At 42.3% G+C, this 57,671-nt stretch carries 40 protein-coding genes, 1 tRNA gene and 1 pseudogene (2 of these 42 only partly in view); 37 read left to right on the top strand and 5 right to left on the bottom strand.

Annotated elements, in window-relative coordinates; translation table 11 throughout:
* Positions 1-264, top strand: the 3' portion of a protein-coding gene (locus ACQ93I_RS02715; protein WP_306419735.1) for a ferritin-like domain-containing protein. 198 nt of this gene lie to the left of the window's left edge; only the last 264 of its 462 coding nucleotides appear in the window; the start codon falls outside the window, past its left edge; the stop codon is at positions 262-264.
* Between the two features lie 213 nt (positions 265-477).
* Positions 478-4,860, top strand: a complete 4,383-nt coding sequence (gene dnaE / locus ACQ93I_RS02720) for a DNA polymerase III subunit alpha (RefSeq protein ID WP_431697031.1) — start codon at positions 478-480, stop codon at positions 4,858-4,860.
* A 100-nt stretch (positions 4,861-4,960) separates the two neighbouring features.
* Here dnaE and ACQ93I_RS02725 read toward each other — a convergent pair whose 3' ends face one another.
* Entirely contained in the window at positions 4,961-5,104 is a 144-nt protein-coding gene (locus ACQ93I_RS02725) for a hypothetical protein (protein ID WP_266068368.1), read from the bottom strand.
* A 308-nt stretch (positions 5,105-5,412) separates the two neighbouring features.
* Here ACQ93I_RS02725 and trxA point away from each other — a divergent pair, with 308 nt between their 5' ends.
* The 5 genes from trxA (at position 5,413) to ACQ93I_RS02750 (ending at position 9,649) form a co-directional block, all read left to right on the top strand.
* Positions 5,413-5,730 carry a thioredoxin gene (gene trxA / locus ACQ93I_RS02730; RefSeq protein ID WP_266068369.1) on the top strand — a complete coding sequence of 106 codons (318 nt, stop codon included), beginning with the start codon at positions 5,413-5,415 and terminating at the stop codon, positions 5,728-5,730.
* Positions 5,731-5,821: 91 nt separating this feature from the next.
* Positions 5,822-6,751: a DUF58 domain-containing protein gene (locus tag ACQ93I_RS02735; RefSeq protein WP_431697032.1), complete on the top strand. Its 930-nt coding sequence runs from the start codon at positions 5,822-5,824 to the stop codon at positions 6,749-6,751.
* A gap of 87 nt (positions 6,752-6,838) precedes the next feature.
* A tRNA-Asp gene (locus tag ACQ93I_RS02740) sits at positions 6,839-6,912 on the top strand.
* Positions 6,913-7,238: 326 nt separating this feature from the next.
* Positions 7,239-9,266, top strand: a complete 2,028-nt coding sequence (locus ACQ93I_RS02745) for a sensor histidine kinase (protein WP_431697033.1) — start codon at positions 7,239-7,241, stop codon at positions 9,264-9,266.
* A gap of 35 nt (positions 9,267-9,301) precedes the next feature.
* A complete protein-coding gene (locus ACQ93I_RS02750) occupies positions 9,302-9,649 on the top strand; it encodes a response regulator transcription factor (protein WP_431697034.1) in 348 nt (115 codons plus the stop codon).
* Between the two features lie 238 nt (positions 9,650-9,887).
* Here ACQ93I_RS02750 and infB read toward each other — a convergent pair whose 3' ends face one another.
* From infB to rimP, 3 genes are read right to left on the bottom strand one after another with little or no spacing between them, the layout of a single operon-like run.
* Positions 9,888-12,728, bottom strand: coding sequence for a translation initiation factor IF-2 (infB, locus tag ACQ93I_RS02755; protein WP_431697035.1), 2,841 nt, complete (start codon positions 12,726-12,728; stop codon positions 9,888-9,890).
* Between the two features lie 31 nt (positions 12,729-12,759).
* Complete coding sequence (gene nusA / locus ACQ93I_RS02760; protein WP_266068374.1) at positions 12,760-14,004, bottom strand: transcription termination factor NusA; 1,245 nt, start codon at positions 14,002-14,004, stop codon at positions 12,760-12,762.
* Positions 14,005-14,016: 12 nt separating this feature from the next.
* The gene (gene rimP / locus ACQ93I_RS02765; protein WP_431697036.1) at positions 14,017-14,481 is read right to left on the bottom strand and encodes a ribosome assembly cofactor RimP; all 465 of its coding nucleotides are present in this window, start codon (positions 14,479-14,481) and stop codon (positions 14,017-14,019) included.
* A gap of 167 nt (positions 14,482-14,648) precedes the next feature.
* Between rimP and ACQ93I_RS02770 the strand changes: the two genes are divergently transcribed.
* From ACQ93I_RS02770 to ACQ93I_RS02810, 9 genes are all read left to right on the top strand, one after another.
* On the top strand, positions 14,649-15,485 hold the full coding sequence (locus ACQ93I_RS02770) for a universal stress protein (RefSeq protein ID WP_431697037.1): 837 nt from the start codon (positions 14,649-14,651) through the stop codon (positions 15,483-15,485).
* A 319-nt stretch (positions 15,486-15,804) separates the two neighbouring features.
* On the top strand, positions 15,805-16,008 hold the full coding sequence (locus ACQ93I_RS02775) for a hypothetical protein (RefSeq protein WP_431697038.1): 204 nt from the start codon (positions 15,805-15,807) through the stop codon (positions 16,006-16,008).
* 211 nt (positions 16,009-16,219) lie between these two features.
* Complete coding sequence (locus ACQ93I_RS02780) at positions 16,220-17,491, top strand: ATP-binding protein (RefSeq protein WP_431697039.1); 1,272 nt, start codon at positions 16,220-16,222, stop codon at positions 17,489-17,491.
* Positions 17,488-18,540: a response regulator gene (locus ACQ93I_RS02785; RefSeq protein ID WP_431697040.1), complete on the top strand. Its 1,053-nt coding sequence runs from the start codon at positions 17,488-17,490 to the stop codon at positions 18,538-18,540. Before ACQ93I_RS02780 ends, ACQ93I_RS02785 begins: the two co-directional genes overlap by 4 nt.
* A 95-nt stretch (positions 18,541-18,635) precedes the next feature.
* The gene (locus ACQ93I_RS02790; RefSeq protein WP_431697041.1) at positions 18,636-19,448 is read left to right on the top strand and encodes a universal stress protein; all 813 of its coding nucleotides are present in this window, start codon (positions 18,636-18,638) and stop codon (positions 19,446-19,448) included.
* A 194-nt stretch (positions 19,449-19,642) separates the two neighbouring features.
* On the top strand, positions 19,643-20,371 hold the full coding sequence (gene ric, locus ACQ93I_RS02795) for an iron-sulfur cluster repair di-iron protein (RefSeq protein WP_431697042.1): 729 nt from the start codon (positions 19,643-19,645) through the stop codon (positions 20,369-20,371).
* A gap of 85 nt (positions 20,372-20,456) precedes the next feature.
* Positions 20,457-22,736: a nitric-oxide reductase large subunit gene (locus ACQ93I_RS02800; RefSeq protein WP_431697043.1), complete on the top strand. Its 2,280-nt coding sequence runs from the start codon at positions 20,457-20,459 to the stop codon at positions 22,734-22,736.
* A gap of 94 nt (positions 22,737-22,830) precedes the next feature.
* Entirely contained in the window at positions 22,831-24,051 is a 1,221-nt protein-coding gene (locus tag ACQ93I_RS02805; protein WP_431697044.1) for a hypothetical protein, read from the top strand.
* Positions 24,052-24,102: 51 nt separating this feature from the next.
* Positions 24,103-24,324, top strand: coding sequence for a hypothetical protein (locus tag ACQ93I_RS02810; protein WP_431697045.1), 222 nt, complete (start codon positions 24,103-24,105; stop codon positions 24,322-24,324).
* A gap of 240 nt (positions 24,325-24,564) precedes the next feature.
* Here the strand turns inward: ACQ93I_RS02810 and ACQ93I_RS02815 are convergent, their stop codons facing one another.
* Positions 24,565-24,951, bottom strand: coding sequence for an SPOR domain-containing protein (locus ACQ93I_RS02815; RefSeq protein ID WP_431697046.1), 387 nt, complete (start codon positions 24,949-24,951; stop codon positions 24,565-24,567).
* A gap of 216 nt (positions 24,952-25,167) precedes the next feature.
* Here ACQ93I_RS02815 and ACQ93I_RS02820 point away from each other — a divergent pair, with 216 nt between their 5' ends.
* The 21 genes and pseudogenes from ACQ93I_RS02820 to ACQ93I_RS02920 all read left to right on the top strand — a co-directional run.
* Positions 25,168-26,547 carry a c-type cytochrome gene (locus ACQ93I_RS02820; RefSeq protein ID WP_431697047.1) on the top strand — a complete coding sequence of 460 codons (1,380 nt, stop codon included), beginning with the start codon at positions 25,168-25,170 and terminating at the stop codon, positions 26,545-26,547.
* Positions 26,548-26,570: 23 nt separating this feature from the next.
* On the top strand, positions 26,571-29,648 hold the full coding sequence (locus ACQ93I_RS02825; protein WP_431697048.1) for a TAT-variant-translocated molybdopterin oxidoreductase: 3,078 nt from the start codon (positions 26,571-26,573) through the stop codon (positions 29,646-29,648).
* Between the two features lie 33 nt (positions 29,649-29,681).
* Complete coding sequence (nrfD, locus tag ACQ93I_RS02830) at positions 29,682-31,475, top strand: NrfD/PsrC family molybdoenzyme membrane anchor subunit (RefSeq protein ID WP_266068389.1); 1,794 nt, start codon at positions 29,682-29,684, stop codon at positions 31,473-31,475.
* Positions 31,476-31,477: 2 nt separating this feature from the next.
* Positions 31,478-32,005, top strand: coding sequence for a DUF3341 domain-containing protein (locus ACQ93I_RS02835; RefSeq protein ID WP_431697049.1), 528 nt, complete (start codon positions 31,478-31,480; stop codon positions 32,003-32,005).
* Positions 32,006-32,010: 5 nt separating this feature from the next.
* The gene (locus tag ACQ93I_RS02840; RefSeq protein WP_431697050.1) at positions 32,011-32,697 is read left to right on the top strand and encodes a c-type cytochrome; all 687 of its coding nucleotides are present in this window, start codon (positions 32,011-32,013) and stop codon (positions 32,695-32,697) included.
* A 27-nt stretch (positions 32,698-32,724) separates the two neighbouring features.
* On the top strand, positions 32,725-34,116 hold the full coding sequence (locus tag ACQ93I_RS02845; protein ID WP_431697051.1) for a quinol:cytochrome C oxidoreductase: 1,392 nt from the start codon (positions 32,725-32,727) through the stop codon (positions 34,114-34,116).
* A 26-nt stretch (positions 34,117-34,142) separates the two neighbouring features.
* Positions 34,143-35,270, top strand: a complete 1,128-nt coding sequence (locus ACQ93I_RS02850) for a cytochrome c oxidase subunit II (RefSeq protein ID WP_431697052.1) — start codon at positions 34,143-34,145, stop codon at positions 35,268-35,270.
* Positions 35,271-35,291: 21 nt separating this feature from the next.
* Entirely contained in the window at positions 35,292-37,109 is a 1,818-nt protein-coding gene (locus ACQ93I_RS02855; protein ID WP_431697053.1) for a cytochrome c oxidase subunit I, read from the top strand.
* An 82-nt stretch (positions 37,110-37,191) separates the two neighbouring features.
* Positions 37,192-38,214, top strand: a complete 1,023-nt coding sequence (gene ruvB, locus ACQ93I_RS02860; protein WP_423819937.1) for a Holliday junction branch migration DNA helicase RuvB — start codon at positions 37,192-37,194, stop codon at positions 38,212-38,214.
* Between the two features lie 234 nt (positions 38,215-38,448).
* Positions 38,449-38,853 (top strand): transposase, encoded by a 405-nt coding sequence (locus ACQ93I_RS02865; RefSeq protein WP_423819936.1) that lies wholly within the window; start codon positions 38,449-38,451, stop codon positions 38,851-38,853.
* A 130-nt stretch (positions 38,854-38,983) separates the two neighbouring features.
* Positions 38,984-40,309, top strand: coding sequence for a cytochrome P450 (locus ACQ93I_RS02870; protein ID WP_431697054.1), 1,326 nt, complete (start codon positions 38,984-38,986; stop codon positions 40,307-40,309).
* A 74-nt stretch (positions 40,310-40,383) separates the two neighbouring features.
* A complete protein-coding gene (queG, locus tag ACQ93I_RS02875) occupies positions 40,384-41,319 on the top strand; it encodes a tRNA epoxyqueuosine(34) reductase QueG (RefSeq protein WP_431697055.1) in 936 nt (311 codons plus the stop codon).
* Between the two features lie 215 nt (positions 41,320-41,534).
* A pseudogene (locus tag ACQ93I_RS02880) lies at positions 41,535-43,294 on the top strand (trehalase family glycosidase).
* Between the two features lie 132 nt (positions 43,295-43,426).
* A complete protein-coding gene (locus ACQ93I_RS02885) occupies positions 43,427-45,718 on the top strand; it encodes an NADP-dependent malic enzyme (RefSeq protein ID WP_431697056.1) in 2,292 nt (763 codons plus the stop codon).
* A 166-nt stretch (positions 45,719-45,884) separates the two neighbouring features.
* Positions 45,885-46,466, top strand: a complete 582-nt coding sequence (gene ruvA / locus ACQ93I_RS02890) for a Holliday junction branch migration protein RuvA (protein ID WP_266068403.1) — start codon at positions 45,885-45,887, stop codon at positions 46,464-46,466.
* On the top strand, positions 46,463-53,617 hold the full coding sequence (gene sprA, locus ACQ93I_RS02895; RefSeq protein WP_431697057.1) for a cell surface protein SprA: 7,155 nt from the start codon (positions 46,463-46,465) through the stop codon (positions 53,615-53,617). Before ruvA ends, sprA begins: the two co-directional genes overlap by 4 nt.
* A gap of 59 nt (positions 53,618-53,676) precedes the next feature.
* Positions 53,677-54,057 (top strand): glycine cleavage system protein GcvH, encoded by a 381-nt coding sequence (gcvH, locus tag ACQ93I_RS02900; RefSeq protein WP_431697058.1) that lies wholly within the window; start codon positions 53,677-53,679, stop codon positions 54,055-54,057.
* Complete coding sequence (locus ACQ93I_RS02905) at positions 54,047-54,460, top strand: VanZ family protein (protein WP_431697059.1); 414 nt, start codon at positions 54,047-54,049, stop codon at positions 54,458-54,460. The genes gcvH and ACQ93I_RS02905 overlap by 11 nt, the downstream gene beginning before the upstream one ends.
* Positions 54,461-54,493: 33 nt before the next feature.
* Positions 54,494-55,219, top strand: a complete 726-nt coding sequence (locus tag ACQ93I_RS02910) for an energy transducer TonB (protein WP_266068407.1) — start codon at positions 54,494-54,496, stop codon at positions 55,217-55,219.
* Positions 55,220-55,428: 209 nt separating this feature from the next.
* Entirely contained in the window at positions 55,429-56,145 is a 717-nt protein-coding gene (locus tag ACQ93I_RS02915; RefSeq protein ID WP_431697060.1) for an energy transducer TonB, read from the top strand.
* A gap of 126 nt (positions 56,146-56,271) precedes the next feature.
* Positions 56,272-57,671, top strand: partial view of a gliding motility protein RemB gene (locus ACQ93I_RS02920; RefSeq protein ID WP_431697061.1) — the 5' portion only. It continues 712 nt past the right edge of the window; the window shows 1,400 of its 2,112 coding nt (coding positions 1-1,400); the start codon lies at positions 56,272-56,274; its stop codon lies beyond the right edge, outside the window.

The following is a 57,671-nucleotide window of genomic DNA, read 5'->3' on the forward strand; positions in this document are numbered from 1 at the left end:
GGAGAGTCTCCTGATAAAGGAACCAGTGTTAGCGGTAAAGCCCACCACGCCTGGATGGATTTAAAAGCAGCCTTTTCTTCAGACAATGAAGAGGCGATACTTGAAGAAACCGTGCGGGGAGAAAAAGTGGCTGTAGAAGATTACAATAAGATCATTAAAGAAGACGGTTTTGCACCTTCTACGGCAAACCTGCTTATTAAACAGCGCAATGCTATAGAGCGCACTTTCAAACAGGTGAAAGACCTGGAGGAAACTTTTGATTAGTAAATTTTAGAATGTGAATATAAAGCCCGGGCCAGTCCCGGGCTTTTTTATGTGTCAAAAATGCCATTTTTGGCACACCTCTTTCGTTAATAAATCCTGAAAACTTATCCTGAGAATACGTTCATTTATATTTACTTTTACCAATTCGAAATTTGCTTCAAACGCTTTGGTTGGTGCTAATAATCAGCCTAAAAGCCTCTAAAATATTATTTTATGTACCTTATTTTTGATACTGAAACCACGGGTCTTCCCAAGCGTTGGGACGCTCCTCTTACCGATAGTGATAACTGGCCGCGCTGTATACAAATCGCGTGGCAGTTGCACGATGATATGGGGCGGGTAGTTGAGCATCAGGATTATTTGGTGCAGCCCGAAGGATTTAATATTCCCTATGATGCCGAAAAGGTACACGGGATCTCTACCGAGTTAGCTTTAGAACAGGGAGTGAGCCTACAGGAGGTGTTGGAGAAGTTCAACATAGCCCTTTCCCGCTCAAAATTTGTAGTGGGGCAAAATGTAGGTTTTGATGTGAATATTATGGGAGCCGAATTTCATCGGCTTCAAATGGAAAATACCTTGCAGCACCTGCCTGTGCTGGATACCTGTACCGAAGTAACTGCACAGTTGTGTTGTATTCCCGGTGGTAGGGGAGGGAAGTTTAAGCTCCCTACGTTGACCGAGCTGCACGAATTCCTTTTTCATGAGCCCTTTGCTGAAGCCCATAATGCGACTGCCGATGTGGAAGCAACCACCCGTTGTTTTCTTGAGCTTATCAGGAAGAGGATCTTTACTTCGGAAGAACTGGATGTAAAACCAGATTATTTCGAGAATTTTTCAGAAGAAAATCCGCAGCCAATTGAGCTAATCGGTTTAAAACACATCAACCTGAAGAAGGCTTCCGAAGAGATCAGGAAAAGGCTTCAGAAGAAAGAAGGAACTGAAATTTCTTCCGCAGAAATAGAGGAAAACCTTGAGAAGCTTGATGAAGTTGCTTTTTCTCACCTTCATAACCACAGCCAGTTTTCCATTTTGCAGTCTACCATTAGCATTAAAGATCTTGTGAACGCCGCGGCAAAGCAAAATATGCCGGCCGTAGCGCTGACAGATCATGCTAACATGATGGGTGCTTTTCACTTTGTAAAAGAAGTTGGCACTTTCAACAAAGGCGTAAAGGCTAAAAATGCAGCCGCCGCCGAAAATAATGAGCCTGCCACAGCCCGCGAACTTAAAGCGATTGTGGGTTGTGAATTCTTTGTGTGTGAAAATCGCAAAGACAAGAGCCGAAAAGATAATGGTTACCAGGTAGTGTTGCTGGCCAAAAATAAAAAAGGGTATCACAACCTCGCGAAGATGTCTTCTATGGCTTATACCGAAGGTTTTTACTACGTGCCGCGGATTGACAGGGAGGTGATACAGCAGTATAAGGAGGATATTATTGTTCTTACCGGAAACCTCTACGGGGAAGTTCCCGGGAAAATCCTGAATGTTGGTGAAAATCAGGCAGAAGAAGCGCTGCTTTGGTGGAAAGAACAATTTGGAGATGACCTGTATGTAGAGTTAATGCGCCATAATCAGGAAGATGAGAACAGGGTGAATCCTGTTTTGGTCGAGCTGGCTAAGAAACATGAGGTGAAGCTGGTGGCAACCAATAACACTTATTACTGTGAACAGGAGGATGCCAATGCGCATGATATTTTGTTGTGTGTGAAGGATGGTGAAAAACAGGCTACGCCAATTGGCCGTGGCCGCGGTTATCGCTACGGGCTTCCCAATAACGAATACTACTTTAAGAGCGGTGATGAAATGAAGTCGCTGTTTAAAGACCTGCCGGAAGCAATTTCAAATGTTCAGGAAGTTGTAGATAAAATTGAACCTTATGAGCTGGCACGGGATGTTTTACTGCCTGCGTTTACTATTCCTGAAGAATTTGTGGTGGCTGAAGATGCCATAGATGGAGGGAAGAGAGGTGAGAATGCTTACTTAAAGCACATCACCTTTGTTGGGGCAGAGAAGCGCTATGGCGAAATTACACCGTCAATTAAAGACCGGCTGGATTTTGAACTTTCGGTTATCGAGAATACAGGATACCCAGGGTACTTCCTTATCGTGGAAGACTTTATTCGGGAAGCACGTAACATGGATGTTTCGGTGGGGCCGGGACGGGGATCGGCGGCAGGTAGTGCGGTTGCCTATTGCCTGGGAATTACCAATATTGATCCTATTAAGTACGATCTGCTTTTTGAGAGATTCTTAAATCCCGATCGTGTGAGTATGCCCGATATTGATATTGACTTTGATGATGAGGGTCGAAGCAGGGTTATGGATTATGTGATCAAGAAATACGGCGCCAACCAGGTGGCGCAGATCATTACCTATGGTACCATGGCGGCGAAATCTTCTATTCGGGATACCGCGCGGGTACTAGACCTTCCTTTAAATGAAGCCGACAGGATTGCCAAGCTGATTCCCAACACCAAGCTCGCCAAGATCTTCGGAATGGACGAAAAGACCATTAGAAGTAGCTTTAGGAGTGAAGAGGTAGATAAGGTAAATGAGCTTCTTAATATTGCTGAAGGAGATGACCTTGAGGCTCAAACAGTGAACCAGGCGAGGATTCTGGAAGGATCTGTTAGAAATACCGGGATCCATGCCTGCGGGGTGATCATTACACCAAGTGATATTACCAACTTTGTGCCGGTTGCGGTTGCTAAAGATTCAGATCTTTATGTTACTCAATTTGACAACTCGGTTGTGGAAAGCGCCGGACTCCTAAAAATGGATTTCCTGGGGCTTAAAACCTTGACACTTATTAAGGACACGGTGAAGATCGTGAAGGGCAGACATGACATTGATCTTGATCCCGATAGTTTTCCGCTGGATGATGAGAAGACTTATGAGTTATTCCAACGAGGGGAAACGGTAGGGATTTTTCAGTATGAATCTCCCGGAATGCAGAAGCACATGAAAGACCTCAAGCCCACGGTCTTTGATGACCTTATTGCGATGAACGCTCTTTACCGGCCGGGACCAATGGAATATATTCCCAGCTTTATCGCCCGGAAGCACGGCGATGAGGAAATCGTTTATGATTTGCCGGCGATGGAGGAATACCTTAAAGAAACCTACGGAATTACGGTATACCAGGAGCAGGTGATGTTGCTGTCGCAAAAGCTCGCCAGCTTTACCAAAGGTGAAGCCGATGTTTTGCGTAAGGCGATGGGTAAAAAGATTTTTTCGCTGCTGGAAGAATTGAAGCCGAAATTCCTTGATGGGGGAGAAAAGAACGGGCATCCGCGGGAAGTGCTTGAGAAAGTCTGGAAAGACTGGGAGGCTTTTGCGTCTTATGCCTTCAACAAATCTCACTCTACCTGTTATGCATGGATTGCCTATCAAACCGCATACTTAAAGGCGCATTACCCTGCGGAATACATGGCGGCGGTACTTTCCAATAATATGAATGACATTAAGCAGGTGACGTTCTTTATGGAAGAATGTAAGCGAATGAAGTTAAACGTACTTGGGCCTGATGTTAATGAATCCTACTATAAGTTCTCGGTTAACAGGGAAAACGCTGTTCGCTTTGGAATGGGAGCTATTAAAGGAGTGGGAGCAGGAGCTGTGGCTACCATAGTTGAAAACAGGAAAGATAAAGGTCCTTACAGGTCCATTTTTGATATGGCGAAAAGGATCGACCTTAGAGCTGCAAATAAGAAGGCTTTTGAAAATCTCGCTTTAGCCGGTGGTTTTGACAGCTTTGGCGATACGCACAGGGCCCAGTACTTCCATGATGAGGGCGACGGCATTACTTTTTTGGAAAAGGTAGTGAAGTATGCAGCCAAATATCAGGAGAATGAAAATTCGGCACAGGTGAGCCTTTTTGGTGATACCAGTGAAGTGCAAATCCCGGAGCCGGTGGTGCCTCCCTGCGAAGAATGGGGTACTATGGGAAAACTGAAGCGGGAGCGGGAAGTAGTGGGAATCTATATATCCGGGCATCCGCTAGATGATTTTAAGACCGAATTAAAGTACTTCTGTAACGCCGTTTTAGCCGATTTTCAAAACCTGGAAGAAGCCGTTAATAAAGAACTCACTTTTGGAGGGGTAATTAGTGATGTACAGCATAGAGTGAATAAACAGGGGCAGGGCTGGGCCAGTTTTATCGTAGAAGATTATTCAGATTCGTACGAGTTTAGAATGTTCAAGGAAGAGTACCTCAAGTACCGCCATTTCCTGGTGCCCAACTCTTTTATTCACGCGAAGATCTTTATTAGAGAGGGTTATCCTAACAGGGAAACAGGTAGAAAAGGAGAGCCAAGGTTGCAGTTCAACAACATTCAGTTGCTGCACGATGTAATGGAGAATTACGCTAAGAAACTCACTATTCAGCTGAATATAGATGAACTTCAGGAGGATAAGATCGATGCTCTTTTTGATATTTTCAGAAATCACAGCGGAGAGAACCGGCTTAATTTTGTGGTGTATGAAATGAAGGAAAGAATAAAGTTGCACATGCCCAGCCGAAAACAGAAAGTTAGGATTTCCCAGGAACTACTAAACGCGCTGGAAGAACAACAGGTATTGTATAAACTGAATTAAAAAAACACTCTCCAAAAATGGCATTTTTGGAGAGTGTTTTTTTATTATTTCATTCCCGACAAATTTTCTTCATCGGGTAAAACTTCAGTCGTGCTTCAGGCTATTTCTGTAGTTCCAGATATACCAGGTAAAGTGCAAAAACAGCTGTAACAAGAATGAAAGTGAGTATAGTACCGATGATAATTTTCTGAACAAATGAAAAACCTTCAGTTTGTTCTTTCCAGAGGTGAGAGAGTGCAGACATGGCAATGTTTTTTAGGGTAAAGTTATACGAATAAGCGCTGATTTTTAATTACTTATATATTAAAGATAACGAAATCTTAAATGCTAATTATTGATATTTCAGATAAAACGTTTAAGATCTAAATTACCAGATGAAGGGTTAAACTGGTGAAAATAATGAAAGATTTTTCTTACATTTTGAGGAGTGAAAAGGCCTTTTATAGGAGGTGACAATGAGCAGATAGGTAAATCTGATTTTCTTAAGGTATTGAGTCCTTATAATTTTACCTATTTTTGTCTGTAGTAGAACAATGAACTAAAACGAGAAATATGGCTTTAGAAATAACTGACGCTACTTTTGAAGAGAAAGTACTAAAAAGCGACAAACCTGTAATGGTAGATTTTTGGGCAGCATGGTGCGGCCCTTGTAGAATGGTAGGTCCTATCATTGATGATATTAGTAAGGAATATGAAGGGAAAGCAGTAGTTGGGAAGCTTGACGTAGATGCAAACCAGGAATTTGCTGCAAAATACGGTGTGAGAAACATTCCTACTGTATTGATCTTTAAAGATGGTGAAGTAGTGGGAAGACAGGTAGGAGTTGCTCCTAAGAATACTTATGCCGAAGCGCTGGATCAACTACTGTAGTTGATCACAAGTTTAGATATAAAGAGATCCGGGTTTTTCCCGGATTTTTTTATGCCTTATAATTTGTACCTTGGATAGAAATTTTCAGAAAATGCAGTTAGAGCAGGAGATTCACCATTCCGGAAAATTTGTTAACCTGGAGTTACTGGCCAGGCAGGTTGTGGAAGGATTTATTTCCGGACTCCATAAAAGCCCTTTTCACGGGTATTCTTCAGAATTTGCAGAACATAAGGTTTATAATCCCGGCGAGAGTACCAGGCATATAGACTGGAAGCTTTTTGCAAAGACCGATAAGCTCTTTACCAGGCGATATGAGGAAGAAACCAATCTACGGTGTCATTTGATACTGGATAACTCTGCTTCCATGCATTTTCCAGAGAAAAGGGATCAAAGCCTTTCTAACCTCAATAAAATAGGTTTTTCTGTTTTAGCATCGGCATGTCTAATGCAAATACTCAAAAAGCAGCGGGATTCTGTAGGCCTTAGTATATACAGCGATGCATACGAGTACTACGCACCCGAAAAAGGAGGGGACAGGCACCGCCGTATGCTGCTACATGTGCTTGAAGAGACCCTAAGCCGCCCCGTGGGCAATAAGAGTACAGCTACGTACACCTATTTGCATCAAATCGCCGAAAAAATGAAGAGACGGTCGCTCATCTTTTTCTTTTCTGATATGTTCCAGGAGGAAGTGGAGGAGGAGAAACTCTTTGAAGCGCTAAGGCACTTAAAATACAACAAACATGAACTGGTTTTGTTTCATGTTCTGGACAGGGAAAAGGAATTCAGTTTTAATTTTGGAGAAGAGCCTCGTCGCTTCACAGATGTTGAATCGGGCGAGAAAATAGACCTTTATGCTGATAATGTGAGAGATAGCTATTTGCAGGAGGTGAACACCTATTTTAGCAGGCTTAAGCTGAAATGTGCGCAGTACGGAATTAAGTACGTACAGGCCGATACTAATGAAAATTTTGAAAAAATTTTACTTACGTATTTAGTTGAACGTCAGAAGTTTGTTTAGGTGGGTAAAAAATACTTTCAAAATATTTTAAAAAAACGTTTGTAGAACTGAAAATGTGCTGTATATTTGCACTCGCAATAAAGCAACGGTCTGGTAGTTCAGTTGGTTAGAATACCTGCCTGTCACGCAGGGGGTCGCGAGTTCGAGTCTCGTCCAGACCGCAAATTGCAAAGAAGCTCCTCAATTTGGGGAGCTTTTTTTGGCAATAAAGAGTAGTTGTGTTGTTTGTGGTAAGTCTTTGACTTACCTGGGTTTAGAAGTAAACCAATGAGAAGCTTTTCCCTTCAAGGGAAGGGCTTTTTTGTTTTATAGCACTTTCCCTATTTTATAGTGAACGCCCAATTCATGTTAAAGGAATTATAAGGTTGGTATTTTAGCTTTTAATATTGTTCCTAAGACTTATCTTTAAATTCTATTACGGAATTTTCTTAAAAAGAGAGTTTTAATCCAAAACGCCTTTTTTGGCGCCCTATAAACACGACAAAAGATGCGAAGCAATGATGAGCCCGAAATAGGTGGTTCGGGAGGAATGGGTGTGGAGTTCAGGCACCTGCTTGACGGTTCTCCTGTTGCTAATTACATATGTGATGCAGAAGGGAGGCTTACCTATTTCAATAAAGCTGCCATAGAACTGTGGGGTAGAACGCCTATATTGGGCAAAGAGTACTGGTGTGGTTCATGGAAAATACTCTATGAAGATGGTACTCCTATGCCCCTGGAAGATACCCCAATTTCAAGGGCGCTAAAAAAAGGAGTTGAAGAGGAAAAAAGTGAAATAAGGATTGAATGTCCTAACGGAGCTTATAAATATTTACTCGTTTTTCCCAAGCCTTTATTTGACAGGAATGGTAAGCTGGAAGGGGTGCACTGTACCCTTGTAGATATTACAGAGCAAAAGCGGGATCATATAAAAAAGGAAACGCTTTCGGCCATAGTGCAATCTTCAGATGATGCTATTATAAGTAAAAACCTGCAGGGCGTTATAGCGAGTTGGAATAGGGGGGCGCAGGAGATCTTTGGATATTCAGAAGATGAAACTGTAGGCCGCTCTATTACAATGTTAATTCCTGAAGAACGTCTTAATGAAGAGGATGTCATTCTCGATAAGATCAAGAGAGGGATAAAGATCGACCATTTTGAAACTATCCGGAAACACAAATCGGGGAGGGATATTCCTGTATCCATAACCGTTTCCCCGGTAAAAGATTCGGGAGGAAATATAGTTGGAGCCTCAAAAGTTGCCCGTGATATTACTGCCCGCATTGAATCACAGGCGGCCATGAAAAAATATATCCGGAATCTGGAGACCCTAAATACAGTCGGGAAAAGTATTTCCGAAAATCTTAATGTTGAAGGAATTCTTCAGCGGGTAACCGATGCCACAACCAATCTTACCGGGGCTGCATTTGGTGCCTTTTTCTATAATAACAGTGACGATAAGGGAAACACATTCCAATTATTTACCCTTTCGGGTGCGCCAAGAGAGATCTTTGACCATATGGCTATGCCACGTCATACAGATTTGTTCCTGCCCACCTTTAGAGACCGGAAAGTGGTGCGGATAGATGATGTAACCAAACCTGGCGATTTTGGCAAAAATGCGCCTTATAAAGGGATGCCAAAAGGCCATTTTTCGGTAGTAAGTTATTTGGCCATTCCGGTGATCTCTAAAAACGGAGCTGTTATTGGCGGATTGTTATATGGACATCCGGAGGCCGGAAAATTCACCGCCGAGCATGAATTGCTTGTGATCAATATCGCTGCCCAGGCAGCAGTCTCTCTTGATAACTCCAAGCTTTTTGAGCAGGTGAAATCATTTAGTGAGAAAAAAGATGAATTTATAGCCCTGGCGAGTCATGAGTTAAAGACGCCGCTTACTACCATAAAAGGGTATTTACAGGTGCTGTCAAAAAAGAAAGCCGATAAAGTTTCTCAGTTATTTCTCGATAAATCCCTGTGCCAGGTTGATAAACTAAATACGCTTGTAGAAGACCTTTTAAATATGTCAAGAATAGAATCTGGACAGCTCAATTTTAATCTCGAGGTATTTGATATTAGGGAAATGCTGAAGGAGATTGTTGAGACCTTTTCTTATTCTTCGCAGTCTCACCGGGTCACCGCAACATTGTGGAATGATTCAGTCATTATTGAAGGGGATAAACAAAGAATAGAACAGGCTATCCTTAACCTGATGACCAATGCCATTAAATACTCCCCAAAAGCTGACGAGATCTTTGTAGATCTTGAGGTAGTTGGAGAAAATATGGTGGTGAAGGTGAGAGATATGGGCATAGGCTTAACCGAGGAGCAGCGAAGGCAGTTGTTTACCAGGTTTTACAGGGCCGAAGACACTCAAGGTATAAGTGGGCTGGGGCTTGGCTTGTACCTTACCAAACAGATCATAGACAGGCATGGAGGTAGTATTGAAGTGGCGAGTGAATATGGGATGGGATCTGAATTCTCTCTAATTCTGCCACTGGCAGTTCAAAAGTTTAAAAAAGTAAAAGCTATATAAGGAGTTTTAATTATTCCTGATTAAAAAATGTTGTGATGAAAGAGATATTTATTGTAGAAGATGACGATGGAATTAGGGAGTTATTAGAATTTCTTCTGGAAAGTCAGCAGTATGTAGTGAAGACATTTCCTACTGCCCGGGCTTTTCATAAAACTGTTCCCCAAAAAGTACCAGATCTGTTCCTCCTGGATATTATGTTGCCCGATGGTAACGGAGTAGACCTTTGCCGTGAGTTGAAAAATGGTGCTGAGACTAAAAGAATTCCCGTAGTTCTTATGTCTGCCCATGCAGACATTAGCCGTACCGAAGGTGCAGATGATTTTATTGCCAAACCTTTTGATGTGGATGAACTGCTCCAAAGGATAGAGAAACAATTTGCATAGCAGTAAATTCAGTGGCTTGTGGTCCTTTTTCTTGGTCTTAAAAGGGGATGGGGATAAGTAGGCAATTTGCTCCACTTGATTATTAAGCGATTCCTGCTGTCTTTTCTGAAACATTACGGATTGTAAATGATCCCAATTATATCTGGTAGAAGAAATGAAGTTTTCTAAAATGTCTTATAAATAAAGAGGCTGCCTTAATTAGGCAGCCTCTTTTGTTTCTATACTGATGTTCTATTCGTTATTTCAACTTTTTCTTCACAGCAACTTCCTGGAAGGATTCTACTACATCACCTTCGTGAATGTCGTTGTAATTCTTGATCTGTAGACCACAGTCGTAACCTTTAGAAACTTCTTTCACATCATCTTTAAAGCGCTTAAGAGAGGCAAGTTCTCCGGTGTAAACAACTACCCCGTCTCGTATAAGTCTAATTCGTGAGTTTCTGTAGATTTTTCCGTCTGTTACCATACAACCGGCAATGGTTCCAATCTTAGATACTTTGAATATTTCTCTTATCTCTGCATTACCTGTAATCTCTTCTTTCATCACAGGAGAAAGCATTCCTTCCATAGCATCCTTCAGGTCGTTGATAGCGTCATAGATGATCGAGTATGTTCTGATATCTATTTCTTCTTTTTCAGCGACTGTACGGGCATTTCCGGCAGGTCTTACGTTAAATCCGATGATGATCGCATCTGATGCCGAAGCAAGCAATACATCACTTTCGGTAATTGCGCCTACTCCTTTATGGATGATGTTCACCTGGATCTCTTCAGTAGAAAGTTTCTGGAATGAATCGGTAAGTGCTTCTACAGAACCATCCACGTCACCTTTAAGGATGATGTTAAGTTCTTTAAAGTCACCAAGGGCAATTCGACGTCCAATCTCATCAAGAGTAATGTGACGCTGAGTCCTTACAGACTGCTCACGTTGCAACTGAGTACGCTTGGCAGCAATATCTTTAGCCTCGCGCTCATCGGCCATTACCTTGAACTTGTCTCCTGCCTGTGGGGCACCGTCAAGACCAAGAATAGATACGGGTGTAGAAGGCCCTGCTTCTTTCACGTCTTTTCCACGCTCATCCTGCATCGCCTTAACCTTACCGCTGTGTCTTCCGGCAAGTACATAATCTCCAATTTTAAGCGTACCAGATTGTACGAGAATTGTTGAGACGTATCCTCTACCTTTATCAAGGTAAGCTTCTACTACTGTACCGTTTGCAAGCTTATCTGGGTTGGCTTCCAATTCAAGGATTTCGGCTTCAAGAAGTACTTTCTCCAGTAATTCTTTCACTCCAAGTCCTGTTTTGGCAGATATGTCATGTGACTGTATCTTACCACCCCAATCTTCAACCAACAGGTTCATACCCGCTAGTTTTTCTTTTATCTTTTCTGGATTTGCCGTTGGTAAATCCACCTTATTAATTGCAAATACTATAGGAACTCCTGCAGCCTGGGCGTGAGAGATCGCTTCTTTTGTTTGAGGCATCACATCATCATCGGCCGCTACAACAATAATTGCAAGGTCGGTTACCTGTGCACCCCTTGCACGCATAGCTGTAAAGGCTTCGTGACCCGGAGTATCCAAAAATGTGATTTTTTGACCGTTTTCCAGTTTTACTCCGTAGGCACCAATATGCTGTGTGATTCCTCCACTTTCCCCGGCAATAACATTTTCTTTACGAACATAATCAAGTAAGGAAGTTTTACCGTGGTCAACGTGTCCCATTACGGTCACAATTGGAGCTCGTGGAATAAGATCTTCAGGATTTTCTGGAACCACTTCTTTTGGCTCATCAATATCGGCTGTAACAAATTCTACTTCATGATCAAATTCCTCGGCTACTATAGAAAGAGTTTCGGCATCGAGACGCTGGTTCATAGTCACCATCATTCCAAGTGACATACACGCAGAGATAATTTGAGTTACCGGTACATCCATCATCGTAGCGACTTCGCTTACGGTAACAAACTCGGTAACCTTTAATACCTTGTTCTCTTCTTCTAGCTGGGCATCTTCAGTCCTTTGACGGTGAGTATCCCTTTTATTTCTACGGTATTTGGCACCACGACCTTTTCCGGATTTACCCTGAAGTTTCTCAAGAGTTTCCCGTACTTGTTTTTGTACTTCTTCCTCGCTAGGCTCTTCTTTGGTTACCGGGCGGGTACGTTTACCAGCACCTGGTTTTGATTTCGCTCCGGCTCCACCTTGTCCAGGTGCACCTTTTACGTCTTTGCTTATACGACGGCGACGCTTTTTGCGTTTATCCTTGTCGTCTTCAGCTTTTTTATCTTTTTCTTCTTTCTTTTTTACAGGCTTCTTAAACTGAGAAAGGTCAATTTTCTCACCTGTAAAATTAGGGCCACTAAGCTTTTGATATTTTGTGGCAAGAGTTGAAGATTCTTCTGTTTTTTCTTCTGAAGCTTCTGGTTTTGTCTCCTTTTTAGGAGCCTCATCCTCTTTTTGCTTTCCGGCTTCTTCCTGCTGTTTTGGAGCTGCTGCTTCTTTCTCTGCAGGTTTTGAAGGTTCGGGTTGAGCTTCAGGTTTTGGAGTTTCTGCTTTAGGAGCTTCAACTTCAGGAGTTTTCTCCTTTGGAGCCTCGGCTTTTGGAGCTTCAGGCTTTGGAGCTTCCGGTTCCTTGGCTTCGGGAGCTTTGGCCTGTGGCTGTTCAGGCGCTTTTGGCTCTTCTGCCTTAGGTTCGGTTTTTTCCGAAGCAGTTGTCTTTGGTTTATCGAGATCGATCTTGCCTACCTGTTTTGGGCCTTCCAGGGTTGACTTGGCTCGTATAACCTCCTGCTTCTCTTCCTGTCTGCGCTTTTCTTCCTGTTCCTTCTCTCTTTCAAGACGAAGGCTTTCTTTTTCCTTGCGCTTTTCTTCTCCTACTTCTTTCGCCTCTACCTTCTTACTTTTATCGGTCTGGAACTCATCAGAAAGCACCTGATAAATCTCTCCCGAAATCTTTGTAGTGGGACGCGCCTCTATTTCGTGGCCCTGGGAATTGAGAAATTCCACGGCACGATCCAACGAAATATTGAACTCGCGTAACACCTTATTTAATCGCATTGTCTTCGCTTCAGCCATAAATTGCCCTCTAAATTAACCTCTTTTATTCTTAACTTTTATTCTCTTCTTCAAATTCTTCTCTCAGAACCTTCATCACCTCACGTATAGTCTCTTCTTCAAGGTCGGTCCTTTTGACAAGATCATCTACATCCTGTTCTAATATACTTTTTGCTGTATCAAGTCCAATTTTAGCAAATTCTTCGATGACCCATGAGTCAATCTCATCTGCAAATTCTCTTAATTCAACATCTTCTTCAACACCTTCTCTAAACACGTCTATTTCATAACCTGTCAATTGTCCTGCCAATCTTATGTTATGCCCGCCACGACCAATTGCTTTTGAAACTTCTTCGGGTTTTAACATCACTTCGGCCCGCTTGTTCTCTTCGTCTATCTTAAGGGAAGTGATCTTCGCCGGACTCAAAGCACGGGTGATTAACAATTGATTATTTGTAGTGAAATTGATCACATCTATATTTTCATTGCCCAATTCCCGTACAATACTGTGTATTCTTGACCCTTTCATCCCCACACAGGCTCCAACAGGATCAATACGGTCATCATAGGAGTCTACAGCTACTTTTGCTTTTTCTCCAGGAATTCTAACCACCTTCTTAACATTAATCAGGCCATCGAATACTTCAGGGATTTCCTGCTCAAAAAGTTTCTCCAAAAATAGGGGAGAAGTTCTTGACATAATAATGGCAGGCTTATTTCCTTTTAATTCCACGCTTTCAATAATTCCTCTCACATTTTCCCCTTTTCTGAAGAAATCTGAAGGTATCTGCCTATCTTTAGGAAGTATGATCTCGTTACCTTCATCGTCCAGTAAAATTATCGCACGGTGGCGAATATGGTGAACTTCAGCAGTGTAGATCTCTCCTTCAAGCTCTTTAAAGTGCTTGTATATATTGGTATTGTCGTGTTCGTGAACCTTTGAAATTAGATTTTGACGTAAAGACAGAATGGAACGACGCCCAAGGTCGATCAATTTTACTTCTTCAGAAACATCTTCCCCAACTTCAAAATCGGGTTCAATTTTGCGGGCTTCAGTAAGGGAAATTTCCTGGTTAGGGTCTTCTACTTCTCCATCGGCCACAACAACCCTGTTTCTCCAAATCTCAAGATCCCCTTTATCAGGGTTTACAATAATATCAAAGTTATCGTCTTCTCCGTACTTCTTTTTAAGCGCACTACGCAATACCTCTTCAAGGATTGCCATTAATGTTGGCTTATCTATAGACTTATCATCCTTAAATTCTGAAAACGAATCTATCAACGCGATATTTTCCATATCCTATGTCTGTTAAAATGTTATTACCACCTTTGCCTCTTTTACATCCTCTAAAGGCAAGACGGCTTCTTTATTTACGGTCACTTTTCCTTTACCAACAGGTTTGGGCTCTCTGGCCTTCCACTTGAGGGTAATCTTCTCATCCTCAAAAGAGGTCAATGTGCCCTCGATCTTTTCTCCTTCAGTTGTGGTTACCGCAAGAATTCTTCCAATATTTTTCTGGTACTGCCGTGGCATTTCCAGGGGGCTGGAAGCGCCAGCCGACGAAACGTCCAGTGAAAAATCCTGTTCTTCGCGATCAAGGTTATGTTCAATCTTACGGCTTACCGCAATACAATCATTTACAGACACTCCTTTATTACCATCAATTATGACTGTGATATGGTTTGAGTCGTTAACGTTGAGCTCAATTAAAAATAATGAATTATTTTCTTCGAAAGCTTCTTGCAGTAATTTTTCTACTTTCTCTCGTAACATTCGCGGGTTTGGCTATAAAAAGAGGGGACTTTTTGTCCCCTCGTTGTTCTTTTTTCCCTTCAACGGTGCAAATATAGTAATATTTTTGTAGAACGAAAACAAGAATTAGAATGAAAAAATATTTGTAGTTTTATAACTAAATCAACCTTACCTATTTACAATTATCTATGAAAAATATCCTTGTGCCTACCGACTTTTCGGAACAGGCTGAAAATGCCTTAAAAGTAGCCGCTCAACTCGCTCAAAAATTCAATGCCGAAATTTATCTTTTGCATTTAATAGAGTTGCCTGTAGATATGGTAAACCCATTAGGAGAGACCCGTTCCAACGATTTGCCCGAAGCTATATATTTTATGAAACTGGCCAAAAAGAGGTTTGATGAACTTCTTTCCCGCCCTTATCTTAAAAATATTAAAGTTCATGATATTGTGGAAGTAAATAAAGCATTTGACGGTATTTTGGAAGCCAGCGAGAAGCACAATTGCGACTTTGTTGTCATGGGCTCACAGGGTGCATCTGGTCTAAAAGAAATGTTTATTGGTTCAAATACCGAGAAAGTGGTGCGAACTTCTAAGGTTCCTGTACTCGTAGTCAAGAATGATCATGCGGCCTTTGAGGTCAATGATTTTGTTTTTGCTACCAACCTCGAAACTACAGGGAGAGAAGTGCTCAAAAAAGTGATTGAGCTGGCAGATCTATTTAAAGCTCGCCTTCATTTTGTATATGTCAACACTGCAAATGAATTTGTGACCTCTAATGAATGCGATACAAAGCTGAAGCAATATTTGGAAGGTGTAGATTTTGATAATTACGAATTTCATGTCTTTAATGATGATTCTGTAGAACAGGGAATCTTAAATTTTGCTAAAAAAATTAATGCTAACCTTATGGGAATTGCTACTCATGGGCGCAAAGGCCTGTCGCATTTTTTTAATGGAAGCATCAGTGAAGATCTCGTAAATCATGCAAACAGCCCGGTGATCACATTCAGGCTCGAAAAATAGCATTTCAAAATGCCCTTTTTGAGAGGTGAGTTTCTATGTCTTTGCTTTTGATCTTCAGGATCTCTGCGGAAGATTTTTTCTTCTGAATCACTTTTTTGGCAGCTTTTTAGCTAATGCTGAAGTATATAAATTAACAGGAAAACCTGAAGTCGAAACGGCAGTTCGGGTTCTGGCTTCAGTTGGTTTAATTTTATTGCTTAAGCCAACTCACTCGTTTGAGTTAAGCAATTGAAAGCCATACGTTAAATTTGCGTCAAACCTTGAAAACAGGCCCAAAAAAATTTGCTACAAACGTATCTTTACCCCATATTCTTTTTATATGATATTAAAGGCAAGTTTACAATTAGCTTTTTTGGCTATAGAGGTTCTTCTCACTTTTTACAGCAGTGTGCTGGAGGATAATCTTATGGTCAAATTCCTGCTTTTTGTAATTACCGCAGTGCTTATTGCAATGGGGGTTACAAAGCTTGCAAGCCGCCTTTTACCGGCAGATAAAGACTATGTCTCCCCCGAAGAGGAGTAAATAATATAGTTGCAGTTCTACTGGTGTTGAAAAGAGTATTATGTTGTTGATAGTAGAACTACAGCAAACGATCCGGTGAGGAATATTTTTCTCTCCGGATCCTTTATTTTACAGGCCCTTCAAAAATGGCATTTTTGGTTTCTATTTGCCTTTAAGGCCTGAGTTATTCTAAATTGTTTAAATTTGACCTTCATCTAAAAAAAATCTGGTATTGAGCACTGCCGCAGATAATCACCTGGAAAAGTTTGAAACAGATCAGACCGTATTTAATGTACTTTTTGAAGCTGCTTCAGAAGGTATTATAGTTGTTAACACCCACCAGGTAATAGTGAGCAGTAACCTGGCTGCAGATAATATGTTTGGGTACAACAAAGGAGAGTTGAAAGGGAAGCCTTTAAACCTCTTGATACCACCAAAATACCGTTCTGCACACCCCTCTCATTTTAAAGGTTTTCTACAAGACAGCGAAAAAAGGCAAATGGGCCATGGCCGTGATTTGTATGGTGTTAAAAAGAACGGCGATGAGTTTCCTGTAGAAGCCGGTCTTAATCCGTTTCAAATTGGAGAGGAAAGGTACGTCATGTCTCTTATTATAGATATCTCTGTTAGAAAGGAGGCGCAAAGGCAGATTACGGAACTCAATAATGAGTTGGAAGGGAAGATCAAAGTAAGGACAAAAGAGTTGGAAGAGAGTATTCAAAAGCTCCAAAATGCCAATAAAAGTCTTGAGCTAGAAATTAAACGCCGTAAAGAAGCTGAAAACCGAATTAAAACTGCCCTTCAAAAGGAAAAGGAGCTCAGCGATCTAAAAACAAAATTTCTTTCCCTTGTGTCTCATGAATTTAAGACACCCCTTAGCGGGATCTTAACTTCGGTAGTTCTTGCCGGAAAGTATAAGCTTGAAGAGCAACAGGAGAAGCGGGAAAAGCACCTCAACACCATTAAAAATAAGGTGCATTACCTGGATAATATCCTTAACGACTTTTTGTCAATTGAAAGATTAGAAAGTGGTAAGGTGAATTATAAATTTACCAGTTTTAGTCTTAGTAAAGTGGTGAATGAGGTTGTTTATAATGCAAACGTCACCTTGAAGAGCGGTCAAAATATTGAATATACTCGTGACATTGATAATATAGTGTTGCACCAGGATGAAAAAATACTGGAACTGGTATTGTCAAATTTATTGAGTAACGCCATAAAATATTCTCCTGAAGATACTCTTATAAAGTTTGAAATAGAAGCTGAAGCTCAGAAGATCAGGTTTATAGTGGCCGATGAAGGAATGGGGATTCCTGCTAAAGATCAAAAACATATCTTTGAAAGATATTTCAGGGCCGAAAATGCCCTTTTGAATCAGGGTACGGGAATTGGTCTTAACATAGCCAAAGTGCATCTTGAGAATTTGGGAGGTACCATCAGTTTTAGTAGTGAAGAGAACCGCGGAACACAATTTATTGTAGAACTACCTATAGTGAAAGAATGAAAAAAGTATTATTTATAGAAGATGATACCGTAGTACGGGAAAATACAGCTGAACTTTTGGAGCTGGCAGAATATGATGTGATCACAGCAGCAAACGGCCGCTCTGGTCTTGAAGTGGCACGGCAGGAACTGCCGGATATCATTGTTTGCGACATCATGATGCCCGAAATGGATGGGTACGGTGTTCTTGAGAGTCTTTCTCAAGATCCGCAAACCCGGCACATTCCGTTTATCTTTCTTTCAGCAAAAACCGAACATAAGGATATTCGCCGCGGAATGGATCTTGGGGCAGATGATTACCTCACGAAGCCTTTTGAGGAAGAAGAGCTTATGAGTGCTATAGAAAGCCGGTTGGCAAAAGTGGCAATTTTAAGCAAGCTTCAGGAGAATGGCCAGCCTGATGCTTCAGAAGAAACTCAGCAGAAAATTAATTCTCTCCAGGAACTTAGGGAGGAAGTTAAAAAGTACGAACAGCAAACTTTCAAGGCGGGTGCAACCATCTATGAAGAAGGGAAGCTGGGTAACCACTTTTTCTTTGTTGATAAAGGCGTGGTAAAGAGCCACCGTATGGACGAGTACGGGAAGGAGCTTATTACCTCTATATATAAAGAAGGAGATTTTTTTGGAAATACTTCCTTTAAAAAGAGTGATGTCTATAGTGAATATGCTACAGCTATGGAAGAAACCCGGGTCTATGCGGTTTCAAAAGAGGAGTTGAAGCATATACTCATGAAAAACAGCAATATTACCCTGGAACTTATCGATGTAATGGGTGATAATATTGCAGGCATTAAAGAGCAGTTGCTTGAAATGGCTTATGGATCTGTAAGAAAAAAAGCAGCAAGAACCATCCTTTTATTTTCTCAAAAAATTAGACGACATCCCACCCAAAGCATCAGGATCTCCAGGAGTGATCTTGCCAGTGTGGCAGGTATGGCTTCAGAAACCCTTATACGAACACTTTCTGATTTTAAAAAAGAGGGATTGCTAGAGATTGAAGGCCGCAATATAAAGTTACTCAACGTAGAGGCCCTAAAGAAAATCAGTTGATTCTGCTTATTTTTTAGAATATTTCAATAACTGATGTTTATCATTTTTTCAGCCTGTCTTCCTGCATATTTTTGCCGGGTAAATAGATGTGACTGATGATGAATATCCTATTGCCTACCGATTTTTCTGAAAATAGCAGGAATGCTGCAGCCTATGCGTTGCAGTTCTTTAAGGATACTCCCTGCAATTTTCATTTGCTGAACGTATTCCCGGTTCCGGTAGATAAAATGACGACTGGATATATGTCTATGTCTTCTGAAGTCAAGGAAAATTTTGACAAGCTCATCAATTGGTTGGAGAGTATTCGCACCAATCCCGAGCATACCTACAATGTTTGTTTTAAAGCTGATTATCTTATCAATGCAGTAAGAGCCAAAGTGCAGGAGAAGCAGATAGATCTCATTCTTATGGGAACTAAAGGAAAAACAAATAAGGAAGGTGTTGTGATCGGGAAAAATACTTCCGATGTGATGATGAAGGTGAAATGTCCTGTTTTGGCCATTTCTGAATATGCTTCCTTTAAGGAGCACAAGAAAATTCTTTTCCCTACAGATTATAAAATACACTACGGCAGTAAGGTGTTGCGCACCCTTTTAAATCTTGCTTCACTTTCAAAAGCCAATGTTAAGATCCTTGAGATCTTTAGTAGTGAAACAGAACCCTCAATCGAGCAAATAGAGAACAGGGAGTTTCTTCAGGATTCATTTTCCCCAAGGATTCCCGTGTTGCAAACCTATTATACCTCAAGAGATCAAAACCCTAAAAAAATTCTTATTGCCAATCGCGATGTAGACATGATCGTGTTAGCGGCAAAAAATCTCAACCTCTGCCAAAAGTTTCTGCGCAATGAGGAAAATGAGAATATTCCTTTTATAAACCAGTTGCCATTACTGGTTTTGCATGGTTAATAATTTGTTTTAGATTAGTATTATTTAGTTTGTTTTTTGATTGGCATCTTCTACTACAGGAGGTGCCAATTTTTTTTAACAAAAATTAATAGGACAAATTTGTCCTATATGACTCACCTCATAAACAAGCCTCTTTGCTTACGCCATCTTTGTACCTCAAATTTAAACTCCTGTTAATCTAAAATAATACGATCATGGAAATTTTACAGAGTAAAACAGTTGCAGAAATGGTGACCGAGAACATTAAAACTGCACACATTTTTAAAAAGCACGGAATAGATTTTTGCTGCGGCGGCGGAATAAGTCTCGACAAAGCCTGTGAAAAATATAATGTTGATTACAACCTGCTAACCCAGGAACTTCTTAATGTAGATCAAACAAATTCAAGAGCCACAAACTATAACAGATGGGAGCTTGATTTTCTTACAGATCATATTATAAACGTTCATCACAGTTATGTAGAAGAGAATATTCCACTATTGCTTCAGTATTCTGCAAGAGTGGCGCAGGTTCATGGATCACATTACACCGAACTTTTGGAAATAAAAGAACTGGTGAAAGAAGTTGCAGGAGAGCTGAGTGCTCATTTGAAAAAGGAAGAGTTGATCCTTTTCCCGTTCATTAAGCAAATGGTAAGAGCTAAAAAAGAGAATACCGAACTGCCTGCTGCCCATTTTGGAAGTGTAGATAATCCTATCAAAATGATGGAGACCGAACACGAAGATGCCGGGGAACTGCTTAGAAGGATTGCCAAATTGAGCAATAATTACACACCTCCACAAGGTGCCTGCAATACTTATAGAGCTTTTTATGCCAAGCTTGAAGAATTTGAACAAGACCTTCACCAGCACGTGCATCTTGAAAATAACATCCTTTTTCCAAAATCTCTTTTACTTGAAAAAGAGTTGCGTTCTAATCAATAATGAATTAATAATATAAATCCCTAATTCCACCGAAACTGAAAGCCTGCATATTCGCTTTTCCTTTTCGGTTTTTAATGACTTAAATATGAGTAAAGAAAAAAAATTATGGATCGCTTTCTTGCTGGTCATAACTGTATCCTTTGCTGTTCTGGGTTACTACGGCTTTGAAATTTATCAAAAAGCACCACCAATGCCAGACCGGATAGTTACTACCGAGGGGGAAGTTATCTTTGAAGGTCAGGATATCAAAGATGGGCAAAATGTTTGGCAAAGTATGGGTGGCCAGGAAGTTGGCTCTATTTGGGGTCACGGTGCTTACCAGGCTCCCGACTGGACTGCAGACTGGCTTCACCGCGAAGCACTATTTATTCTTAATGAGTGGTCTCAGGATGATTACAACCTTCCCTATGATGAACTTGAAAGTGAAAAACAGGCGCTTCTGGAAAGAAGATTGCAGCTGGAGTTAAGAGAGAATACTTATAACGAAGCCAAAGATGTTATTACTATTTCTCCTATGCGAGCCAAAGCGGTGGTATATCTTAGCAACTACTATAAAGGGCTTTTTATGCAGAACCCTGAACTTGATGAACTGAGGAATTTTTATGCTATCCCTGAAAATTCTATTAAGGATGAGAACAGAATGCATCAAATGGCAGGATTTTTCTTCTGGGCCACCTGGGCTACAGTTACCGAAAGACCCGGAAGTGAAGTTTCTTATACCCATAACTGGCCTCCAGATGACCTGGTTGGTAACAAAGCTACGGGTGATCTATTAATATGGACAGGGTTTAGTATTATCCTTCTTCTTGTAGGAATAGGAATAATGGTGTTCTATCACGCCAGGATGAAAGAGGAAGAAGAGCTGGAAAGACCGGTAAGAGATCCACTAATGGATCAAACTCTTACTCCTTCTATGCTCGCCGTGAAAAAGTATATGTGGATAGTATGTGTGCTTATCCTTATACAGGTGACCTTTGGTGTGGTGACTGCGCATTATGGTGTTGAGGGTGACGGTTTTTACGGTCTTAACCTCGCCGATATTCTCCCTTACTCCATTTCAAGGACCTGGCACGTGCAGCTCGGAATTTTATGGATCGCCACTGCGTGGTTAGGAACAGGGCTCTACATTGCGCCTGCCGTTTCAGGAAAAGATCCGAAGTTTCAAAAATTTGGAGTGAACTTCCTCTTTGTTTGCCTGTTGATCATTGTATTTGGTTCTATGGCCGGGCAATGGATGGGAATTATGCAAAAACTTGGATTAGCCGAGAACTTCTGGTTCGGTCACCAGGGTTATGAGTATGTTGACCTGGGAAGGTTTTGGCAAATATTTCTCTTTGTGGGATTATTCGTGTGGCTGGCACTTATGGTGAGACCGCTCATTCCTGTGATAAGACAAAGAACTTCAGAAAGGAACCTGCTCATTATGTTCCTGGTCTCTTCTGCTGCAATTGCCTTATTCTATGGGGCTGGTCTTATGTGGGGGCGCCAAACAAATCTTGCAATCGCCGAATACTGGCGCTGGTGGGTTGTTCACCTTTGGGTAGAAGGCTTCTTTGAAGTATTTGCAACCGTGGTATCTGCTTTCCTTTTCGTGAGATTAGGTTTATTAAGAACAAAAACTGCTACGCTAAGTGTGCTTTTGGCTACTATTATCTTCCTTTCGGGAGGTATTTTAGGAACTTTTCACCACCTGTACTTTAGTGGTACTCCAACTGCGGTTATGGCTTTGGGAGCTACCTTTAGTGCCCTTGAAGTTGTGCCCCTTGTTTTAATTGGGTACGAAGTTTATGAGAACTACAAGCTTTCCAGGGCAACCGAATGGCTTAAAGATTACAAGTGGCCTATCTACTGCCTTATAGCTGTAGCCTTCTGGAACTTCCTGGGAGCAGGGATCTTCGGTTTTATCATTAACCCTCCAATTGCACTTTATTACATGCAAGGGCTTAACACCACAGCCGTTCACGCACACACTGCACTTTTTGGAGTGTATGGGTTCCTTGGAATCGGTCTTATGTTATTTGTGTTAAGAAGCCTCTTTAGAGTGCAGGTTTGGAATGACAAACTGCTGAGTTTCTCTTTCTGGTCTATTAATATCGGGCTTATTCTTATGGTGCTGTTAAGTATACTTCCTATAGGTTTACTTCAAACGGTTGCCAGTGTGAATGAAGGAATGTGGTACGCGCGTTCGGCCGATTTTATGCAACAACCTGGAATGGATACCCTGCGCTGGTTGAGGGCTATTGGGGATACTATATTTGCTGTCGGCCTCTTTGCTTTCGTGTGGTTCGTCTTTAGTCTTGACAGCCGTAAAAAGCTACCGGCCGATAAGAAGAAAGTACTCAAAAAAGAATATCAGGAAGTTTAAAAATACAGAGGAGGCAAAGAGCTGGCATCGCTCCCGTAAAGGGGGTGTCAAAAATGCAGTTTTTTGCCTCCTCTCTTTTTCCTACTTTTAAAAAATGATCAGTTTAAAGAAGCACACCAATATTGCCCTGGGATATTTTTTTCTCGTGGGGCTGCTGGGAACATTCCTGCGATTCTTTTTTGTAATCCCTATTCCTGCAAATTTTCGGTACGTAGTTCATTCGCATTCCCATATTGCCCTTCTGGGCTGGGTTTATATTGCCCTCACTACAATGATCTATAAAATGTATTTTGCTGAAGCTGGCTTCGGAAAAATCTATAAAAGAATATTCTGGTTTACGCAGGTCACATTAATAGGAATGATGCTCACCTTTCCGTTTACCGGGTACGCTCTTTTTTCAATCACTTTTTCTACACTTTTTCTCTTTGCCTCCTATTTTATGGCCTGGTTCATACTGAAGAAGACTCCTTCACAGTATAAAACCACCTATTCCTTTAAGCTTATAAGAGCTGCACTTTGGTACATGGTTTTCTCCAGCATTGGCCCATGGGCGCTTGGCGGAATTATGGCCACTATGGGTAGCGCGAGCATCTGGTATAAAATGGCGATCTATTACTACCTGCATTTTCAATACAATGCCTGGTTCATTCTCGCTCTCCTGGGAATTTTCTTTTTCTTTATGGAGCAACAAGACCTGAGGCCTCAAAAAGGGCATTTTAGAAGCTTCTTTTGGCAGATAAATGTAGCGGTGATCTTGAGTTTTTTCCTCTCAGTGCTTTGGGTAGAACCACCCTGGATCTTTTATGTGCTGGGTGGTGCCGGAGCGATTTTTCAGATCATGGCTTTTGTTAATTTCTGGAAGATGGTTGAGCCTCGTTGGAAACAGCTTCATTTTTCCCCATTTTTGAAACTTTTACTGAAGATAGCAGGCACTGCACTGGCCTTTAAGCTTATTTTGCAGCTGTTTTCAGCTTTGCCGTGGTTCGCGAACCTCGCCTTCAGTTTCCCCGATTTCGTAATAGGTTATCTGCATTGGGTTTTTCTGGGAGTGGTGACGGTTTGTCTCTTTGCCTTCCTCGCTCATCACCGGCTTCTAAGCCTTCCGAAGTGGATTTTTTGGCTGTACTTTTCGGCTTTTTTGGCCACCGAAACGCTTATCTTCTACAAAGGTTTTGTAACCTGGCAGGAAATGTCTCTTTTTGAAAACTACTTTCGCTGGCTTGCTTATTGTAGCCTGTTTTTGCCATTTTCTGCAGGGGCGCTGCTTTTAAAAAATACCTTAACAAAAAGTCAATTTTCTGCTAAATATAAATGATTTAGTAAACTCTTAACTGGGTGTGCCTGTGCTCTTTGCTAAATTGAGGCTATGAAGTTTTTAGCACATTTTTATGTAGTTATAGCTACTATTTTTCTGATCTTAGTGGCTGCACTTGTATTTTACAATGCTCCCTATAACATTGTTTTCTATACCGTTTTGGTGGGGCAGGCCTGGTGGCTTTTCACCGTTTACAAAGTGCTAACAGACAAATATTCTACCAATAAAGATTTTGACGACTGGTACGAAGATCATCCTGTTGGAAAAGAATAAATAGCACTAACGAATTTATTTTGTACGAAAATTCACTGGTCATTTTCTGAAAAAATTTTGGCATGAGAAGCATGGAAATTCCATGTCGCATTTTAAATATTTCAGAAGGTCTTTAAAATGCCATTTTTGAAAGGTTTTTTCCGCAGAAGAAACTGTGAAATTATTTTTCTCTGTTAGTTCTAAAAAGAAAAAAGCAACCCGTTTGAGTTGCTATATGTTTATTTTTTTACTGAAGATTAATTATCTCTTTTCCGGTCTAAACCTGAAGGCTGCTGGAAAAGATTTTTTTATTTGCAGCAAGGCCCTGTCGGCTTCCATGCTACTCCTGAAGTTTCCTATCCATACTTTGTAGTTTGGAGTCTCAAATACTATGGTAGATGACCACTCGGGGAAGAGTGACCGATATTCTTTGATCACTTTACTGGCCTGGTTATTATCTCCCGAAAATAGTTGTATTCTGTAGCGTTCTCCAATAATCCCATCCTGAACCATTTCGGTTTTTTTCTCTAAAAGTGCGGGTATGGTTTCATCCTGGTTAATGCGTACCTGTCCTTCCTGAGCCGTTGTGGCTGCTACTGCTCCGATAATTAGTGCGGTAGTGAGTATTATTTTATTTTTTCTGAACATTTCTTACTACTTTTCTGAAATACAAAAGTATAACTTTACAGATCAATTCTGCTGTTAACACTTATTTAGAATAGTTATAAATTATTTGGCTATCCTTTCAAATCGAACTTAAGTATTACTTTTGTCGGTAAATTTTTAGTGGCTAAAACATGACAATAATCACGTTTTAATTATACTAAAAATCATACCAAATAAGACGTTAATTCAACTTATAATATGAAAAAGGTGAAATACCGCCATTCAGCAGCTCGAATAGTATTTTTTAGTGTATCCCTGTTTTTCTCTTTTAATACTCTCCTTTTAGCTCAGGAAGCACCTCAGGATTCACCGCTCTCTACAGACGAAGCCGATAGGCAGGAAACTGTTCAGGGGCCTCAGGAATCTAATGTGGAGGCGCCAACCTCGGGTGGGGATGAAGCTGCAGGGAAAGAGCTTTTTAACACGCTTTGTGCTGCCTGTCACAAACTTGATGGTAACTCCATAGGTCCGGCACTTAGAGGTGTGGGAGATAGAAGAGATACCGAGTGGCTGCATAGCTGGATTAAAAATTCCCAGGCTTTAATTGCATCTGGAGATGAGCAGGCTGTTGAGATCTTTAATGAGTTCAACCAGGTAGCGATGCCTCCTTTTCCGCAGTTAAGTGATAGTGATATTGATAATATCCTGGCTTATGTAAATGCGCCAAAGGCAGTGCCGCAGGAGCAACAGGCGGGAACAGCTGCTTCTGGTGATGCCGCACAAGGAGGTGGGGGAGTTTCAACAGATATCCTGCTTGGAATTCTTGCATTCGTGCTTTTAATGTTGCTTGTGATCCTTTATTTGGTAAATAAAACATTAAGAAGATTTGCTGAGGCTAGTGGGGTTGAGCTTCCTGTAAAGGAAAAAAGGGCGAAACCAATCTGGAAAGCTTTTGTTGAAAACCAATTCCTGGTAATAGTGACTGCCGTTATACTTGTTCTTGTTGGGTCGTACTTCGCGTATGGCTGGATGATGCAGGTGGGTGTTGATAAAGGTTATCAGCCAATTCAGCCAATTCACTTCTCGCACAGAATTCATGCTGGTGATAACCAGATTGAGTGTAAGTTCTGTCATAGTTCAGCCAGGGTGTCTAAAACATCAGGTATACCTTCATTGAATGTTTGTATGAACTGTCATAAAAATATTAGCGAAGTGGCTGAGGCTACCGCTACTGAAGAGTACTCTAAAGAATTCTATGATGGTGAAATTGCCAAGTTGTACGATGCCGTGGGCTGGGATGTTTCACAGCAATCTTATACGGGAGAAACCGAGCCAGTAAAATGGATCAGGATTCATAACCTTCCCGATTTTGCATACTTTAATCACTCACAGCACGTGGAAGTTGGTGGGATAGCCTGTCAAACCTGTCACGGTCCTGTTGAGGAAATGGAGATTATGTACCAAAACGCACCTCTTACCATGGGATGGTGTATCAACTGTCACCGTGAGACAAACGTACGTACTGCGGGGAATGAATATTACGAGAAAGTTCATGAAGAGCTTTCTAAAAAATATGGGGTAGAGGAATTAACTGTTGCCCAAATGGGTGGAATTGAATGTGCCAAGTGCCATTATTAATTTAAAAAGTAGAAAGTAAGCATATGTCATCAAACAAGAAATACTGGAAAAGTGTTGAAGAGCTGAAGGAATCCAGCTCAATTGTTGAGACGCACAGCCAAAAAGAATTTGTAGAAGAAATACCTACAGATGAATTTTTGGGTAACAAAGAGACTCTCGAAAGTTCAACTACTTCCAGGAGAGACTTTTTGAAGTACGTTGGTTTTAGTACTGCAGCGGCTTCTCTTGCTGCCTGTGAAGGGCCGGTAATGAAGTCTATTCCTTATGTAGTGCAGCCAGAAAGGATTGTGCCGGGGGTAGCAAATTACTATGCTACTACTATGGCTGATGGATTTGATTTTTCAAGTGTTCTTGTAAAGACACGTGAAGGTCGTCCTATAAAAATTGAGCAAAATACTATGGGAACAACGGGTGCCAATGCCAGGGTGCATGCATCTGTTCTTTCTTTATATGATAACAAAAGGCTTCAAAGGCCAATGGCCAATGGAGAAGTTGTTTCATGGGAGCAATTTGACCGGGAAGTAAAAGAGAAGCTGAACAACGTAAATAGGGAGATTGTTTTATTGACCCAAACTTTCGCCAGTCCTTCTACTTCTAAGCTCATCAGTGAGTTTTCGCAGAAGTATGGGAATGTACGTCACGTTGTTTATGATGCAGTTTCTGAAGATGCTGCATTGGAAGCTTTTCAGGCACGTTATGGGCGTAGAGCTCTTCCAAGTTATGATTTCGCTAAAGCTGAAGTCATTGTTTCTATTGGGGCCGATTTCCTGGGTGACTGGGCAGGTGGTGGCTATGATGCTGCTTATGCAAAAGGACGTATTCCGAAGAATGGAAAAATGTCCAGACACGTACAGTTTGAATCTAATTTTACTCTTAGTGGTGCCAATGCCGACAGGAGAATAACCTTAACGCTTTCTCAGCAGAAGGCTGCACTCGCTGCTCTTCACGGGTATGTGACAGGAGGTGCTTCTACCAGTAATTTACCTGCGCATATTGATGATGCACTTGTTAAAGCTGCAAGACAGCTGCGTAAAGCCGGGAACGGTGCCGTAGTGGTTACAGGAATTCCTGATGTAGATGCACAGGCACTTGCGCTTTCAATAAACGAAGCTCTTGGTAGTGGGGTAATGAATACCGCAAGCCCAAGAATGCTGCGCCAGGGTAATGCTGCTGCAGTTAAACAGTTAGTAGCCGATATGCAGGCCGGACAGGTAGGAGCTATTCTTATTGCCGGAGTTAATCCTGCTTATAGCTTACCGTTTGCAGATGAGTTTGCGAAAGGAATGGCTGAAGTTGACCTTAAGGTTAGCTTCTCAATGAAAAATGATGAGACGGCGCTTCTTTCAGATTATGTTGCTGCCACACCTCACTATCTTGAAAGTTGGGGTGATGTAGAATTTACAACCCAAAAATTTGGGTTGATGCAGCCAACTATCAGACCTCTTTTTGATACAAGTCAGTTCCAGGATGTGCTCCTAAGATGGACTGATAACAATATTTCATACGCAGATTATTTAAAACAGACCTGGGAAGGGGCTATGGGCGCCGGTTCCTGGATTGATGCGCTTCACGACGGAGTTTTTGAAGGGACTTCTCCTTTCGCTACTGAAGTGGGTGCCGATCAAACTGCTACTTCCGTTTCTTTTGATGAGAGTGCAGCTGTTAGAAATCTTTCTGCCGCTCAGGGTAAAGGCCTTGAACTAGAACTTTACACATCTGTGGCTTTAGGATCCGGAAACCAGGCTAACAACCCATGGTTGCAGGAATTGCCAGATCCAATTACAAGAGCTTCCTGGGATAACTATCTTAAAATTTCAAAAGCTGATGCCGAAGAGCTTGGTCTTGAAAATGAACATGTGTCTAACGGGGCGCTTAATGGAAATTATGTAAACCTTAAGGTGGGAGATGCTGTACTTGAAAGAGTGCCTGTCTTCATTCAGCCGGGTCAGGCCAAAGGAGTTGTTTCTTTAGCGTTGGGTTATGGTAAAAAAGAAGGTGTCCAGAAGGAAATGCAGGTTGGGGTGAATGCTTATCCTCTTTACCAGGATTTTAACGCTCACCAAAAAGTTGTTATAGAAAAAGCTGCAGGAGTGCATGAATTTGCGTGTTTGCAGTTGCATACTACTCTTATGGGTAGGAATGATATTATAAAAGAAACTACGCTCGAGATCTTTAATACTAAAGATTCTCACGTGTGGAATAACATGCCCGAAGTTTCTCTTAACCACGTAGAGACACCTGTTACATCACCAGATGTTGACCTTTGGGATGGTTTTGACCGCTCTGTAGGTCATCACTTTAAAATGTCTATAGATCTTAATGCCTGTACAGGTTGTGGGGCATGTGTGATTGCATGTCACGCCGAGAATAACGTTCCTGTTGTGGGTAAAGAAGAGGTGAGAAAGTACCGTGATATGCACTGGTTGCGTATTGACCGTTACTATTCTTCTGAAGAAACATTTGAGCAGGATATTGAGAAGAAGGAGAATATGAGTGGTTTGGGTGATTCCCTGTCTCAGTTTGGAGAAATGGAAATTGCTTCAGATAATCCACAGGTTGTTTTCCAGCCAATGTTATGTCAGCATTGTAACCATGCTCCCTGTGAAACTGTTTGTCCTGTTGCTGCTACTATGCACGGGCGCCAGGGGCAAAACCAAATGATCTACAATAGATGTGTGGGCACACGTTACTGTGCTAACAACTGTCCGTATAAAGTGAGAAGGTTCAACTGGTTCCTTTACAACAAGAATGATGAGTTTGATTACAACATGAACAACGATCTTGGTCGTATGGTGTTGAACCCAGACGTTACAGTACGTTCCAGAGGTGTTATGGAGAAATGTTCTTTCTGTATTCAGCGTACTCAAAAGACTATTCTTGATGCCAAGCGTGAAGGTAGGGCAATAGAGGATGGAGAATTCCAGACAGCCTGTTCTTCAGCTTGTGATAAAGGAGCTATTGTTTTTGGAGATGTGAATGACGAATCCAGCAAGATAGCAGCATTGAGTGAAGATGACCGTATGTATCACGCACTGGAATATGTAGGGACTAAACCTAATGTAATGTACCAGACAAAGGTTCGCAATACATCTGAAGCATAAATAAACAGTTAAAGAATTAATTATAAAAAGCATATGTCTCATTACGAAGCACCTATTCGAAAGCCTTTAGTACTTGGCGATAAGACCTATCATGATGTAACGGTCGATGTTGCTGCGCCTGTTGAAGGACGAGCTAACAAATCATGGTGGATAGTTTTCTCTATTGCACTTGTCGCTTTTCTATGGGGATTAGGTTGTATTATCTATACCGTTTCTACAGGAATTGGAACCTGGGGATTAAACAGGACCGTTGGTTGGGCCTGGGATATCACTAACTTTGTATGGTGGGTAGGTATTGGTCACGCCGGTACACTAATTTCAGCGGTTCTATTACTTTTCCGTCAAAAATGGAGAATGGCAATTAACCGTTCTGCCGAAGCTATGACCATCTTTTCTGTGGTGCAGGCAGGGTTGTTTCCTATCATTCACATGGGTCGTCCATGGCTTGCATACTGGGTGCTTCCTATTCCAAACCAGTTTGGTTCTCTATGGGTGAACTTTAACTCACCGCTACTTTGGGACGTTTTTGCAATCTCTACCTATCTTTCTGTATCCCTCGTTTTCTGGTGGACAGGATTGCTTCCAGATTTTGCAATGATTAGAGACAGAGCTGTAAAACCATTTCAGAAACATATCTACGGAATTTTAAGTTTTGGATGGAGTGGTCGTGCAAAAGACTGGCAGCGTTTTGAAGAAGTGTCACTTGTTTTGGCAGGTTTGGCTACCCCTCTTGTACTTTCGGTGCATACCATCGTATCTTTTGACTTTGCTACATCGGTAATTCCGGGATGGCATACCACTATTTTCCCGCCTTACTTTGTTGCGGGAGCAATCTTTTCAGGTTTTGCGATGGTGAACACCTTGCTTATCATTATGAGAAAGGTTTCAAATCTTGAAGATTATATTACCATTCAGCACATAGAGCTTATGAACATCGTGATCATGATCACAGGTTCTATTGTAGGTGTTGCCTATATCACAGAATTATTTATGGCCTGGTACTCGGGTGTGGAATACGAACAGTACGCTTTCCTTAACAGGGCTACAGGACCTTACTGGTGGGCTTACTGGTCTATGATGACCTGTAATGTGTTCTCGCCACAGTTCATGTGGTTCAAAAAATTACGTACCAGCATCATGTTCTCTTTCTTTATCTCCATTGTTGTAAACATCGGGATGTGGTTTGAACGATTTGTAATTATTGTGACTTCATTGCACAGAGATTACCTGCCTTCTTCCTGGACCATGTTTTCCCCAACTTTTGTAGATATAGGGATCTTTATTGGAACTATTGGATTCTTCTTTGTGTTGTTCCTGCTTTATGCCAGAACATTCCCTGTAATTGCACAGGCAGAGGTGAAGACAATTCTTAAAGCTTCGGGTGACCGTTATAAGAAGCTAAGAGCCGAACATGGAGATCATGTTGATCACGTAAACCCAAACCCTGTAGGAAAAGAGCCTGCTGTTAATAAGGCTGAAGGTTGGATAAAGAGAGGAGAATTTGAGGCAAAGCGGGAGCATGAACCAACTACCCATACTGAAGGACTAACAAATTCTGAAATCGATCGGGATAAAATTGATGAAATGTTACACAGAATTGGCATTTTTGACCCCGGAACAGAATCTGCCGATGATCTTCAAAAGCTTAACGGTGTAGGTCCGGTTATGGAACAGCGCTTACATCAGGTAGGGATATATACTTATGCGCAGGTTAGTAATCTTTCCTTTGAAGATTATACCTTACTTGACAGGGTAATAGAGAATTTCCCTACTGCCGATAACAGAGGGGACTGGAACCAACAGGCAAACGAACTAAAAAGTAAATAAGAATGGCATCTAAAGTTATACACGCTCTTTATACAGATGACGACTTGCTTTTACAGGCTGTAAGGCAAGTAAGGGAGGCTCGCTACAGCATTGGGCAAATCTATACGCCTTTTCCGGTTCACGGGCTTGATAAAGCGATGGGATTGGCGCCAACCAGACTGGCAATTACTGCCTTTCTTTATGGGATCATTGGATTGTCTGTAGCAGCAGCTATGATGAATTTCATCATGATTCAAGACTGGCCGATGGATATTGGAGGAAAGCCGAGTTTCAGCTTTATTCAGAATATGCCTTCTTTTGTTCCTATTATGTTTGAATTAACAGTGTTTTTTGCTGCCCATCTTATGGTGTTTACTTTCTTTATGAGAAGTAAATTGTGGCCATTCAAGAAGGCAGAGAACCCTGATATTAGAACCACCGATGATCATTTCCTTATGGAAGTTGTAGTTGGAAGCCATGATGCAGAGGAGCTAACCGGATTTTTGTTCAACACCGGTGCTTCTGAAATTAAACTAATAGATAAGAAATAAACCCAATGAAAAGTTTATTTAAAAGATCCATATTTTTCATTTTGGCGGTAACGGCGGTTTCCTGTGTGGAGAACTCTAAACCCAATTACCAGTATATGCCAAATATGTACGAGACTGTAAGCTATGAACCATATGGAGCTTACGAGGTTTTTGTTAATGAACAGGAGGCGAAACTTCCAGTAGAGGGAACGGTATCAAGAGGGTGGAAACCTTACGAATATGAGAATTCTCCCGAAGGTTATGCTACCGCCAAAACCCAATCGGAAAATCCGCTGGCATATACCGAAGATAATCTTGCTGCAGGTAAAGCCCTTTATACTATTTATTGTGCGGTTTGCCACGGTGATAATGGAGATGGGAAAGGTATCCTTGTACAGCGTGAGAAATTTTTGGGTGTCCCTAGTTATTCCGACGTAGGAAGAGCCATTACAGAAGGTAGTGTATATCACGTGCAATACTACGGGCTTAACGCAATGGGGTCATATGCCTCACAAACTTCTATTGAAGAGCGCTGGTTGATCACTCATTATGTTATGAAGCTTAAGAATGACCTTGAAGGAGGGCCTGAAAGAGAGTTTGAAGCTGCACCCGGAACTGAGCCTGAGGATAATCTTATGCCGCCTGTAAATGCCGAGCAGACTATGGAGGTTAAGCAGAACGAAGCCGAAGGAGAACCAATTGACGAAAACTAAGAATAACAGCATTAGATATTATACAATATGTACACGCTATCCAGTAAATTAAAATTATTTTCCATTATCCTCATGGTTGTTGGTCTCTTAGGCCTTGTCTACGGATTCTTTGCCGTTCCTTCTACTATTGAAGATGTGAGGGAGCTTGTAGCACATGATGATCATGGAGAAATGGTTGAAATGCCTTTAACCGGGCAAACTGAAGATGAGTTGGAAGATGATGCCAGAGGGTTTGATTATGTGCCTTCTGAACATAAAGTAGAAACCGATCGTACAGATGAAGAGGTACACAAAATGGCCGAAGATGCCGAGTTAGTGCACCTGGAGCATATTCTACACCAACTTCAGAATAAGCCCTGGGCAGCGTTATACGTGGCTGCTTTCTTCTTCTTTATGATTGCACTTGGGGTACTCGCGTTTTACGCAGTACAATTTGCAGCCCAGGCAGGATGGTCTCCTGTACTTTTCAGAGTAATGGAAGGGATTACTGCATATTTGCTACCTGGTGGGGTTATTATGTTCATTTTACTGGCGCTTTCATCTTTTCATTTTAACCACTTGTTTATATGGATGGATCCCGAAGTTGTAGCACACGATGAGATTATTCAGAATAAACAGTCCTATCTTAATGTTCCGTTTTTCCTGATAAGAGCTGTAATCTATATTGGAGGTTGGGTATTGTTTAGACATCTTCTAACCAGAAACTCAAGAAAACAGGACGAGGCTACAGGTATTACCTGGTATAAAAAGAACTTTAAATTAGCTGCCGGATTCCTTGTATTCTTTATTGTTACAGAATCAATGATGTCATGGGACTGGATAATGAGTTTAGATCCACACTGGTTTAGTACCCTTTTTGGATGGTATGTTTTCTCCAGTATGTTTGTTTCGGGAATTACCGTGATCGCTTTGGTTACTATCTACCTCAAGTCACGTAACTATCTGCCATTCGTTAATGACAGCCACATTCATGATTTGGCCAAATTTATGTTCGGGATCAGTATTTTCTGGACTTACCTTTGGTTCTCACAGTTCTTGCTAATCTGGTATTCTAATATACCAGAAGAAGTTACCTACTACGTGGCGCGTATAGAAGATTACGGATTGTTGTTTTTTGGTATGGTGGTCCTAAACTTCCTGTTCCCAGTGCTATTGCTTATGAACAGTGATTTCAAAAGAGTGAACTGGTTTGTGGTAATGACAGGAATAATTATCTTACTGGGCCATTACCTTGATATATTTGTGATGGTAATGCCCGCAACCGTGGGAGAATCATGGTTCATTGGTATTCCTGAGCTTAGTGCCCTGGCATTTTTTGGAGGATTATTTATTTTTGTGGTATTTAGCGCTCTAACAAAAGCACCACTGCTTGCAAAGGGCAATCCTTTCATCAAGGAGAGTGAGCATTATCATTATTAAAAGATTGTTAAAAGAGAAACTATAAAATGACAGTATTTTTAATCATAATAGTAGTAGCATTATTTGCGATAACTATCTGGCAACTTTCCAGGATCTTCCAATTGTCGAGGAATACCAATTCCGTCGATTCATCAGAGATCGCGAGTGATAAGGATAACAGAACACAGGGTAACCTCATGCTTGCCTTTGGTATCGCATTCTATCTTTTTATGCTTTATAACTTCTGGAACTTTAGCGACAGGGCTTTACCTGCAGCTTCTTCAGAACATGGAGCAGATTATGATAACCTGTTGTTGATCACCATGGCTGTGATCATGTTTGTACAGGTTATCACCCAGGGTCTTCTTCACTATTTTGCCTTTAAATACAAAGGTAAGAAAGGACAAAAGGCACTTTTCTTTGCCGATAATGATAAACTGGAATTTGTATGGACAATTATCCCGGTAATCGTATTGGCCGGTTTAATTATCTATGGATTATTTACCTGGAGTGATATTATGGATGTAGATGAAGAAGATGATCCTATCGTAATTGAACTTTACGCCAAGCAGTTTAGCTGGCAGGCACGTTACGCCGGGCAGGATAATGTACTTGGTAAAGCAAATGTTCGCTTTATTGAAGGAGCTAACACTATGGGTGTTGACGAAAGTGATCCATATGCTATGGATGATGTTATCACTGCAGAGATCCACCTTCCGGTAAACAGACCTGTGCTTTTTAAAATGAGATCACAAGATGTATTACACTCTGCTTACTTCCCTCACTTTAGAGCACAAATGAACGTAGTGCCGGGTATGATCACTCAGTTTTCGTTTACACCAACTGTAACGACCGATGAGATCAATGAAACCGAATATATGAGAGACAAGGTCGCTTATATTAACGAGATCAGGAGAGAGAAGAGCGCCGAGCTGGCTGCATTGGGTGAAGAGCCTTTAAGCGATTATGATCAATTTGAATATTACCTCTTGTGTAATAAGATTTGTGGTGTGGCACACTACAACATGCAAATGAAAGTAGTTGTAGAAACTGAAGAAGAATTCAATACCTGGATGGCAGAACAAAAGGAATATTCTGAAACCATGGAAGCTGCAACTGCAGACAGGCAGGTTGAAAAGAATAGTGGGAGCGAACTTGCACAGGTAGAAAATTAATTAAGTTAAGAATAAAGAAATATGTCAGCAGTAGGACACGTACCGGTTAATGAACACGCTCATGATGATCATCACCATGAGGGTAATTTCTTTACGAAATATATATTCAGCATGGATCATAAGGTTATTGCAAAGCAATACCTTTTCACTGCGCTTTTTATGGGGATTATTGGAATCGCAATGTCCATCTTCTTCCGTATGCAGCTTGCATGGCCGGCTGAATCATTTAAAATATTTGAGATCTTTCTGGGCAAATGGGCTCCAGATGGTGTTATGAGTCAGGAGATCTACCTTGCACTTGTAACTATCCACGGTACCATCATGGTATTCTTTGTACTTACGCAAGGGCTTAGTGGAACTTTTAGTAACCTGTTAATTCCGCTTCAAATTGGAGCCCGTGATATGGCTTCAGGATTTATGAACATGCTGTCTTACTGGCTGTTCTTCCTTTCCTGTATTATCATGCTTAGCTCTTTGTTTATTGAATCGGGCCCTGCTTCAGCCGGGTGGACAATTTATCCGCCGCTAAGTGCATTGCCGCAAGCTATTGGTGGTTCTGGTCTTGGTATGACGCTGTGGTTAATATCTATGGCAATTTTCATCGCTTCATCTCTTTTAGGTTCACTAAATTATATTGTTACAGTCATTAACCTTAGAACTAAGGGAATGTCTATGACACGTTTGCCTTTAACTATTTGGGCTCTTTTTGTTACTGCTATTATTGGAGTAGTTTCTTTCCCGGTGCTGTTGTCGGCAGCTTTGATGCTTATCATGGATAGAAGCTTCGGAACTTCTTTCTTCCTTAGTGATATTTACATTGGAGGAGAAGTGCTGCACTACCAGGGTGGTTCGCCTATTCTTTTTGAACACCTTTTCTGGTTCCTTGGGCATCCTGAAGTATATATTGTTATACTTCCTGCCATGGGTATCGCATCAGAGATCCTGGCAACCAACTCCAGAAAACCCATTTTTGGATACCGTGCAATGATCGCGTCTATTTTGGGTATTGCCTTCCTTTCAACAATCGTTTGGGGGCACCACATGTTCGTATCGGGTATGAACCCGTTCCTTGGTTCGGTGTTTACTTTTACAACGCTATTGATCGCGATTCCTTCCGCAGTAAAAGCTTTTAACTGGATCACCACGATCTGGAAAGGGAACCTGCAAATGAACCCTTCAATGCTGTTCTCTATTGGTTTCGTTTCTACCTTCATCACAGGAGGTCTAACCGGGATCGTTCTTGGAGATAGTACTCTGGATATTAACGTGCACGATACTTACTTCGTTGTGGCTCACTTCCACCTGGTGATGGGTATTTCTGCCCTCTACGGAATGTTCGCAGGTATCTACCACTGGTTCCCGAAAATGTTTGGGCGTATGATGAACAAGAACCTTGGGTACATCCATTTCTGGATCACTATTATAGGTGCTTATGGGGTATTCTTCCCAATGCATTTTGTAGGTATGGCAGGTCTACCACGTAGATATTATGACAACACTGCTTTCCCATACTTTGATGACCTTTTAGAGGTGAATGTATTGATCACTGTGTTCGCTATAATAACTGCACTGGTACAGTTGGTATTCCTTTACAATTTTATCCATTCTATAGTTGCCGGGAAAAAAGCTACTGCCAACCCATGGAATTCCAATTCACTTGAGTGGACTACTCCTGTTGAACCTATCCACGGAAACTGGCCTGGTGAGATTCCACACGTTTACCGTTGGGCTTACGATTACAGTAAAACAAATGAAAATGGTGAGTATGTGATTGCAGGGCAGGACTTCGCCCCACAAAACGTACCGCTTCAAAAAGGGGAAGAAGAGCTTAATCATTAAGTTTTCCCTTCTTTAATACTACAAAGCCTTTTCATCTAATGAAAAGGCTTTTTCTTTTATCTTTGTTCCAAACCTGATGAGCATGAACGAAAACCTTGATCCCACCGGTGAAAATTTTTCTTCGGAAGAACTTGACATCGAAAGAGCTTTACGGCCTCTCGAATTTGATGATTTTGCAGGCCAGGATCAGGTATTGGATAATCTTAAGGTTTTTGTTGAAGCTGCCAATCAACGTGGGGAAGCTCTTGATCACACGTTGTTCCATGGTCCTCCCGGGCTTGGTAAAACTACTTTAGCACACATTCTGGCTAATGAGCTTGGCGTGGGTATAAAAGTAACTTCAGGCCCTGTGCTCGACAAGCCGGGTGATCTTGCAGGGCTGCTTACCAATCTCGATGAAAGGGATGTATTATTCATAGATGAGATCCATCGCCTTAGTGCCGTAGTGGAAGAATACCTCTATTCGGCTATGGAAGACTACCGTATCGATATTATGATCGAAACAGGCCCGAATGCGCGTTCTGTACAAATCAATTTAAATCCCTTTACGCTTATAGGTGCAACCACCCGTAGCGGATTACTCACCGCGCCTATGCGGGCACGCTTCGGAATTTCCAGCCGACTCGAATACTACACCACCGAATTGCTTTCAGATATCGTTCAACGAAGTGCGCATATTCTAAAAGTTCCAATTTCTATGGAAGCTGCTATCGAAATTGCCGGCCGTAGCCGTGGGACACCGCGTATCGCAAATGCCCTTTTACGAAGGGTAAGGGATTTTGCGCAGATAAAAGGCAACGGAAAAATTGATATAGAAATAGCAAAGTTCAGTCTTAAGGCATTGAATGTAGATGCTCATGGACTTGATGAAATGGACAATAAGATCCTCACCACTATTATTGACAAGTTTAAAGGTGGCCCGGTGGGCATCACCACCCTTGCAACCGCAGTGAGCGAAAGCGCAGAGACTATAGAAGAAGTCTACGAGCCCTTCCTCATCCAACAGGGCTTCATTCAACGGACACCCCGGGGAAGGGAAGTCACCGAAGCTGCCTATAAACACCTCGGAAGAGTAAGAGGCGGTATCCAGGGAGGATTGTTTTAATGTAAACCTAACAGGTCTCTAAGACCTGTGAGGTTTTTACTAGAAGAGTAAGAAATGAAGCAGGATGTACTTGAGCCGGGTGGAACTTATCACATTTTCAATAGGGGGAACAATAAAGAAGATATCTTCAGGGAAGCTGTGAATTATGACTATTTTCTTCAGCTTCTAAAATAATACATCATCCCCACAGCCGATGTGTACGCATACTGTCTCTTAAAGAATCATTTTCATTTTTTGTTGCGAATCAAAGATGCTCAGGATCTACCTCATAAATTCTTTGAAAAACCACACCTGGCTTTTTCACATTTTTTCAACGCCTATACTAAAGCAATCAATAAAAGATACGGCAGGTCGGGTAGCCTTTTCCAGGAACATATTAAAAGAAAAAGAGTAGAGGATGAAAGATATTTAGTTCAATTAATTGCTTATATTCATCTAAACCCTGTAAAACACGGTTTTACTGAAGATTATAAAAGTTATAGGTTTTCTTCTTATCAGGCTTATAAATCGTCTAAACCTTCACTTTTGAAACGGGAAGTTGCACTGTCCCTTATCGATCATGAAGTGTTCGAATATTGGCATGATGAAAGAAAATTGCAAACCGAATATTTAAATAATTTCCTGCAGCACCAGACCTAACAGGTCTTCAAGACCTGTTAGGTCTCTACATAAGAGTAAGAGGCGGTATCCAGGGAGGATTATTTTAATATTGGCATTTTAGACCTCACAGGTTTTTAAAAACTGTGAGGTCTGCCAGAGATCCAAAAACATGAAAGACACCAGTGGTATACCAACAGTTTCCAGACTTGAATTCTATAAAAGTGCAGCCAGCATATTGAAAAATCCGTTGCCCTTTCATAACAGGAATTTTCAGAAATATGGAGATACCTTCAGGTTGAACATCGGTTTTGGTCGGAAGATCATTTTTTCCCGCGACTCAGGTTTTGCCGAATACGTACTTCAGAAGAATCAACGGAATTACAAGAAGTCGGAGATCCAGACTCAGGATATGGCAAAATATCTGGGTCATGGTCTGCTTACTGCCGAAGGGGAACTTTGGAAAAAACAGCGTAAGCTCATCCAGCCGGCATTTCATAAAAAGCAACTGGCAGGGCTGCTGGATAAAGTTCAGGCTGCAATCACCGAGGAGCTAAACAAGATAAGAACGAATGCCCCTATGGATATTTTTCCGGTGTTCAATGATCTGGCTTTTCAAACGGTGGTCAAATCTCTTTTTAGTAGTGCGGTGGGGCAGCAGGAGATCAACAGGTTGCAGTACATTACAGAGGCGGCTCAAAAAATGCTTGTACGGGAGTTGAGGCAGCCGTACCTGAGCTGGTACTTCAGGTTGAGCGGCAAAATACAGCAGCACCTCGACCTTACCGATGAAGCAAGGCAGATCCTCACCCGTCTTATTGAAGAGCGAAAGAAAAGTGGAAAACGGGAAGACGACCTGCTCGATATGCTGCTCGATGCCCGTTACGAAGACGGAAATGCCATGAGCCACAAGCAGCTGGTTGACGAGATCCTCATCCTGTTCACTGCCGGCCACGAGACCACTTCAAACTCCCTCACTTTTATTACGCAGTTGCTGACCAGAGATCCTGAAATTCAGGAGAAGATCTTTGCGGAAGTAAAAGCCGCTAAAGAAAATTCAGGAGAGCTTATGGAATTCCTAAGGCATTGCCGCTTTACTCAGGCAGTGGTGGAAGAGGGCATGAGGCTGTATCCGCCGGTGTATTTTATTGATAGGGTGAACCTGGAGGACGATGAATTCGAAGGGAAATTCTACCCCAAAGGTTCCAGCCTGTTGTTTTCCATTTATGAGATCCACAGGCACCCAAAACATTGGAAGGATCCTGAGCAGTTTTTACCTGAAAGATTTCTTGAGGGAAAATACGCCAACTATTTTCCGTTTGGTGCAGGCCCGCGCAAATGCATCGGGAATAATTTTGCTATGTATGAGATGGTGATGACAGTAGCCGAACTGGTTTCCAGGTACAAAATTGAGGCCGGCACGGGAGAAATCAAAATTCAGCCGCTCATCACCCTTAAACCAAAAAACGCCATACTTCAGTTTAAGCTTCGGAAATAATCCCTTCCAAAAATGCTATTTTTGGCACCTCATAATTTTTTGTGTTGAGCACAGAAGTTGCAAAGTTTTAGAAAGTGAATAATTCAGCAAGATCAAAGAACAGCGCTTTAATTAAAGCCGAAGCCCAGCGCCTTGGCTTTCTTTCCTGCGGAATTTCGAAAGCTGAATTTCTCGAGGAAGAAGCGCCGCGCCTGGAAGAATATCTGCAAAAAGAAAGGCACGGAAAAATGTCATTTTTAGAGAACTATTTTGACAAGCGTTTAGATCCCACAAAATTGGTGGAAGGTTCTAAAAGTGTGATTTCCCTGCTACTGAATTATTACCCGGAAGAGAAACAGCGGGAAGATTCCTACAAGATCAGTAAATACGCTTACGGCACCGATTATCACTTTGTCATTAAAGATAAACTGAAGAGTTTACTGCAGTTCATTCAGCAGGAAATAGGCGAGGTTGAAGGTCGTGCTTTTGTAGATTCGGCGCCGGTGATGGATAAAGCCTGGGCCGCCAAAGCCGGATTGGGCTGGGTGGGCAAGCACAGCTTGCTGCTCTCAAAGCAAAAAGGTTCCTTCTTTTTTGTAGCCGAACTCATTGTGGATCTGGACCTGGAATATGACGCGCCGGTAACCGATCACTGCGGAAGCTGTACCGCCTGTATTGATGCCTGCCCTACAAATGCCATTGTGGAGCCCTACAAGGTTGACGGGAGCAAATGCATTTCCTATTATACGATTGAACTGAAGGATCAGCTTCCGCAGGAAATGAAAGGGAAGTTTGATGACTGGGCCTTTGGATGTGATATTTGCCAGGATGTGTGCCCCTGGAATAGATTTTCAAAACCTCACAACGAGCCACTTTTCAACCCGCATCCCGAGTTGCTTAGTATGAGCAAAAAGGATTGGGAAGAGATCACCGAAGAAACTTTCCGGAAGGTCTTTAAGAAGTCGGCCGTTAAACGTACCAAGTATAGCGGACTCACCCGAAACATAGAATTTTTCAAAAAAGATTCCTGAAGCTTTCTCTACAGGAATTCGTAACTTTCTGTTTCAACGGAAAAGTTATGGTCCCAAAAAAGCCTTTTTTAATCCTCATTTTTAGTTGTTTCTTCCTGAATTCTCCTTTTTTTGCACAGGAATTTCAGCTGAAGACCGGGCAGACGATGCAACGCCTGTTACAACAGGCCGATACAGATGGTGACAAAAAGATCACTGTAGAAGATGATCCAAAAATGCCATTTTTGGTACCTCTTTCCGAAGGAGATTCCGTAGAGATCGGCCAGATCTATTACTTGTCTAACCTGCTTCAGGAGTTGGCAGTAGCTAGGGCACAAAATAAAGATTCAGTAGAAATTTCGATTGACAGGATTAAAGAGCCGCCTACGCAGCGAATTTCCAGGAGGATTGAAAAGCAGTTTTGGGATGATCTCACCCGCAAGATTGACCGTAAGGGTATTCAAAAGATCCTGAGAGATACAAAAGCTTCAGATGGCGTACAGCGCTTGTATGTGCCGGCGACCGATACTTCAGGGATCAGGTATTACAAAGATCTTCAGCAGGAGCTAAGTGGGTTTGAGGTAGTGGTGCTTCCGGAGAAAATCACTCCGCAGTATGTCAAATCTATTAATGACAAACCCGGCCTGCTTGCCCTGAAAATAGAAGATGACCGCGGAGTTCCTTTTGTGGTGCCTGGCGGCAGGTTCAACGAAATGTACGGGTGGGACAGTTATTTTGAAGGCGTGGGCCTGCTTATCGATGGGAGAATTGACCTCGCAAAGGCTATGGTTGACAACTTTGTTTATCAGATCAACCACTACGGAAAGATCCTCAACGCCAATCGCTCCTACTACCTCACCCGCACACAGCCGCCGTTCATGTCTTCATTTGTTCGGGAGGTTTATGAAGCTATGGAAGTTAAGGATGAAGCCTGGCTGCGCGAGGCGCTGAATGCTGCCATAAAAGAATATGAGCAGGTGTGGATGGAGGAAGGAGAGCGACTAACCGGGAACGGACTTAACCGGTATTATGCGCAGGGAATAGGCATCCGCCGGAGACTGAAAAAGGGCATTTTAACGAGGTGCTTCAGGAGTTTGCCGCAAAGCATGGCCTAGATGTTTCAGAATTTGTAGAGCAATATCAAGCGGGAGCAATAGAAGCCCCGGAAGTAGATGAGTATTTCAGGCATGACAGGACGCTGCGGGAGAGTGGGCATGACACTTCCTGGCGACTCGAAAACCGTGCGGCACATTTGAATACCGTCGATCTCAACTCGTTACTTTACAAGTATGAAAAAGATTTTGAATTTCTCATAGATGAATATTTCGATGGGAGTTTCACCACTTCAGCTGGGAAAAAATATACCGATGATTACTGGGAAGAAAAAGCTGAAGAACGGAGAGCCCTGGTCAATGAATATTTGTGGAATGAACAAGAAGGAAGTTTTTACGATTATAACTTTAAAACCGGAGAACAGACAAAATACATTTCGGCCACAAATTTTTATCCGTTGTGGAGTGGTCTTGCTTCCGAAGCACAGGCAGAAAGAATGGTTCCGCAGTTAATGCAGGATCTTAAGGCGCAGGGCGGCATTCTTTCAAGCGCAAGATCATCGGTAGAACAAACCGCCACAAACGATGTGCAACGGCAGTGGGATTATCCTTTCGGCTGGGCGCCCCATCAAATGCTGCTGTGGCAGGGACTGCTTAATTACGGTTATGAAGAAGAGGCTTATGAGCTTATTTACCGCTGGCTCTGGATGATCACCAAAAATGCGGTAGATTACAACGGCACCATTCCGGAGAAATACGATGTTGTTGATGCCACGCATAAGGTTTATGCCGAATATGGGAACGTGGGGACAGAGTTTGATTATATCACCACTTCAGGCTTTGGCTGGATGAACGCTTCTTATCAGCTGGGTCTGGAGTTACTTCCGAAGCAATACCGCGAAAGGCTGAACGAGCTGGTACCACCCGAAAAAGCCGGATTTTAATTACTGAAAATGGCTGTATAGATATTTCCGGATGATTCATTGCGGTTGCAGTTAACATCAAAAAATAAGCTATAGCACCAAGCTATAAATGCGAAACTCTTACCTTTGTGCTGCCCCATAAACAGGGAAATTATGAAGAACGAACGCAAAAGACGTGAAGCTCTGGTGTATCACGCAAAACCCACGCCGGGAAAGATACAGGTTGTGCCCACCAAAAAGTACTCTACTCAAAGAGATTTGTCACTGGCATATTCCCCGGGAGTAGCAGAGCCCTGCCTTGAAATTCATAAAAATAAAGAGAACGTATACAAATATACCACCAAAGGGAATCTCGTGGCCGTTATTTCTAATGGTACCGCTGTTCTTGGACTTGGGGATATAGGTCCTGAAGCCTCAAAACCGGTGATGGAAGGGAAAGGCCTGCTTTTTAAGATCTTTGCCGATATTGATGTTTTTGACATTGAAGTAGATACTAAAGATGTAGACGCTTTTGTAGAAACCGTCAAAAATATTGCGCCTACTTTTGGAGGTATTAACCTGGAAGATATTGCAGCGCCCGAAGCTTTTGAGATTGAAAGAAGGCTCAAAGCAGAACTGGATATTCCCGTGATGCACGATGACCAGCACGGTACTGCTATAATTTCGGCAGCAGCTTTGCTCAATGCGCTTGAGCTTGCCGACAAAAAAATAGACGAAGTAAGAATTGTTATAAGTGGAGCAGGAGCTGCCGCAGTTTCCTGTACTAAATTATATAAGGCATTCGGTGCAAAGGCAGAGAACATCGTGATGCTTGACAGTAAAGGAGTCATTAGAAAAGACAGGGAAGGTCTTTCTGAAGAAAAATCAGAATTTGCTACAGCCAGAAAAATCGATACGCTCGATGAGGCCATGGTAGATGCCGATGTATTTGTTGGTCTTTCTATTGCCGATATTGTTTCGCCTGATATGCTTAATCAAATGGCTAAAAACCCTATCGTTTTTGCCATGGCGAATCCAAACCCCGAAATTGATTACGATCTTGCCTGCTCTACCCGTAAAGATATAATTATGGCTACCGGGCGTAGCGACCATCCTAACCAGGTGAATAATGTGCTTGGGTTTCCATTCATCTTTCGTGGAGCCCTTGATGTTCGTGCTACCAAGATCAACGAAGAAATGAAGATGGCGGCTGTAAAAGCCCTGGCCCGTCTTACCAAAGAGCCTGTGCCCGAGCAGGTAAATATTGCCTATGGCGAAACCCGACTAAATTTTGGCAGGGAATATATTATCCCCAAACCATTTGATCCGCGTCTTATTTCAGAAGTGCCGCCGGCTGTAGCGAAAGCTGCAATGGAATCGGGAGTTGCACGCAGCCCGATTCAGGATTGGGATCGCTATGAAGATGAGCTGCTTGAAAGAATGGGTAACGACAGCAAGATCACCAGATTGTTGATGAACAGGGCGAAAATGGATCCGAAGCGGGTGATTTTTGCTGAAGCAGATCACCTCGATGTTCTAAAAGCTGCCCAGATTGCTTACGATGAGGGTATCGCCAAACCAATCTTGCTTGGTAGAAAGGATGTGATCACTGAACTGATGGCAGAAATTGATTTTCACGCCGAAGACGTGGAGATCATCGATTCAAAATCTGACGAGGAGGAAGCCAGGCGTAACCGCTATGCTGAAGTTTACTGGAAGTCCCGCCAGAGGAAAGGAGTTACAAAATATGATGCGGAGCTGCTTATGCGTGCCCGAAATTATTTTGCCGCAATGATGGTAAATGCCGGAGACGCCGATGCTTTGCTGTCGGGTTACTCAAGGTCGTACCCTACCGTATTGAAACCTATGCTCGAACTTATTGGAAAGGCAAAAGGAGTTTCGAAGGTGGCAGCAACCAACTTGATGAATTCGGCCCGCGGCCCTATTTTCATCAGTGATACCTCGGTGAATATTGATCCTACTGCGAAAGAACTGGCCAAAATTGCACAAATGACCGCCAGAACTGTGCGCCTTTTTGGAATGGATCCTGTAATTGCCATGATCTCTTATTCTAACTTTGGATCTTCAACTAACGAGAAGGCCGAAAAAGTAAAAGAAGCTGTAGATTATCTGCACAGGTTCTACCCAGATCTTGTGGTAGACGGTGAAATGCAATCGGACTTTGCACTTAACAAAGAGATGCTTCGCAAGAAATTCCCATTCTCAAAACTGGCCGGAAAAAAAGTTAATACGCTCATCTTCCCGAATCTTGATTCTGGGAACAGCACCTATAAACTCATCAAAGAGCTTAACAAAACAGAATCTGTAGGGCCAATCTTAATGGGAATGAACAAGCCGGTGCATGTATTGCAGTTGGGGGCAAGTGTTGAAGAGATTGTGAATATGACAGCAGTAGCCGTGGTTGACGCCCAGGAAAAAGAGAAAAGAGCCAAACGGCAACAATAAAATAACAACCGTGCAGGTACTAAAAAGGCTTCGTTTGTCTTGGAAGTATTTTGAAAAATAAATGATACAGGAAAATGCCTTTTTTGAGGGGTAAGAGCCGTGGGGTTTTCCTGTTTTTCTATCCTCCAAATTTCATTACATTTGACGCCATAACTGTCTACTTTTCATGATCTATAGTATTAAAGGCCGCCTGGTTGAAAAAAATCCGACGAATGTAGTGATCGATTGCAACGGGGTTGGGTATTTTATTCATATTTCCCTTAACACCTATTCCCAAATTCCTTCAGAGGAATCCCTGCAGTTGTACACCCACCTTCAGGTAAAAGAAGATTCGCATACCCTGTATGGTTTCTGGGGAAAAACCGAGCGGGAAATTTTCAGGCTTTTGATCTCAGTTTCAGGAGTGGGCGCAAGTACTGCCCGTAGCATGTTATCTTCCCTTGAACCGGGGCAAATTATGGAAGCGATCGCTGCAGGTGATGTGGCTACCATTCAGGGAATTAAAGGCATTGGGGCTAAAACGGCGCAGCGGGTGATCATTGATCTTAAAGACAAAATTGTAAAAGTATTTGGTATTGATGAAGTTTCAGCAACTCAGAGCAATACAAATCGTGAAGAAGCGTTATCAGCATTAGAGACCCTTGGGTATACACGAAAGCAATCAGAAAAAGTTGTGGAGAAAATTGTGAAGGCAGAACCCGATGCTTCAGTGGAATCTCTTATAAAGCAGGCACTTAAAAAACTATGACTCCTTTGGAGCAAAATTATAATTCCAGGTTTTGGCTTACAATTTCCCTTGCATTCCTTGGTGTGCTGGTATTTTCTTCGCCTGCCCTGGCACAGGATACACTCGTTCAACAGGACACTACAAAAACAGGATATTCTCTGGGGAAACTCAGGTTGCCTAATCCCAATAGCATAGTTGCTTCCTATACCTATGATCCCGTGCTGGATCGTTATGTTTATACCGAAACCCTGGGAAGGCTGAATATCACCGCACCACTCATTCTTACTCCGCAAGAATACCAGGAGTTGGTGATTCAGGAAGGAATGCAGCAGTACTTTAAAGAAAAATCTGATGCACTTTCAGGAAGAAAAGAAGGTACAGAGGAAGGGCAGCGAGATCTGCTTCCCGGTTTTTATGTGAATTCAGATTTCTTTCAGAATATTTTTGGCGGTGGCGACATAGAATTTATTCCGCAGGGATCGGTCGCGCTTGATCTGGGAGTGCTGTACTCCAAAAGAGATAATCCTGCGTTCTCACCGCGAAACAGAAGTTCCTTTACTTTTGACTTTGATCAGCGCATTCAGTTAAGCCTTTTGGGAAATGTTGGAGAACGCCTTAAGGTAACTGCCAACTACGATACCGAATCTACTTTCGATTTTCAAAACCAGTTAAAGCTGGAATATACACCTACCGAAGATGATATCATTCAGAAGATCGAGGTGGGGAATATCACTATGCCGCTCAACTCGGCTTTGATACAGGGTGCGCAGAGTTTGTTTGGGATCAAGACCCAGCTTCAGTTTGGTAAAACCACAATAACGGGAGTTTTTTCAGAACAAAAGAGCGAACGGCGAACCGTGAATGTAGAAGGTGGTGCAACCGTGCAGGAGTTTGATAAATTCGCTATTGAATATGATGAGAATAAGCACTTTTTCCTCGCTCATTACTTTCGCGATCAATATGATGAAGCTCTTGAAAACTACCCTTTCATAAATTCTAGTGTTCAAATTACAAGGGTGCAGGTTTGGGTTACCAACAGGACAAACAATGTTCAAAATCTTACCAACACCAGGAATATTGTCGCTATACAGGATCTGGGGGAAGCCCCGGTACCTGGAAATATTGGGTTGGAAAATGCGCCGGCTGGTTTCTTTAACCGTCCCGAAGGTTCCTTTGCCGATAACCGTAATAATGATCTTAACCCCTTTGGAATAACAGGACCTCAGGAATCTGTTCTTACCCCGGCAATAAGAGATGTGGCCAGGGTAGAATCTGGTTTCGGCGGTTTGCAGGTTTCGGAAGGAAGAGATTACGTGAAACTGGAAAATGCACGGCAGTTAAAACCTACAGAATACAGGCTGGATACCAGGCTTGGATATATCTCCCTTAATCAAAGGCTGGCGAGCGATGAGATTCTTGCAGTGGCTTTTCAATACACCGTAGGGGGAGAAGTTTACCAGGTGGGAGAATTTGCCAGTGATGGGATTGACGCTTCTGGAGGCACGGGAATAGAATCTTCTGTCTCTCAAAACCTGGTGGTGAAAATGCTGAAGAGCTCGGTTACCAATGTAGATGAGCCGGTGTGGGATCTTATGATGAAAAACATCTACAACCTGGCGGCATTCAATCTGGAGCGGGAAGATTTCAGGATGAACATTGTTTATACCGATCCTCAGCCCCTCAATTACATAACGGGAGTTGACGGTGTTCCTCTGCCTGAAGATGTAGAGCAAACCACACTTTTGAGAGTATTTAATCTCGATAATCTAAATGTTGCGGGAGACCCAATTTCGGGTGGCGACGGTTTTTTCGACTTTGTGCCGGGAATCACTATTAATGCTGAAACAGGAAATATTATTTTCACTTCGGTAGAACCCTTCGGAAGTTATCTCTTTAGAAAACTCGATCCCAATCCCAACACGGGTTCTGAAATGTATGAGCTTCCCGAAACCTGGAATGCCAATCAGCAGAAGTACGTTTTTAGGGCGCTTTATGAAACTACCAAGACCCAGGCGGAACAGGAGCAGGCCGAAAAGAATAAATTTCAGCTTCGCGGGCGTTACAAATCTTCAAATGTTGAAGGAATTTCGATAGGAGCCTTTAATGTTCCGCAGGGATCGGTTACTGTAACGGCGGGAGGTCGTGTACTGCAGGAAGGGGTAGATTATGTGGTGAACTACCAGTTTGGAAGGGTCCAGATCCTGGATGAAGCTTTACTGGCCTCAAATATTCCCATTCAAATATCAACAGAGAATAATGCCCTTTTTGGGCAGCAAACAAAACGTTTTACCGGGATTAACGTGGAGCATCTCTTCAATGAGAACTTCCTGATGGGGGCAACTTATTTAAACCTGAATGAACGCCCGTTAACTCAAAAATCGAACTACAGTTATGAGCCCATCAATAACACCATCCTGGGGCTCAACCTGAATTACTCTACCGAATTGCCCTTTTTGACACGCTGGGTGAATAAACTTCCCAATATTGATACCGATGTGGTTTCTAATTTGTCGCTGCGCGGGGAAGTTGCATATTTAATTCCGGGAGCACCAAAAGGAAGTGAATTTGATGGTCGTGCTACCACTTATGTAGATGATTTTGAAGCCGCACAAACCTCTATAGCTATTGACAATCCGCTCGGTTGGGAACTTTCAAGTGTGCCGCTTGGTTTTGGAGGTGAACTGGCTAACGGAAACCTGGCAACCAATTACAAAAGAGCCAAACTGGCCTGGTACAGTATAGATCCTGTTTTCTACGGAAGCAGCAGGCCTTCGGGAGTTTCAGATTCCGATCTTTCCAGCTATGCTAGCCGCAGGGTGTTCTTAAATGAGATCTTCCCTAATGTAGATGTGGTGCAGGGACAGTCTCAGGTGCTTTATACGCTAGATCTTGCCTATTATCCAAACATGAGGGGGCCGTACAATTTTAATCCGCAGGCTGCCGGCGGAAATGCCCTGCCAAACCCTGCAGAGAATTTTGGAGGCATCAGCCGGGCTATCAATTCGACCAACTTTGAGCAGAGCAATGTTGAATACATCGAATTCTGGATGATGGATCCCTTCCTGTATTCAGAAAATGCTGGAAATAACGGCGGAAAGCTTGTCTTTAACCTCGGAAATATTTCCGAAGATGTTTTAAAGGATGGTAGGAAACAATATGAAAATGGTCTCCCTGTAAATGGAGGTGTAGAAAATACTACTTCTACCGAATTTGGTAAGGTGCCATCAAACCAGTCGCTTATTTATGCTTTTAATACTGAAGGGCAGGAAAGGCTGAATCAGGATGTAGGTTACGATGGACTTTCAGATGTCGAAGAAGCTGTGCAATATTCCGGTTTTGGAAACCTTCCCGATCCTGCAGCCGATAATTACGATTACTTCTTGAATGCTTCCGGAGGGATTTTAGAGCGCTACTACGATTACAACGGGATTGATGGTAACTCCCCGCCAGATGTTACCAACACTAATCGCGGTAACAGCACGCTTCCTACGGTTGAAGATCTTAACCGCGACAATACCATGAACACGGTTGACAGCTACTACGAATATGAGGTGCCTGTTTTCCCGAACATGAATATTGATAACAGCCGGTACGTGACCGATGTGAAGAACTTCAGCATAAGTTTGCCTAACGGGCAGGAGATGCCGGTGAGATGGCTGCAATTTAAAGTCCCGATTTATGAGCCTACTGCGGCCAAAGGCGGGATTGGTGACTTCAGGTCTATCAGGTTTATGCGAATGTTTGTGACCGACTTTGAGCAACCTACCGTGCTGAGGTTTGGAACTATGGATCTGGTGCGCGGAGACTATCGCAGGTATACCCAGACCCTCGATCCAGATAAATCTGACCCGGTTAATGAGAATACTACCTTCACGGTTTCTTCGGTAAGTATTGAAGAGAACGAGAACAGGCAGCCAATTCCGTATGTACTGCCTCCGGGAGTAGATCGTGAAGAATTGATGAATAACAATACCCAGGTGAGACAGAATGAACAGTCGCTTGCTGTTAATGTTTGTGATCTTGAACCACAGGATTCCCGTGGTGTTTATAAGAATTTCCAGCTAGACATGCGGCAGTATAAAAACCTGGAAATGTTCATTCACGCTGAACCCGTAGTGAACCGCCTAAAATGGCAGGAAGGGGAGTTGGTGGCCTTCGTGAGGATTGGTACAGACTTTACCGATAATTTCTACCAGATCGAAATCCCGCTGAAACCAACAGAATTCGGAGCAGTTTCAGCTTCTGAGATCTGGCCTGTAGAAAACCGGATGATTTTGCCGCTGGAACTGCTGCAGGAAGTGAAAGCTACTGTTATTGGAAACCCTGAATTAGTCTCTACCGAGCTTAATTTCTTTAGTGAGGCAGGAGATAGGGTCACAGCCGATACACCTTACGAAGTTGGCCAGTTGAGAATTGGGATCAAAGGGAATCCAAGTTTCGGTAATGTTAGGATGCTCATGCTGGGTGTCAAAAATGGCCTTTCTGAAGCCTCTTCCAGGAATTTGTGCGGGGAAGTCTGGTTCAATGAACTTCGGCTTTCTGAGCTTAACAACCAGGGTGGGTGGGCAGCAATCGTGAATATGGATGCTAACGTAGCCGATTTTGCAAACCTTTCGGCTACCGGAAGAAAAAGCACGGTAGGTTTTGGTTCTCTCGAACAAGGGCCTAACCAAAGAAGCAGGGAAGACTTTTTGCAATATGATGTGGTGAGTAATCTAAACATGGGGCAGCTGCTACCTAGAAATTGGGGATTGAGAATTCCGGTGAGTTACAGCTACGGCGAAGAATTGATCACTCCAAAATATGACCCCGAATTCCTTGACCTGGAACTGGAAACAGTACTTGACAATGCCGCCACAGATGAGATTAGAGATGATCTACAGGAAAGAGCCGAAGATTATACCCGTCGTCAAAGCATCAATGTAATAGGGCTACGAAAAGAACGTGTAGATGAGGATAAGCCTATGCCGTATGATATCGAAAACTTAAGTGTTTCGGGAAGTTACAATCAGGTAGATCACAGGGATTTTGAGATAGAAGATGCTTTTGATCAAACCGTAAGGGTGGGGGCGACCTACGATTATACTTTTGCACCAGTGAATATTGAGCCGTTGCGGAATGTTAAAGCCCTGGATAGCAGTGCGTATCTTGCACTTTTAAGGGATTTCAACTTCAATGTTTTCCCGTCGAACATTACAGCGACTTCTACAATTTTCAGGCAGTACAATGAGCAGAAGTTCAGGGAGATCAACCTGCCACCAGGTTTCCTTAACGGTATTCCCACGCTTTATCAAAGGAATTTCCTGTTTGACTGGCAATACACTATCAATTACAACTTTACGAAAAGCCTAAGGCTCAATTTTGATTCTTCAACCAACAGAGTGGTGAGGAATTATTTTGATGATGAAAATAATCCCGATACCACTACGAGGGTTTGGGACGGATTCTTTAATACGGGTATTCCAAATCAACATTTCCAGTCGCTGCAAATCAATTACGATCTACCGTTGTCGAAGATCCCTGCGCTTGGTTTTCTTAAAACTACTTATTCCTATACCGGTAACTTCCAGTGGGAACGTGGTTCTGAGATCTTCGAAACTCTTGAAAATGTTCCCGATCTTGGTAACAGTATTCAAAACTCGAATGTTCACCAGATAAGTGCAAACCTGGAGATGCAGACGCTTTATGATTATATTGGGCTCAAGAAAAGAACCCGACCCGGTGGAGGGCCCAATACCATTGAAGAGCGGAGTAAGGCAGTGCCAACATTGGGCAATAAACCCACAGCGCCATCGCAGGCAGATGTTGCCAGGCTTGGTGCAGGTGATAGAACTTACAATACCCTGGTTGGCCTTCTCACTTCAATAAGAAGAATTCAGGTGAACTACCAGGAGAACAACGGGATCTTTTTACCGGGATATACCAATGATATTGGCTTTTTGGGCACCTGGAATCCTACTCTCGGCTTTACTTTAGGTAGCCAGGAAGACGTTAGGTACATGGCTGCGCGTAAGGGCTGGCTTACTTTGTATGAAGACTTTAATCAGCAGTACACCGAGGTGGAAAATGAGCAGCTGGGCATTAATGCTGAAGTTTCTCTCCTGCCCAATCTTACCATCCAGTTAACAGCCAACAGGTTGTATTCTGAAACCTTTCAGGAGAATTTCAGGGTAACGGGAGAACAGTATAATCCGCTTACGCCGCTTACTTTTGGTAACTTCAGTATTTCCACGATTTTGCTTAAGACCGCTTTTAATCAAACTTCGGCTGAATCCTCGGCTACTTTTCAGGAGTTTAGGGAGAACAGGCTGGCTGTGGCGAGAAGGCTGGCCGTAGCTAATGGATTAGACCCCAATGAAACCGATGCAGAAGGTTATCCGTTAGGTTTTGGTAGGAACAGTCAGAACGTCCTACTACCGGCGTTTTTGGCGGCTTATTCGGGAGCCGATCCCGATGATGTTAGCCTGGGAGCTTTTAAGGATTTTCCTCTTCCCAACTGGAACCTTAAGTACACTGGCTTTATGCGCCTGCCCTGGTTCAGAAAGAATTTCAAGAGATTCTCGGTGAATCATGGTTATACTGCCGGGTATACGGTTAACCAGTTCCAAAGCAATTTAGATTATAAGCCTGCCAATCCTCGAGAGGTTGATCAGGCCGGGAATTACAAGAGTGAGCTGTTGTTTTCAAACATTAATCTTACCGAACAGTTTAGTCCGCTTGTGCGGGTAGACCTGGAAATGGCAAATTCGATCAAAATTTTAGCCGATATTCAGAAAGACAGGGCGTTGTCACTGAGCTTTGACAACAACCTGCTTACCGAAATCAACGGAAACCAATATACCCTTGGGCTGGGATACCGCATAAAAGATTTAAAAATAGACACGAAGTTTGGAGGGCGTCAAAGGATACTGAGCAGCGACCTTAACTTTAAAGCGGATGTTTCTTACCGGCACAATGAGACGGTAATTAGATATCTCGATATTGATAATAGCCAGGTGACGGCGGGGCAGGATATATGGGCTATTTATTTTAAGGCAGATTATGCCCTTTCCAAGAACCTTACAGCCGAAATATATTACGATCACAGTTTCTCTGAATATGCCATTTCCACCGCATATCCGCAAACCACCATACGTTCGGGCGTAACTTTGAGATATAACTTCGGAAATTAAAAGGCGACGCTTGACTAAAAGGATTAAAAAATTACCTTTGTTATAATAAATTCCTAACCATGAAAATTCCAAAAGATTTAAAGTACACCAATGATCACGAATGGGTGAGAATTGAAGGAGATGTTGCAATAGTAGGTATTACCGATTTTGCCCAGGGTGAGCTGGGAGATATTGTTTATGTTGAAGTAGAGACTGTAGATGAAACCCTTGATAGAGAAGAGGTTTTTGGTACTGTTGAAGCTGTAAAAACAGTGTCTGATCTATTTGCACCACTTTCTGGAGAGATCATCGAATTCAATGAGAGCCTTGAAGACGAACCGGAAAAAGTAAATTCTGATCCTTACGGCGAAGGCTGGATGGTGAAGATCCGTTTTAGCGAGCCATCTCAATTAGACGATCTTTTGAGTGCCGAAGAATATACAGAAATTGTTGAGGGTTAAACTCCTTTTCTTTTTTCCGGCCTTAATTTACACGGGCCTAATACTATACCTGTCTCTCATTAACCTGGCCGATACTCCGGTAAAGGACCTGGGGATGAGCGATAAAACCATGCATGGTGGTGCCTATTTTGGTCTTGGCCTGCTGTGGATGCTATTCGGCCTTTTTACTTTTGAAGAAAAAGGCCTTTTTAAGAGGATAATGTTTATTTCCCTGGCTTCAGTTGCTTTTGGCATTTTTATTGAGTTTCTTCAGGGTGTAATAACCAGTTATCGTCAACCGGATCTTTTTGATATTCTTGCTAATACTATCGGAGTGGTAGTGGCCGCAATTGTCGTTTGGATCCTTAGGAAAAATCTAACGAGGTTAAAAGCTAAGATAAATTTAGTTTTAATGAAAAATTAATTATTTTAGCCAACCTATAATTAAAACGGAATTATGAAACCCAAAAAGAACCCAAAAGCTGATTTGTCCAGGAGAAGCGTTCTGTTCTTCCAGATTGGAATGATCGTGATGCTTTTTGTCACCTGGCAGGCGATTGAGTGGAAAACCTACGACAAGGAAGCTATTGATACCGGAATGGTTGATATGGATGCCTTTGAGGAGGAAGATGTACCAATCACCGAATTGAATACGCCACCACCACCACCACCGCCACCACCACCACCAGCACCCGAGGTTATCGAGATCGTAGAAGATGAAGAAGAGGTTGAAGAGACCGTGATCGAATCTACCGAGACTAACCAGGAGGAAATCGTGGAAGTTGAAGAAGTAGAGGTTGTTGAAGAAGAGGAAGAAATTGGGGACGTTCCGTTTGCAGTTATTGAAGATGTACCGGTTTTTCCAGGATGTGAAAATGAAAAGAACAACGAGGCTCGTAAAAACTGTATGAGTGAAAAGATCAATGATTTCGTAAACCGTAGATTTGATACAGGTTTGGGAAGTGATCTTGGTCTTTCAGGAATTAACAGAATTTACGTTCAGTTCAGGATTGAAAAGAACGGTGCTGTAACTGTGTTAGGGGCACGTGCTCCACACCCACGCCTACAGCAGGAAGCTGAAAGAGTAGTGAATATGCTACCTAAGATGCAACCTGGTAAACAACGTGGTCAACCGGTTGGGGTATTATACTCTCTGCCTATTACCTTTAGAGTACAGGACTAATTTAGTCTCATAACATATTTAAAAATCCCGCAGCAACTGCGGGATTTTTTTTGCTTTAAACTTTTTGTTTTTATCGATGAAAGGCCTGATTTTCAACAGGCTGCTGCTCTTCGGTCTAATTATTGATGTTGTGTTATAGATGTTGTTAAAAAGATGTTTTTAATATCTTTTTTTAATCTGGAAATTCACTAATCTATAAATATATCATTATGAAAAACAAGAAAAGTGCAAAAGCAGATCTTTCAAAAAGAAGCATCTTATTTTTTCAGCTCGGGCTGGTCCTGGCCCTGTTCCTGGCGTGGCAACTCATAGAATGGCAGGTTTCTTCGGCACCGGTATCGCAGCAAGATCTCGTTGTGGCCTATGCATTTGAAGAAGAGCCTGTTCCGGTGACGCAGGTAGAAGACGTAAAACCACCCGAACTTCCGAAGGAAATTACTGAAGAGGTGGAGATCATTAAAGATGACGTCGAAAAGGAGGAAACCCTGATAGCGCCTACAGAAACTCCCGAAAAGATCCTGAAAGTGGCCGAAGTGGAGTTTGTTGATGAAGAAGAAAAAATAGAAGAATATAATATTCACGCAGTAGAGGAGGTGCCAGTATTCCCCGGATGTGAAAACCTCAAAAATAACGATGCCCGCAAACAATGCTTTGGCGAGCAGGTGAACCGGCTGGTGGGTCGCACCTTTGATAAGGCTTTGGGAGAGAAACTGGGGCTTAGTGGGCTGCACCGCATCTATGTGAGCCTTAAAGTACAAAAAGACGGTACGGTGAAAGCTATTGGGGCGCGTGGGCCTCACCCAAAACTGGAAGAAGAAGCTATACGGGTTATAAATGCTTTCCCTGAGTTAATTCCGGGGAAGCAGGGTGGTCAACCGGTGGGGGTAATTTATTCATTGCCCATTGTGTTTAGGATTCAGGAATAAAAGAGTGTCAAAAATGGCATTTTTGATCCCGCAGTTAGCTGCGGGATTTTTTTGCGTGAAGGAAATCCATCAGATACTTAAAAAAATGTATCTTTCCCCTGTAATCCATTCAGCTTTGTGCAGGATATGACTAGATTTTACCCGCTCCTCATCTTTTTCCTTCCGCTTTTTGTTTTTCCCCAGACCTTTAAAGGGGATCCGGAGAGATTTCCGCAGTTTTCGGAATGCAGGGAGGTGGGTTTTGATAAACAGGAACTTTGTTTTAATACTACCCTAAAAAGCAAGATTAAAGAGGGATTTATATTGCCCGCTGTTGTTGCTGAAGACAACTATCAGGGTGAAATGGTGGTACTTTTTGAAGTTACCAGTGACGGAAATTTTCAGGTTAACTACATCAATGCCGCCTACCCCGAACTAAAGGCGGAGTTAAACCGCATTTTTGAGACCCTTCCGAAGATCTCCCCTGCCACATATAACAGCCGGCCCATTGATATGCAGTTTCGTATGCCCATAAATATTCCATTAGAAGCCGGAGCACCTTCCGCAGTTATTGAGGAAGAGAATGTGAGCGTTGTAAAAGCAGAGGTACCGGAACCGCAGGAAGAAATTGATATTACCACAGAGTACGAGCAGATAAAGCCACTGGATTTTAATCATCCAAGATTAGATAGTGATATTAATATTCCGCTCTCGCACGAGTTTTACAGTCGGTTTGAAGATGAGGTGAACATGGTGGGGACTAATTTCCATTCGGCTTCCAAACCTTTTTTGTTTTCAGAAGTAAAAGATTACTACAACTTTGAAGAAGAACTGCTGGGGCTTCAAAAACCTGTCACCTCCTGGGTGGGGAGAAAGGTGTGGAATGAGCATCTATTTAAATTTCAGGGAGAAGGGTATTGGTTTACGGTAGATTTTGGGCTTGATGTGCAGGTGGGGAAAGACCTTGATAGTGAGTTGGACGTAACCTACAACAACACACGGGCAGCCATCTTCCAGGGTGGTTTGGGTAAGAATTTAAATTTTTACTCAGTGGTTTACGAGAACCAGGGAAGGTTTGCCGATTATTTTAACCGTTACGCCGAATCAATAAGACCCGGGAACGAAGGTGCTGCTATTATTCCCGGCCGTGGTATTGCCAAACCTTTTATGGGGCAGGGATATGACTATCCTGTCGCCGAAGGCTATCTTTCTTTTAGTCCCGGGAAATTCTTTAACCTTCAGTTTGGTCATGGGAAGAATTTTATTGGTGATGGGTACAGATCTTTGCTGTTGAGCGATAATGCTTCTCCATATCCATTTTTTAAACTGAATACCACTTTCTGGAAAATAAAATACACTAACACCTGGATGTCTTTGCGAGATGTTCGCCCAGAGGTAACGGGTGAAGGTTCCTACCGTACCAAGTTTATGGCGAACCATTATTTGAGCTACAATGTCACAAAACGGCTTAATATTGGCTTTTTTGAATCGGTAATGTGGGAGAATGACAATAACCGCGGCTTTGATCTTAATTACCTCAATCCTAT

The organism is Salinimicrobium sp. WS361 (assembly GCF_050750585.1).
Taxonomy (GTDB): Bacteria; Bacteroidota; Bacteroidia; order Flavobacteriales; family Flavobacteriaceae; genus Salinimicrobium.

Excerpts from the sequence above, each read along its gene's own strand:
- dnaE (WP_431697031.1), top strand. The coding sequence starts at position 478 with ATGTACCTTATTTTTGATACTGAAACCACGGGTCTTCCCAAGCGTTGG.
- ACQ93I_RS02725 (WP_266068368.1), bottom strand. The coding sequence starts at position 5,104 with ATGTCTGCACTCTCTCACCTCTGGAAAGAACAAACTGAAGGTTTTTCA.
- trxA (WP_266068369.1), top strand. The coding sequence starts at position 5,413 with ATGGCTTTAGAAATAACTGACGCTACTTTTGAAGAGAAAGTACTAAAA.
- ACQ93I_RS02735 (WP_431697032.1), top strand. The coding sequence starts at position 5,822 with ATGCAGTTAGAGCAGGAGATTCACCATTCCGGAAAATTTGTTAACCTG.
- ACQ93I_RS02745 (WP_431697033.1), top strand. The coding sequence starts at position 7,239 with ATGCGAAGCAATGATGAGCCCGAAATAGGTGGTTCGGGAGGAATGGGT.
- ACQ93I_RS02750 (WP_431697034.1), top strand. The coding sequence starts at position 9,302 with ATGAAAGAGATATTTATTGTAGAAGATGACGATGGAATTAGGGAGTTA.
- infB (WP_431697035.1), bottom strand. The coding sequence starts at position 12,728 with ATGGCTGAAGCGAAGACAATGCGATTAAATAAGGTGTTACGCGAGTTC.
- nusA (WP_266068374.1), bottom strand. The coding sequence starts at position 14,004 with ATGGAAAATATCGCGTTGATAGATTCGTTTTCAGAATTTAAGGATGAT.
- rimP (WP_431697036.1), bottom strand. The coding sequence starts at position 14,481 with ATGTTACGAGAGAAAGTAGAAAAATTACTGCAAGAAGCTTTCGAAGAA.
- ACQ93I_RS02770 (WP_431697037.1), top strand. The coding sequence starts at position 14,649 with ATGAAAAATATCCTTGTGCCTACCGACTTTTCGGAACAGGCTGAAAAT.
- ACQ93I_RS02775 (WP_431697038.1), top strand. The coding sequence starts at position 15,805 with ATGATATTAAAGGCAAGTTTACAATTAGCTTTTTTGGCTATAGAGGTT.
- ACQ93I_RS02785 (WP_431697040.1), top strand. The coding sequence starts at position 17,488 with ATGAAAAAAGTATTATTTATAGAAGATGATACCGTAGTACGGGAAAAT.
- ACQ93I_RS02790 (WP_431697041.1), top strand. The coding sequence starts at position 18,636 with ATGATGAATATCCTATTGCCTACCGATTTTTCTGAAAATAGCAGGAAT.
- ric (WP_431697042.1), top strand. The coding sequence starts at position 19,643 with ATGGAAATTTTACAGAGTAAAACAGTTGCAGAAATGGTGACCGAGAAC.
- ACQ93I_RS02800 (WP_431697043.1), top strand. The coding sequence starts at position 20,457 with ATGAGTAAAGAAAAAAAATTATGGATCGCTTTCTTGCTGGTCATAACT.
- ACQ93I_RS02805 (WP_431697044.1), top strand. The coding sequence starts at position 22,831 with ATGATCAGTTTAAAGAAGCACACCAATATTGCCCTGGGATATTTTTTT.
- ACQ93I_RS02810 (WP_431697045.1), top strand. The coding sequence starts at position 24,103 with ATGAAGTTTTTAGCACATTTTTATGTAGTTATAGCTACTATTTTTCTG.
- ACQ93I_RS02815 (WP_431697046.1), bottom strand. The coding sequence starts at position 24,951 with ATGTTCAGAAAAAATAAAATAATACTCACTACCGCACTAATTATCGGA.
- ACQ93I_RS02820 (WP_431697047.1), top strand. The coding sequence starts at position 25,168 with ATGAAAAAGGTGAAATACCGCCATTCAGCAGCTCGAATAGTATTTTTT.
- ACQ93I_RS02825 (WP_431697048.1), top strand. The coding sequence starts at position 26,571 with ATGTCATCAAACAAGAAATACTGGAAAAGTGTTGAAGAGCTGAAGGAA.
- nrfD (WP_266068389.1), top strand. The coding sequence starts at position 29,682 with ATGTCTCATTACGAAGCACCTATTCGAAAGCCTTTAGTACTTGGCGAT.
- ACQ93I_RS02835 (WP_431697049.1), top strand. The coding sequence starts at position 31,478 with ATGGCATCTAAAGTTATACACGCTCTTTATACAGATGACGACTTGCTT.
- ACQ93I_RS02840 (WP_431697050.1), top strand. The coding sequence starts at position 32,011 with ATGAAAAGTTTATTTAAAAGATCCATATTTTTCATTTTGGCGGTAACG.
- ACQ93I_RS02845 (WP_431697051.1), top strand. The coding sequence starts at position 32,725 with ATGTACACGCTATCCAGTAAATTAAAATTATTTTCCATTATCCTCATG.
- ACQ93I_RS02850 (WP_431697052.1), top strand. The coding sequence starts at position 34,143 with ATGACAGTATTTTTAATCATAATAGTAGTAGCATTATTTGCGATAACT.
- ACQ93I_RS02855 (WP_431697053.1), top strand. The coding sequence starts at position 35,292 with ATGTCAGCAGTAGGACACGTACCGGTTAATGAACACGCTCATGATGAT.
- ruvB (WP_423819937.1), top strand. The coding sequence starts at position 37,192 with ATGAACGAAAACCTTGATCCCACCGGTGAAAATTTTTCTTCGGAAGAA.
- ACQ93I_RS02870 (WP_431697054.1), top strand. The coding sequence starts at position 38,984 with ATGAAAGACACCAGTGGTATACCAACAGTTTCCAGACTTGAATTCTAT.
- ACQ93I_RS02885 (WP_431697056.1), top strand. The coding sequence starts at position 43,427 with ATGAAGAACGAACGCAAAAGACGTGAAGCTCTGGTGTATCACGCAAAA.
- ruvA (WP_266068403.1), top strand. The coding sequence starts at position 45,885 with ATGATCTATAGTATTAAAGGCCGCCTGGTTGAAAAAAATCCGACGAAT.
- sprA (WP_431697057.1), top strand. The coding sequence starts at position 46,463 with ATGACTCCTTTGGAGCAAAATTATAATTCCAGGTTTTGGCTTACAATT.
- gcvH (WP_431697058.1), top strand. The coding sequence starts at position 53,677 with ATGAAAATTCCAAAAGATTTAAAGTACACCAATGATCACGAATGGGTG.
- ACQ93I_RS02910 (WP_266068407.1), top strand. The coding sequence starts at position 54,494 with ATGAAACCCAAAAAGAACCCAAAAGCTGATTTGTCCAGGAGAAGCGTT.
- ACQ93I_RS02915 (WP_431697060.1), top strand. The coding sequence starts at position 55,429 with ATGAAAAACAAGAAAAGTGCAAAAGCAGATCTTTCAAAAAGAAGCATC.